36 protein-coding genes and 3 pseudogenes (2 of these 39 cut by a window edge) are annotated in these 57,671 nt (G+C 47.4%); 18 read left to right on the forward strand and 21 right to left on the reverse strand.

The genetic code is table 11. The features are described from left to right. Together GGR07_RS07130 and dnaA are read left to right on the forward strand one after the other, a co-directional pair. Positions 1–699 carry the 3' portion of an MlaD family protein gene (locus GGR07_RS07130; protein WP_034542848.1) on the forward strand. Its footprint begins 195 nt before the window's first position, so 699 of the gene's 894 nt are visible here — the last part of the coding sequence; its start codon lies beyond the left edge, outside the window; its stop codon occupies positions 697–699. A gap of 353 nt (positions 700–1,052) precedes the next feature. Beyond that, on the forward strand, positions 1,053–2,465 hold the full coding sequence (gene dnaA / locus GGR07_RS07135; protein WP_021646433.1) for a chromosomal replication initiator protein DnaA: 1,413 nt from the start codon (positions 1,053–1,055) through the stop codon (positions 2,463–2,465). Positions 2,466–2,684: 219 nt separating this feature from the next. Here the strand turns inward: dnaA and GGR07_RS07140 are convergent, their stop codons facing one another. Further along, a complete protein-coding gene (locus GGR07_RS07140) occupies positions 2,685–3,428 on the reverse strand; it encodes an NADPH-dependent oxidoreductase (protein WP_034542846.1) in 744 nt (247 codons plus the stop codon). A 286-nt stretch (positions 3,429–3,714) separates the two neighbouring features. On the opposite strand from GGR07_RS07140, the gene GGR07_RS07145 reads away from it, so the two are divergent. Both GGR07_RS07145 and GGR07_RS07150 read left to right on the forward strand, forming a co-directional pair. Continuing rightward, on the forward strand, positions 3,715–6,258 hold the full coding sequence (locus GGR07_RS07145) for an adenosylcobalamin-dependent ribonucleoside-diphosphate reductase (RefSeq protein WP_034542814.1): 2,544 nt from the start codon (positions 3,715–3,717) through the stop codon (positions 6,256–6,258). Between the two features lie 240 nt (positions 6,259–6,498). Then, on the forward strand, positions 6,499–9,180 hold the full coding sequence (locus GGR07_RS07150) for a 4-alpha-glucanotransferase (protein WP_122056348.1): 2,682 nt from the start codon (positions 6,499–6,501) through the stop codon (positions 9,178–9,180). 287 nt (positions 9,181–9,467) lie between these two features. On the opposite strand, the pseudogene GGR07_RS07155 reads toward GGR07_RS07150, so the two are convergent. The 4 genes and pseudogenes from GGR07_RS07155 to GGR07_RS07170 form a co-directional block, all read right to left on the reverse strand. Then, positions 9,468–11,279: pseudogene (locus GGR07_RS07155) on the reverse strand (hypothetical protein); the annotation flags it as partial. A 190-nt stretch (positions 11,280–11,469) separates the two neighbouring features. Next, positions 11,470–11,700 (reverse strand): annotated as a pseudogene (locus GGR07_RS13900) (transposase); the annotation flags it as partial. A gap of 298 nt (positions 11,701–11,998) precedes the next feature. Further along, positions 11,999–12,160 (reverse strand): annotated as a pseudogene (locus tag GGR07_RS14160) (DDE transposase); the annotation flags it as partial. 254 nt (positions 12,161–12,414) lie between these two features. Then, the gene (locus GGR07_RS07170) at positions 12,415–13,473 is read right to left on the reverse strand and encodes an N-acetylmuramoyl-L-alanine amidase family protein (RefSeq protein WP_021647213.1); all 1,059 of its coding nucleotides are present in this window, start codon (positions 13,471–13,473) and stop codon (positions 12,415–12,417) included. Positions 13,474–13,598: 125 nt separating this feature from the next. On the opposite strand from GGR07_RS07170, the gene GGR07_RS07175 reads away from it, so the two are divergent. The 4 genes from GGR07_RS07175 to GGR07_RS07190 all read left to right on the forward strand — a co-directional run bounded on the left by GGR07_RS07175 (position 13,599) and on the right by GGR07_RS07190 (position 19,627). Next, complete coding sequence (locus tag GGR07_RS07175; RefSeq protein ID WP_021647214.1) at positions 13,599–14,879, forward strand: O-acetylhomoserine aminocarboxypropyltransferase/cysteine synthase family protein; 1,281 nt, start codon at positions 13,599–13,601, stop codon at positions 14,877–14,879. 570 nt (positions 14,880–15,449) lie between these two features. Next, a complete protein-coding gene (locus tag GGR07_RS07180; RefSeq protein ID WP_021647216.1) occupies positions 15,450–17,744 on the forward strand; it encodes an NADP-dependent malic enzyme in 2,295 nt (764 codons plus the stop codon). Next, positions 17,741–17,917, forward strand: coding sequence for a hypothetical protein (locus GGR07_RS07185; RefSeq protein ID WP_021647217.1), 177 nt, complete (start codon positions 17,741–17,743; stop codon positions 17,915–17,917). Before GGR07_RS07180 ends, GGR07_RS07185 begins: the two co-directional genes overlap by 4 nt. Positions 17,918–18,292: 375 nt before the next feature. Then, positions 18,293–19,627: an NADP-specific glutamate dehydrogenase gene (locus GGR07_RS07190; RefSeq protein WP_021647219.1), complete on the forward strand. Its 1,335-nt coding sequence runs from the start codon at positions 18,293–18,295 to the stop codon at positions 19,625–19,627. Positions 19,628–19,924: 297 nt separating this feature from the next. Here GGR07_RS07190 and GGR07_RS07195 read toward each other — a convergent pair whose 3' ends face one another. Then, positions 19,925–22,903: a PEP/pyruvate-binding domain-containing protein gene (locus GGR07_RS07195; protein ID WP_122056349.1), complete on the reverse strand. Its 2,979-nt coding sequence runs from the start codon at positions 22,901–22,903 to the stop codon at positions 19,925–19,927. 58 nt (positions 22,904–22,961) lie between these two features. Between GGR07_RS07195 and GGR07_RS07200 the strand changes: the two genes are divergently transcribed. The 4 genes from GGR07_RS07200 to GGR07_RS07215 all read left to right on the forward strand — a co-directional run bounded on the left by GGR07_RS07200 (position 22,962) and on the right by GGR07_RS07215 (position 29,286). Then, entirely contained in the window at positions 22,962–23,249 is a 288-nt protein-coding gene (locus tag GGR07_RS07200) for a hypothetical protein (RefSeq protein ID WP_147298103.1), read from the forward strand. Positions 23,250–23,998: 749 nt separating this feature from the next. After that, positions 23,999–26,110, forward strand: coding sequence for a prolyl oligopeptidase family serine peptidase (locus GGR07_RS07205; protein ID WP_034542845.1), 2,112 nt, complete (start codon positions 23,999–24,001; stop codon positions 26,108–26,110). 424 nt (positions 26,111–26,534) lie between these two features. Further along, a complete protein-coding gene (gdhA, locus tag GGR07_RS07210) occupies positions 26,535–27,872 on the forward strand; it encodes an NADP-specific glutamate dehydrogenase (protein ID WP_021647228.1) in 1,338 nt (445 codons plus the stop codon). Between the two features lie 247 nt (positions 27,873–28,119). Then, positions 28,120–29,286 (forward strand): M24 family metallopeptidase, encoded by a 1,167-nt coding sequence (locus tag GGR07_RS07215; RefSeq protein ID WP_021647229.1) that lies wholly within the window; start codon positions 28,120–28,122, stop codon positions 29,284–29,286. Between the two features lie 43 nt (positions 29,287–29,329). Here GGR07_RS07215 and GGR07_RS07220 read toward each other — a convergent pair whose 3' ends face one another. Continuing rightward, the gene (locus GGR07_RS07220) at positions 29,330–30,766 is read right to left on the reverse strand and encodes a CCA tRNA nucleotidyltransferase (RefSeq protein ID WP_021647230.1); all 1,437 of its coding nucleotides are present in this window, start codon (positions 30,764–30,766) and stop codon (positions 29,330–29,332) included. A gap of 120 nt (positions 30,767–30,886) precedes the next feature. Here GGR07_RS07220 and GGR07_RS07225 point away from each other — a divergent pair, with 120 nt between their 5' ends. Next, positions 30,887–31,729, forward strand: a complete 843-nt coding sequence (locus GGR07_RS07225; RefSeq protein ID WP_122056350.1) for an outer membrane protein assembly factor BamD — start codon at positions 30,887–30,889, stop codon at positions 31,727–31,729. Positions 31,730–31,964: 235 nt separating this feature from the next. Here GGR07_RS07225 and GGR07_RS07230 read toward each other — a convergent pair whose 3' ends face one another. Beyond that, complete coding sequence (locus GGR07_RS07230; RefSeq protein ID WP_021647233.1) at positions 31,965–32,801, reverse strand: tetratricopeptide repeat protein; 837 nt, start codon at positions 32,799–32,801, stop codon at positions 31,965–31,967. Positions 32,802–32,831: 30 nt separating this feature from the next. Beyond that, the gene (cysK, locus tag GGR07_RS07235; protein WP_021647234.1) at positions 32,832–33,782 is read right to left on the reverse strand and encodes a cysteine synthase A; all 951 of its coding nucleotides are present in this window, start codon (positions 33,780–33,782) and stop codon (positions 32,832–32,834) included. Between the two features lie 90 nt (positions 33,783–33,872). On the opposite strand from cysK, the gene GGR07_RS07240 reads away from it, so the two are divergent. Then, complete coding sequence (locus GGR07_RS07240; protein ID WP_081724012.1) at positions 33,873–35,705, forward strand: LTA synthase family protein; 1,833 nt, start codon at positions 33,873–33,875, stop codon at positions 35,703–35,705. A 22-nt stretch (positions 35,706–35,727) separates the two neighbouring features. Then, positions 35,728–36,408, forward strand: a complete 681-nt coding sequence (locus tag GGR07_RS07245) for a phosphatase PAP2 family protein (RefSeq protein ID WP_021647236.1) — start codon at positions 35,728–35,730, stop codon at positions 36,406–36,408. A 130-nt stretch (positions 36,409–36,538) separates the two neighbouring features. Here GGR07_RS07245 and leuB read toward each other — a convergent pair whose 3' ends face one another. From leuB to GGR07_RS07295, 10 genes are all read right to left on the reverse strand, one after another. Beyond that, on the reverse strand, positions 36,539–37,609 hold the full coding sequence (gene leuB, locus GGR07_RS07250; RefSeq protein WP_021647237.1) for a 3-isopropylmalate dehydrogenase: 1,071 nt from the start codon (positions 37,607–37,609) through the stop codon (positions 36,539–36,541). A 32-nt stretch (positions 37,610–37,641) separates the two neighbouring features. Then, positions 37,642–39,171, reverse strand: a complete 1,530-nt coding sequence (locus tag GGR07_RS07255; RefSeq protein WP_021647238.1) for an alpha-isopropylmalate synthase regulatory domain-containing protein — start codon at positions 39,169–39,171, stop codon at positions 37,642–37,644. Then, positions 39,147–39,740, reverse strand: coding sequence for a 3-isopropylmalate dehydratase small subunit (gene leuD / locus GGR07_RS07260; RefSeq protein WP_034542840.1), 594 nt, complete (start codon positions 39,738–39,740; stop codon positions 39,147–39,149). Before leuD ends, GGR07_RS07255 begins: the two co-directional genes overlap by 25 nt. 21 nt (positions 39,741–39,761) lie before the next feature. Then, positions 39,762–41,156: a 3-isopropylmalate dehydratase large subunit gene (gene leuC, locus GGR07_RS07265; protein WP_021647240.1), complete on the reverse strand. Its 1,395-nt coding sequence runs from the start codon at positions 41,154–41,156 to the stop codon at positions 39,762–39,764. Positions 41,157–41,160: 4 nt separating this feature from the next. Further along, a complete protein-coding gene (locus tag GGR07_RS07270; protein ID WP_039973046.1) occupies positions 41,161–42,657 on the reverse strand; it encodes a 2-isopropylmalate synthase in 1,497 nt (498 codons plus the stop codon). A gap of 434 nt (positions 42,658–43,091) precedes the next feature. After that, entirely contained in the window at positions 43,092–44,531 is a 1,440-nt protein-coding gene (locus GGR07_RS07275; protein ID WP_021647242.1) for a glycoside hydrolase family 10 protein, read from the reverse strand. A 139-nt stretch (positions 44,532–44,670) separates the two neighbouring features. Then, positions 44,671–46,089 carry a DUF4623 domain-containing protein gene (locus GGR07_RS07280; RefSeq protein ID WP_021647243.1) on the reverse strand — a complete coding sequence of 473 codons (1,419 nt, stop codon included), beginning with the start codon at positions 46,087–46,089 and terminating at the stop codon, positions 44,671–44,673. 51 nt (positions 46,090–46,140) lie between these two features. Next, a complete protein-coding gene (locus tag GGR07_RS07285; protein WP_021647244.1) occupies positions 46,141–48,006 on the reverse strand; it encodes a RagB/SusD family nutrient uptake outer membrane protein in 1,866 nt (621 codons plus the stop codon). 13 nt (positions 48,007–48,019) lie between these two features. After that, complete coding sequence (locus GGR07_RS07290) at positions 48,020–51,499, reverse strand: SusC/RagA family TonB-linked outer membrane protein (protein ID WP_122056351.1); 3,480 nt, start codon at positions 51,497–51,499, stop codon at positions 48,020–48,022. A 304-nt stretch (positions 51,500–51,803) separates the two neighbouring features. Continuing rightward, positions 51,804–52,517, reverse strand: a complete 714-nt coding sequence (locus tag GGR07_RS07295; protein WP_021647247.1) for a TIGR02757 family protein — start codon at positions 52,515–52,517, stop codon at positions 51,804–51,806. Between the two features lie 204 nt (positions 52,518–52,721). Between GGR07_RS07295 and GGR07_RS07300 the strand changes: the two genes are divergently transcribed. Beyond that, complete coding sequence (locus tag GGR07_RS07300) at positions 52,722–53,585, forward strand: SDR family NAD(P)-dependent oxidoreductase (protein ID WP_021647248.1); 864 nt, start codon at positions 52,722–52,724, stop codon at positions 53,583–53,585. Positions 53,586–54,425: 840 nt separating this feature from the next. Here the strand turns inward: GGR07_RS07300 and panD are convergent. Beyond that, a complete protein-coding gene (gene panD, locus GGR07_RS07305) occupies positions 54,426–54,779 on the reverse strand; it encodes an aspartate 1-decarboxylase (protein ID WP_021647251.1) in 354 nt (117 codons plus the stop codon). A gap of 31 nt (positions 54,780–54,810) precedes the next feature. After that, the gene (gene panC / locus GGR07_RS07310; protein ID WP_021647252.1) at positions 54,811–55,653 is read right to left on the reverse strand and encodes a pantoate--beta-alanine ligase; all 843 of its coding nucleotides are present in this window, start codon (positions 55,651–55,653) and stop codon (positions 54,811–54,813) included. Between the two features lie 143 nt (positions 55,654–55,796). Between panC and GGR07_RS07315 the strand changes: the two genes are divergently transcribed. Both GGR07_RS07315 and GGR07_RS07320 read left to right on the forward strand, forming a co-directional pair. Beyond that, positions 55,797–56,630, forward strand: coding sequence for a glycogen/starch synthase (locus GGR07_RS07315; protein ID WP_034542837.1), 834 nt, complete (start codon positions 55,797–55,799; stop codon positions 56,628–56,630). A 27-nt stretch (positions 56,631–56,657) separates the two neighbouring features. After that, a protein-coding gene (locus GGR07_RS07320; protein WP_021647254.1) for a DUF4270 domain-containing protein crosses the window boundary here: on the forward strand, positions 56,658–57,671 show its 5' portion. The gene runs 600 nt beyond the window's last position; only the first 1,014 of its 1,614 coding nucleotides appear in the window; the start codon lies at positions 56,658–56,660; its stop codon lies beyond the right edge, outside the window.

Below are 57,671 nucleotides of genomic sequence, written 5' to 3' on the forward strand. Positions count from 1 at the left end.
GTCCGTGACATATCCTACGATCACCTACAACCCGGAAATGTAGTCGTGCAAGTTGAATTAGATAATGACTTGCGTATTCCGAAAGGCAGTATGGCCGAGTTAGTACCCGAACTGATGGGTGGCGTGCGAATGAATATCCTTATGGCCAACAACCTGCGTGAAAAACATTCCGTAGGTGATACGATACCCGGAATATTAAATAGCGGTATGGTAGAAAGCGTATCGAAACTCATGCCTCAAATAGAAAGCATGCTTCCTAAGCTGGATTCCATACTAACATCCCTCAATTCTATCGTAAATGATAAAAGTATTCCTGCCACTCTTCACTCCATGGAAGCTACAACCGCAAATTTGGCTGTAGTCAGCACACAAATAAAAAGTTTGATGAACAACGACATTCCCCAACTTACAGGTAAACTTAATATTATCGGCGATAATTTTATCGCTATCAGCAATAACCTGAAAGATATAAATTACGCCGAGACTCTCAAAAAAGTAGACGACACATTGGCCGATGTAAAAATAATGACAGAAAAGCTGAAAAGGAGAGATAATTCACTCGGCCTTCTTCTGAATGACGCATCCTTATACAACAACCTTAGCGCGACAAGTAAAAATGCAGCCGATTTACTGGAAGATTTAAAATTGCACCCGAAACGCTATGTCCATTTTTCCGTTTTCGGCAAAAAAGGGAAATAAGAAAAATAGAATAAATTAGATTACATCTAAATAAGAAAGAGTAAACTAAAAGAATTTTAAATCATTGAAACATGCATCTATAAACCAAGATGCGTCTTTAAAATAAGCTGATTAAAATAAGAAACACAAAAGATATAGAAGGATTAAATAAATGATAATCAAACTATTATAAAGATACAATAGTCCGTTAATTTACACCCTTCATATATAAAAGCATAAGTCACTGAATGTAAACGGATTATTAGTCGAACGAGAAATACAAGAAAAACATGGATTTGTTTTTCTCAAATAAGATTCCCAAATTTGCAAAACGTAGAAGTTTCGCTTAACTAAATAAATGTACTAAAGTCACTATGATTGAATCAAATCATGTTGTGCTTTGGAACCGCTGTCTTACGATCATAAAAGACAATGTTCCCGAGACAACATATAATACTTGGTTTGCCCCTATCGTCCCATTAAAATATGAGGACAAAACGTTGATCGTACAGATTCCAAGCCAGTTCTTTTATGAAATTCTGGAGGAGAAATTTGTAGATTTGTTACGAAAAACGTTATATAAAGCTATTGGTGAGGGCACCAAGCTAATGTATAATGTCATGGTTGACAAAACTTCGATTCCTAATCAGACTATAAATCTCGAAGCAAGCAATCGTTCCATAGCTGTTTCCCCTAAAAGCAGTACCAATCTCAATAAAGCGCCGAACTTCCTGAAAGCCCCCGCCGTTCAGGATTTGGATCCGCATTTAAATCCAAATTACAATTTTGAGACTTTCATTGAAGGATACAGCAACAAACTATCGAGAAGCGTAGCCGAAGCCGTTGCACAAAATCCTGCGGGAACAGCGTTCAACCCCTTGTTCCTGCATGGAGCATCCGGAGTCGGAAAAACTCATTTAGCGAATGCAATTGGTACGAAAATCAAAGAGCTTTATCCTGAAAAAAGAGTATTGTACGTTTCCGCACACTTATTTCAGGTACAATACACCGATTCGGTACGAAACAATACGACTAATGATTTCATCAATTTCTACCAGACAATCGACGTTCTGATCATTGATGACATTCAAGAATTTGCGGGCGTTACTAAAACTCAAAATACGTTCTTCCACATCTTCAATCATTTGCACCAAAACGGCAAACAGCTGATTTTGACTTCCGACCGTGCACCGGTGCTGTTGCAAGGAATGGAGGAACGATTGCTTACCCGTTTTAAATGGGGAATGGTGGCCGAACTCGAAAAGCCGACTGTAGAATTGCGAAAAGATATTTTGCGAAACAAAATACATCGTGACGGTCTAGAGTTCCCACCCGAAGTCATCGATTATATTGCAGAGAATGTCAACGAAAGCGTACGAGATCTGGAAGGAATTGTCATCGCCATCATGGCGCGTTCTACAATCTTTAACAAGGAAATAGATCTGGAGCTGGCTCAACACATAGTGAAAGGCGTGGTACACAGTGAAACGAAAGCCGTCACCATCGATGATATCCTGAAAGTCGTATGCAAGCATTTTGGCTTGGAATTGGCTGCCATACATACAAAATCCAGAAAAAGAGAAGTGGTGCAGGCACGACAGATAGCCATGTATCTGGCCAAAAGCAACACAGACTTCTCTACATCAAAGATTGGAAAATTCATTGGAAACAAAGATCATGCAACCGTACTCCACGCATGCAAAACCGTAAAAGGGCAGCTGGAGGTAGACAAAAGCTTTAAAGCAGAGGTCAAAGAAATCGAAAGTTTGTTACGGAAAAGAGGATAGTTGAAGCAGCCGTTACCTGCAAACACATGCCTGCTAACTTTTCGCAGCATCCCCCATCGGCTTATTCATATCGAAGAAAGACGGGATGTACGAAAGTTTGGCGGAACTCTCGCGAGCATCTTCGACCTTAAACAAGCCCGGACCACTACAAGCAAGCCCTGCGAAAGCTTTCAAACGATAGCCTTGCAAAGCCCCCGCATCAACAAGATGCGATAGAGATTAAAGGAAGAAACCTTGCTTGCGAAGCACCTTCAACAGATTCTCAGACATAAATTCATTATCTTTTTGGGTATAACGGACATCAGTAAACACTTGAGCCAAAGTTTCTTTTCCATTCTCCACCACAAATTGCTTGTTCACCGGCAACGATTCTTTGCAAGCATAGATCCGGTCAATATCATCCGACGTGTAATCGCGATAAACCTCTTGATGCACAATCGCTTCCCGAGACAAACGATCAACTTGAGGCGGCATTTCGTCGGGATAACCCACCGTAACTGTTGTCACAGGGAATACCAACTCCGGCAACTGAAGCGCATCAATAATCATTTCAGGGTTATAAGTAGTTGTTCCCAAATAACAAATCCCCAATCCCTTTTCTTCTGCCAATGTGCAAAATGTCTGAGCCACCAATAACGTGTCCATAGCCGCATTCATGAAAGACATCAGATTATTATATCCCGGCACAGCTTTCCGTTGCTCACACCACAGGCTGAACCGCCGAAAATCCGCGCAAAAAGTCAATACCACCGGAGCCTCCTCAACCATCGGTTGATGAAAATGGGCAGGCGAAAGCAGACTTTTCATTTCCGCATCGCGAGTAACCACTACGCTGTAAAGCTGCATGCCTCCCATAGTAGAGGCACGAAAAGAAGTTTCAAGCAAATCATTTAACAAATCTACGGGAATATCCTCAGACAGATACTTCCGGATAGTCCTTCTGTTTCTGACAGTTTCAATCATATCTTTTTTTTGCAAAGATACAAAAAAAGAAAGAACATTTTATATTATTCCAATAATATAGCAATTTTCTTTTTGGAAAACTTTCCTCATCTATAAGAATTCATACAACACTGATAAACAATCAATTAACATTTTAAAATGGAAAACTTACAACCTGTTCATAAAATCATTCCTTTTTATTTTGAAAGATTAAAAAACATTCTTAGCTTTGCAAACACATTTGTTAATGATAAGTAAACTTCTACGCACATTACTTATTGAACAAAAAATCTAAGATATAGAAATCGTGGAAAAACAAACTTATTCTTACGAAGAAGCCTATGAAGAATCTTTACGATATTTTCAAGGCGATGAGCTTGCTGCAAGAGTGTGGGTAAACAAATATGCAGTAAAGGATTCTTTCGGAAATATCTACGAAAAGTCTCCGGAAGACATGCATTGGAGAATAGCCAACGAAGTAGCCCGCATCGAAGCGAAGTACCCCAACGGACTCACGGCAAAAGAGCTTTACGATTTGCTCGATCACTTCAAGTACATCGTTCCTCAAGGAAGTCCGATGACCGGTATCGGCAATGATTACCAGGTAGCTTCACTGTCCAACTGTTTTGTTATCGGAGTAGACGGCTCTGCCGATTCGTACGGCGCCATCATCAAAATCGACGAGGAACAGGTACAACTGATGAAACGGAGAGGAGGCGTAGGACACGATTTATCGCACATACGCCCGAAAGGTTCTCCTGTGAAAAACTCGGCATTGACTTCCACCGGACTGGTTCCTTTCATGGAACGTTATTCGAACTCCACCCGAGAAGTAGCACAAGACGGGCGACGGGGAGCACTCATGCTGAGTGTTTCAATCAAGCATCCCGACTCGGAAGCTTTCATCGACGCTAAAATGACCGAGGGAAAGGTGACCGGAGCGAATGTCTCCGTGAAGCTGGACGACGCCTTTATGCAGGCGGCGGTAGACGGGAAACCATACATTCAGCAATACCCTATCGACTCTCTGAACCCGAAAGTGACGAAAGAAATAGACGCTTCCACTTTGTGGAAGAAAATTGTGCACAACGCATGGAAGTCGGCAGAACCCGGAGTCCTCTTCTGGGATACCATCATTCGCGAGTCCGTACCCGATTGCTATGCAGACTTAGGATATAGGACCGTATCGACAAATCCTTGCGGAGAAATACCCTTGTGCCCCTATGACTCCTGCCGTTTGCTGGCTATCAACCTATATTCTTACGTAGTGAATCCATTCAAGCCGGACGCTTATTTCGATTTCAACTTGTTTAAGAAGCACGTAGCTCTGGCACAACGCATCATGGATGACATCATCGACCTCGAGTTGGAAAAGATCGAGAGCATCATGCATAAGATTGACGCCGACCCTGAAAGCGAAGAGGTGAAACACTCGGAACGCTTGCTTTGGGAAAAGATTTACAAGAAAAGCGGACAGGGACGCCGGACAGGTGTAGGCATCACTGCGGAAGGAGACATGCTGGCAGCCTTAGGACTTCGCTACGGTACGGAAGAGGCTACCGAGTTTTCGGAGGAAGTACATAAAACAATCGCCTTGTGCGCTTACCGTTCATCCGTAGACATGGCGAAAGAGCGGGGAACGTTTGAAGTTTACAGCAGCGAACGCGAACAGAACAACCCGTTCATCAGGCGTCTGGCTGAAGCCGATCCGCAGCTATACGAAGACATGAAGAAATACGGACGGCGCAACATCGCTTGCCTGACTATCGCCCCGACAGGAACAACCAGCTTAATGACGCAAACCACTTCGGGAATCGAACCGGTATTCTTGCCCGTGTACAAGCGTAGAAGGAAGGTGAACCCGAATGATACCAATGTACGCGTGGATTTTGTGGATGAAACCGGCGACGCTTTCGAGGAATATATCGTATTCCACCATAAGTTCGTGACGTGGATGGAGGCTAACGGATACGACCCTGCCAAGCGATATACACAGGAAGAAGTGGACCAATTGGTGGCGAAATCGCCTTACTACAAAGCCACTTCCAACGATGTCGACTGGCTGATGAAGGTCAGAATGCAGGGAAAGATACAGAAATGGGTAGACCACTCCATCAGTGTAACGATCAATCTGCCGAACGATGTGGACGAAGACTTGGTGAACCGCCTCTATGTGGAAGCATGGCGCTCAGGGTGCAAAGGTTGCACCGTATATCGCGACGGATCGCGTTCGGGAGTTCTGATCGCTGCAAAAGCGGAAAAGAAGAAAGACGACGAGCTTCCTCCGTGCAAGCCCCCCACAGTGGTGGAAGTACGCCCCAAAGTGCTGGAAGCCGATGTGGTACGTTTCCAGAACAACAAAGAGAAATGGGTGGCATTTGTCGGCTTGATGGACGGACATCCGTACGAGATATTCACCGGATTGCAAGACGATGATGAAGGGATTTTATTACCCAAGAGCGTAACGATGGGACGCATCATCAAGAATGTGGACGAAGAAGGAAACAAACGCTACGATTTCCAGTTTGAGAACAAGCGGGGATACAAAACAACGATCGAAGGATTGTCCGAAAAGTTCAACAAAGAGTATTGGAACTATGCGAAACTGATCTCGGGAGTACTTCGTTACCGGATGCCGATTGAGCAAGTTATCAAACTCGTAAGTTCACTGCAATTGAACAGCGAGAGCATCAACACTTGGAAGAACGGTGTAGAACGAGCTTTGAAGAAGTATGTACAAGACGGAACGGAAGCCAAAGGCAAAAAATGCCCGAATTGCGGAAACGAGACTCTGGTATATCAGGAAGGTTGCCTGATCTGTAAAACTTGCGGCGCTTCAAGGTGCGGATAAAAGAAAACAGGGATAGCGTACGAAACAGAAACGCACTGTAAGGCTCATTGCCGCCTGCTTTAAAACTCGGATTCATACGGATTGATGTAAAAACGCCAAGTTCGGCTTATGCAAATCCGCATGAATCCGAGTTTTTAGCGGCATAACGGTTCTTTTTTACCGCAACCGCTTTATTTTTCTCGGAAAATTATCTTATACTTGCACCGACATTAGTCGTTAACCCGAAAAAGCAGTCGATAAATGCACGTATCATTTCATATAGAATACCGCACCAATTGGGGCGAAGAAGTAAAAATAGCCGGTCTGTTCCCCCATCCCGTCGCTTTACAGACCACAGACGGCATACATTGGACGACCGAAATAGAGCTCGAAATCCCCGAAGAAGGCGCAACGATTCATTACAACTACCGGATAGAAGAAAACGGCACGGTGACACGGAAAGAGTGGAACCATCTGAAACGAAGCCTTTTCCTGTCGGGTTCTTCCAAAAAGCGATACCGGATACACGATTGTTGGAAAAACATTCCCGAACAGCTGTACTACTACAGCTCCGCTTTCACCGATATTCTTCTGGCGCATCCCCACAGGGATGCCCTCCCGCCAAGTTACAACAAGGGTCTGATAATAAAGGCATACGCGCCCCGTATCGATGACAATTACTGCCTCGGCATTTGCGGAAACCAAAAGTGCCTGGGAAACTGGGACCCCGACAAAGCCGTATTGATGAGCGACGCGAACTTCCCCGAGTGGCAAGCGGAACTCGACGCTTCCAAACTGAAGTTCCCGTTAGAATATAAGTTTGTGCTGTATAACAAGCAACAGAAGCAGGCAGATTGCTGGGAAAACAACCCCAACCGCTATTTGGCAGCTCCGTCACTGAAGGCCAATGAATCCATCGTCATTTCCGACCGGTATGTTTTTTTCGACACGCCGCTGTGGAAAGGAGCCGGTACGGCCGTGCCCCTTTTCTCGCTGAGGTCGGAACAGAGCTTCGGAGTGGGCGACTTCGGCGATTTGGAACGTCTGACCGACTGGGCGGTAAGCACCAACCAGAAGATTATACAGATTCTGCCCATCAACGACACGACGATGACGCACACATGGACAGACTCTTATCCGTACAACAGCATTTCGATCTACGCCCTGCACCCGATGTATGCCGACATCAGCCGGATGGGAAAGCTGAAGGACAAAGAGGCGGCTGCCGCTTTCGAAAAGAAGCAGCAGGAACTGAACAGCCTGAATTCGGTAGATTACGAGGCTGTGAACCGGAACAAATGGGCGTTTTTCCGGCTCATCTTCGCGCAAGAAGGCGAACAGACGCTGCGTTCGAGAGCGTTCGAAACATTTTTCGAATCGAACAAAGAGTGGCTTCTGCCCTACGCCGCATTCAGCTACCTGCGCGACAAATACGGTACGCCCGACTTTCGGCAATGGCCCCGACACGCAGTGTTCGAACCGGAAGAAATCGCCGGGATGTGCCGCCCCGATTCCGGCATATACCCCGAAATAGCGATTCATTACTTCGTTCAATACCACCTGCACAGGCAGTTGACCCGTGCAACGGAATATGCACGCCGAAACGGTGTAGTACTGAAAGGAGACATTCCGATAGGCATCAGCCGCAACAGTGTAGAGGCATGGACAGAGCCGCATTATTTCAACATGAACGGACAAGCGGGCGCGCCGCCCGACGACTTCTCGCAGAACGGACAGAACTGGGGATTCCCCACTTACAATTGGGAGGCGATGGAAAAAGACGGTTACGCCTGGTGGATGAAGCGTTTCCGCAAGATGGCAGAGTATTTCGACGCTTACCGGATCGACCACATCCTCGGCTTCTTCCGTATCTGGGAGATTCCCATGCACGCCGTACACGGTCTGCTGGGACGGTTCGTACCCTCCATCCCCATGAGCCGGGAAGAGATAGAAAGCTACGGCATCGGCTTCCGCGAAGAGTTGCTCAGCCCCTACATCCACGAATCGTTTCTTCATCAGATCTTCGGCCGCCACACCGAATCGGTGAAAGCCACCTTCATCGAACCGACAGGCGAAGTGGGATTGTACCGGATGAGAAAAGGTTTCGAGACGCAACGGCAAGTGGAAACCTTTTTCGCGGACAAGGCAACAGACTCCGACACAGAGATAAAGGAAGGGCTTTACAGCCTCATCAGCAACGTATTGTTCATTCCCGACCCGAAAGAAAAAGGCAAATATCACCCGCGCATAGGCGTGCAACGCGATTTTGTGTACCATGCATTGAGCCATGAAGAGAAAGCGGCCTTCGACAAATTGTACGACCGGTATTACTACCATCGGCACGACCTTTTCTGGCAACAGCAAGCCATGAAGAAGCTGCCGCAGCTTACGCAAGCCACCCGCATGCTCATCTGCGGCGAAGATCTGGGGATGATTCCCCACTGCGTGCCTTGGGTGATGAACGAGCTTCGCATTCTCAGTCTGGAGATACAGCGAATGCCCAAGAATCCGGCGCACGAATTCGGACACCCCGAAGCATATCCCTACCCATCGGTGTGCACCGTCTCCACACACGACATGTCGACTTTGCGAGGCTGGTGGGAAGAAGGCCATCAGCAGACACAGCGTTATTACCGGGACGTATTGGGGCACTACGGCAACGCTCCTGCGTCTGCCACGCCGGAATTATGCGAAGAAGTAATCAGAGAGCATCTGGGCAGCCGCTCCATGTTCTGCATCCTGTCGCTGCAAGACTGGCTTTCCATCGACAAGAAGCTGAGAAACCCGGACGTACGGGAAGAGCGTATCAACGTTCCGTCGAACCCGCGCCATTATTGGCGATACCGGATGCACCTCACGCTGGAGGAGCTGATGCAGACGGAAACTCTTAATAAGAAGATACGGGAACTGATTAAGTACACCGGCAGAAATCCGAAGAAATAAGCACGTTTTCGAACCGGCGGTGTGTCCCCGGAGGGCAACTGATCCATTCGGCAAGAGGGAGTATCCACGCATACAGCACCGCGCTCTCACCTATAATCTCCGCAAAACGAAATGTTAGTGCCTTGTAAAATGAAGCGTTCTATTTCGTAAAATGATAAGTCCTCGAAATCACAAAAATATTTTTCAAAATCGACCGGCTTGCCGATATTGAAACCGCATTAAAACGGTGTTGGAGAAACCTTCCAACGCCGTTCTTTCGTTTTGTCGCTTCGCTCCCGCTTTGACGCTTACGCATTCTCGCTAATCGCTTTGTACGCCGCCACGCTCTGCGCTTTCACGATTTGACCGCGGAAGGCCAGACGCGCCCCGACACCCGCACTCGCAAACGAAGCATCGTAATTCGCAAACGCACTCGACACACCGCCATTCGCATACGCGTTGCCGCAGCCGCGACAAACCACACGGGATGCTGAGCCTGAATGCCAAAATATATCCGAGTAATGCGTTGATGAGGAGCCATTCACATTGCCGACAGGTATAACATCCATATATCTGCCGTGGGCGACAGTCGGTATCCACAAGCCACTATTAGAAGTTCCTTTTACCATACGTGTAGAGCCGTCAGGCATCCAGATACGCCATTTGCCGACGTTATCCCTGTCATTGGGAAGGTCTACACCGTCCATCATGTCATATTTATTGCCGTAGATGTCCTCATAACCCAAACAGCAGATGTTGTTCACTTGAGTTACTGCAGCACCACCGTATTCGTCTACGCCACGATACCATGCATATTGGTGCACAAGATTATCGACGAGACTCTTCGTAACACCGTTGTTCACGCTCTTGGCCTCTTCGTAACCGATTGTATCCCTCATTTCGCGACTTGCCGTACCGCCTGTAGTGCGACTGTTTGAATGCAGACCTGCACCGCACTGTTCTTGTGCATTTCGACGACCATAGCGAGCATAGAACAGGTTGGCTATGCGAGAGTGTATCAGGACATCAATTTGTTGCATACCTCGCTGAGCACTGTAATAGTGGAAGTCCGCTCACGTCATGCTACCGGTTGTAGAACTTACACTAATGACAGCACGCAATTTCGATCCGATGACAGAGAAACCTAGCACTGCACACAAATGCTCGTCGTTTGCCACCCATTCAGGCTCCATATCCTCAATCCTTGTACTATTGCTCAATACCACACAGTCGAACTCTGCCGTGTTCAAAATGGTAAAGTGGAGGTTTACAGCATCGTCCGGTATGTCGACGATGAGGTACATGTCTGCCTCAAATTTGTTGCCAATAGTTGGAACGACTATGGAGTTGATTACCTCACCTTCTGCATCTACAAAAACTGAGCCGACGAGGTTTGTGCCGGGAATACTGGGGAAGCGGACGCGTTTGAAGCCTTCAACGATCACCTTGCACACGCTGTATGCGTTGTCGTTGGTATAAGAACTTGACAAGGTATCTTTACCACTCATAATCTTCTTTCCGGGCTGGAAACCTCCCTGAGTACCCTTGATTTCTCCAAGTATCAATACAGTCGCCTGTGGACTTGCCGACTTATGAAGTGCATCGTTGGAACTGTAGCAGCTGTAGTGCTTGCCTTTCATGTAATCATTGATACCTTTGCTCCAAAAGAACGGCTCGTACATCATCCAGTCGCCCTCCGTTCCATCAAGTTTTGCTTCTGAATCGTCGGCATACTTGTAGCTATCCGCATCATCGAGAGGATAGTAGGTCATCTCACCATCAAGGTTATTCACGACCGTGTTCAGACAGGCCATATTCACATTGCGAGTCGTCGCCTTTTTCGTCACCTTAGCCAGTACCCTATGGCGTTGTTTCAGGATTGCCGAAATATGCCCACTTGGCTTATAGTACGTGCCGGTCTTATATCCGGTTCCGTTATCAAGATTGCTCACGTTGGCATCATCACTTACGGAGTCATCGAACTCAATCATTGTGTAGTCTGGTTGCATGATATTCAATTCAGGAAAGTGGGCTACCAATTCTGCGTAGGTTTCGCTCTCCAAGTATTTGGTGAGACGGACTGTTCCGACGAGGGTGCATGTTTCGGTAGCACTACCCTCTGGAAAATCCAATGTAAGATGCCCCCTAAAACCAAAATGATTCTATCCCCTGAAAATATTCAATAATGCCCCCTCAAAAAGTCTTGACCGATGGGGTCATTATTATTTTAGAAGTTGTTTTGAATTATGAAAGAATCATTTAATATATTGTTTATCAGCTATTTAATTAATCGTTCCTTATAAATTCAAATTATGCTGAAAATTTTATTTTATCTTGGCGGAAAAACCATTGAAAACTAAAATATAAAAAATTTTCTTTTAGTCTTTCCATCATTTTCTTCAAGTTCCAAGCAGTTGCAGCCAGATAAGCGTTGATTTGTATGTCTTTTTCACCCCACAGGTAATTCTGTTCCATACGGAAGTCCTTTTTAAGATGTCCGAACATAGGTTCAATTGCCGCTCTGGCTCTGCACTTGTATTCGTTTCTGCCGTTTTTGACAAGGGGTGTCTTTGGCTTTGGGTTTACCGGGAGTGATGATGCTTACACCCCTTATTTGTTTGCGCCCCCTTTCCGCCTCGATCATAAATCAACTCTTGGGGTAATTTCAACCGACCGGCTTCCATCTGTGCAAGTAGTGGTTCTATTGTATCGCCTCGTCGTAAGGGTTTCCCAAAAATGCTTTTATAGCCGTGATAATTTTTCGCCCTTTTCTACCCGTGATTATCATCCCCACTTTATTGCCGAACTCATATTGCTTGTGCGCTTTTCCCTTAGCACAATGGATATTGCCGTTCAGGTGTGCAATCAAATCTCTGTCTGAAAATCCTGTGTAGGATTCAAGAACCATCAAAGCGATCTTGCCTTCAGCAGAAAAGTAGTTCTTACGCCCATAAGCAGACTCTTACAGACCCATCCTATGCGCTAACTCTTGGAAAGGAAAAAAAGCTCTTGCTTATCTGCTTTATCCCCATCCCCAATGCGTAACACTGGAGAATGTTTGCTATCTTTGTTGTCATAGTATAGTAGAAATGATTTTATCCCACCGGTCAAGACGGGTATCAAATCTACGAAAAAACCCCTGCAGGACATTGTCTGACAGGGGCATTTTTATATTGGAATCAATGGGCAGGACTATTTGGGCACAAGGGGATAGAAGCGCTTGGTTTTAGGGGGCATCTTACACTGGTTTTCCCATCATTTATAATCTTTTATAAATCCCTCCATCAGCCAATTGGCGAGGGCCTGCCGGTTGGAATTGATGACCAGTCGCCGCTGGTCGAACGTGTTTTGAATATTGCCCAGCTCCACAAAAACAGAGGTCGGATGGGTGTAAGCCAGCACATACAGATTCCGCCCGCTCACCGTTCCTGAAAAACCGCGATTAGGCTGATGCTTCCCGTATTTCGACTCAAACATATCTTTCATGTTGTATGCCAACCGCTTGCTTTCGGCCTTCTTCATGGAATGATAGAAAAAGACATCGGTCTGCTTCCCTTTGCTCCGGCTGTCTACATGAATAAAGATGGCGCGGCAGTAAGCATAGTTCTTCCGGTCTTCCCGGTAAAGCGTGTTTATCCGCTCGCAACGTTGCTTCAAGCGTTGCACCTGATTTAAAGGAATGGGAGCGCCCATGCAGGTTTCGCGCTTGCTGTTCGACAAATAGGCATCATCTCTGATACCGTCTTTGGCATCCCGGATGATAATGTGCACTTCCGCCCCCTCCTGCATCAGGTTGCGTGCCAGACGAAGGGCGATATCATAGGCATATTCGTCTTCATGAAGTTCATGTTTTCCCACATAGCCGATAGCTCCCGGGTCGGGACCTCCATGCCCGCTGACTATATAAAAGCACGCACCTGCCAGACGTTCGGAAGTTACCGGGACATCCGCCAACTGCTTTCCGAAGAGCGGTTGATGAATGGACGTTCCTTTTCTTGAAGGCTTAGCCGGCACTATCTCCTTTTTCCCACCGGCAGGCAGCTTATCCGCAAGAGGCTTTCCCGATACGGTTTTCGTTCTTTTCACCGGAGGAATGACGTAGGTCATCCCCATCTTCAACACTTCTTCCTTCCCTAATTGTTTCCTGTTCAACTCCACAAAGTCATTATAATATTTTTTAGGCGACCTGTTGTGCCTCAGCAGAAAAGTAGAAATGCCTTCGCCGGCTTTCGGAGTGGCTTTCTCTTGAGCCGTTGCTCCCGGAATTAAAAAGAATACACTAAAACACAGAAGAATACCGAATCTCTTTTTCATATTTACGTTAACTCGTATTTACAATATCATTTCACTCATAAAATAGAACAAAAATACGATTATTTTCTCTATTTTTGCGCCATTCATCCTTTTTTTGAAAAGAAGACATTTAAAACCGATACATTATGGCAAAACAATTCAAACCCGAAACATTGTGCGTACAAGCAGGATGGAAGCCCGGCAAAGGAGAGCCGCGCGTACTGCCCATCTATCAAAGTACAACTTTCAAATACGATACCAGCGACCAGATGGCGCGTCTTTTCGATCTGGAAGACAACGGCTACTTCTATACCCGCCTGCAAAACCCGACCAATGACGCCGTAGCCACGAAGATAGCCGCACTCGAAGGCGGAGTGGCCGCCATGCTTACTTCAAGCGGTCAAGCTGCCAACTTCTACGCAATTTTCAATATCTGCCAAGCAGGCGACCACTTTGTTTGCTCTTCGGCCATTTACGGAGGCACGTTCAACTTGTTCGGCGTCACCATGAAAAAGCTCGGAATCGACGTAACCTTCGTCAGCCCCGATGCCGGCGAAGAAGAAATATCGGGAGCTTTCCGCCCGAACACGAAAGCATTGTTCGGCGAAACCATCTCCAACCCGTCGCTCGAAGTGCTGGATATCGAAAAATTCGCGCGCATCGCCCACAAGCATGGCGTTCCTCTGATTGTAGACAATACCTTCCCCACTCCCATCAACTGCCGCCCGATCGAATGGGGAGCGGATATCGTGGTGCACTCCACTACCAAATATATGGACGGACATGCCACCAGCGTAGGCGGTTGCATCGTCGACAGCGGCAATTTCGACTGGGATGCCCACGCCGATAAATTCCCCGGACTATGTACTCCGGACGAGTCGTACCACGGACTGACGTATACGAAAGATTTCGGAAAAGCGGCTTACATTACCAAAGCTACCGCCCAACTGATGCGTGACTTGGGAAGCATACAAAGTCCGCAAAATGCCTTTTTGCTGAATCTGGGACTGGAAACGCTGCATCTACGCATGCCCCAGCACTGCCGGAACGCACAAAAGGTAGCCGAATATCTATCGGGACATGAGAAGGTGGCATGGGTAAACTACTGCGGACTGCCGGACAACAAGTATTACCCGTTGGCGCAGAAATACATGCCCCATGGGTCTTGCGGCGTTATTTCTTTCGGGCTTAAAGGCGGACGCGATGTCTCCATCCAATTCATGGACGCTTTGGAGGTAATCGCCATCGTCACCCATGTGGCGGATGCGCGCAGCTGTGTGCTCCACCCTGCAAGCCATACCCACCGCCAGCTTACGGACGAGCAGTTGATAGAGGCCGGTGTACGCCCGGACTTAATCCGTTTATCGGTAGGCATAGAAAACGCCGATGATCTGATTGCAGACATCGAACAGGCATTGAAGGCATAACGAATTAAAAAAATGTTTCTACAGTTTAAAGGACATAAGACCGTCTTTATATACAAACAGTAAAAGCAATAACCTCAAGTTTATCGGATGATGTCAGGCATTAAGACTTTGGAGGTGCGGTTCACTCTGTGGCAGGGGCGACTGCGCTTGCCGTTATACAGAAAGAAGTAGCTCCATTTATTATAAGAACAGCGTTTTCGGTTTAAAGGATATTTCGTCTGCCGTTCGTGATTCATTCGTCTTTCGTCTGCGTTTGATTCGTCTCTCGAACGGCAGACGAATCAAACGCAGACGAAAGACGAATAAGTTTTGCTGTAAAAAGAGTAAAGGATTGCAGTGTAAAGGATAAGATAGAAATCTTAGATTCGCCGCATAAATTAACGGTGAAACAAACTTACATCCTCACAGAACAAAGTAAATAAGCAGTTACACGAAATACTTTCCGAAATAATTCGTTTCAAGCGGCTATTGTAATAAAATAAAATGATTTCGCCCGTTTTTCAAAACAAATTCCAACATTTATTTATACATTTGTAGCCAATTGACAAAATTGCATTTAAATAACTTATCATGGCTAAAATAACCAAAGAAGCCGCTTTGCTCTATCATTCGCAGGGTAAACCCGGCAAAATAGAGGTCGTTCCTACCAAACCTCACAGTACACAGAATGATTTATCTCTTGCATATTCTCCCGGCGTGGCAGAACCTTGCCTCGAAATTGAAAAAAATCCGCAGGACGCTTATAAATATACGGCGAAAGGAAATCTGGTAGCCGTTATTTCCAATGGAACCGCCGTTTTGGGACTGGGGGATATCGGTGCGTTGAGCGGCAAACCGGTGATGGAAGGCAAAGGGCTGCTTTTTAAAATCTATGCCGGCATAGACGTGTTCGACATCGAAGTGGACGAGAAAGATCCGGATAAGTTTATCGAGGCGGTAAAGGCCATCGCTCCGACTTTCGGCGGCATCAATCTCGAAGACATCAAAGCGCCGGAGTGTTTTGAGATAGAACGGAGGCTGAAAGAGGAGCTGGATATTCCGGTGATGCACGACGATCAGCACGGCACTGCCATTATTTCAGCAGCCGGACTGGTGAACGCGCTTCAAGTGGCGGGAAAGAAGATAGAGGAGGTGAAGATCGTAGTCAACGGCGCCGGAGCTTCCGCCGTATCGTGCACCAAGCTTTATGTGGCTTTGGGAGCGCGCCTGGAGAATATCGTCATGCTCGACAGCAAGGGGGTTATCAGCCAAACGCGCACGGACCTGAACGAACAAAAACGGTTCTTCGCCACCGCACGCACCGACATACATACGCTTGAAGAAGCGATGAGAGGCGCCGACGTATTCCTCGGACTGTCGAGAGGAAACGTGGTGAACGGAGAGATGATACGGAGCATGGCCGCCATGCCTATCGTGTTCGCATTGGCCAATCCGGTTCCCGAAATATCTTACGAAGAGGCCATGGCTGCCCGTCCCGACGTTTTAATGTCTACCGGACGTTCCGACTATCCGAATCAGATCAACAACGTAATCGGATTTCCTTACATCTTCCGGGGCGCTTTGGATACGCAGGCAAAAGCCATCAACGAAGAGATGAAAATAGCTGCCGTATACGCCATTGCTAATCTTGCCAAACAACCCGTGCCGGATGTGGTGAATGCAGCCTATCAGGTAAACAACTTCACTTTCGGTCCCGAATACTTCATTCCCAAACCGGTAGACCCGCGCCTTATCACGGAAGTGGCTTGCGCCGTAGCCCGCGCGGCCATGGAAAGCGGAGTAGCCCGCAAGCCTATCGAGGACTGGGACGCATACAAGGTGCATTTACGGGAACTGATGGGATACGAGTCCAGACTCACCCGCCAGCTTTACGACACTGCCCGCCGCCATCCGCAACGGGTAGTATTCGCCGAGGGCACTCATCCCAACATGTTGAAAGCGGCGGTAGAAGCCAGATCGGAAGGGATCTGCCACCCTGTTCTGCTGGGCAACGACGAAGCCATCTGCAAGCTGGCGCAGGAGCTGGACCTCAGTCTGGAAGGCATAGAGATTGTCAATCTCCGCCATCCCGACGAAGCGGGACGACGCGAACGTTACTCCCGCATTCTGGCGGAAAAGCGGGCGCGCGAAGGATTCACTTTCGAAGAAGCCAACGACAAGATGTTCGAACGCAACTATTTCGGCATGATGATGGTGGAAACCGGAGATGCCGACGCCTTTATCACCGGACTTTACACCCGATACAGCAACACCATCAAGGTGGCGAAAGAGGTAATCGGCATCCGCCCGGAGTTTACACATTTCGGAACGATGCACATCCTCAACTCTAAAAAGGGAACTTACTTTCTCGCCGACACGCTGATCAACCGCCATCCCGACGCGGATACGCTGATAGACATAGCCAAACTTGCCGATCACACCGTGCGGTTTTTCAACCATACGCCGGTAATGGCGATGCTGTCGTACTCCAACTTCGGGGCCGACACTACAGGAAGCCCGGTAAAAGTGCACCAAGCCGTAAGCTATATGCAGGAGAGGTATCCGGAACTGCCCATCGACGGAGAAATGCAAGTAAACTTCGCGATGAACCGCAAGCTGCGCGATGCCAAATACCCGTTCACCCGCCTGAAAGGGAAAGACGTGAATACGCTCATCTTCCCGAACCTGAGTTCTGCCAACGCAGGCTACCAGCTATTGCAGGCCATGGATCCGGATACGGAGTTCATCGGTCCCATCCAGATGGGGCTGAACAAGCCCATTCACTTCACCGACTTCGAAAGTTCGGTTCGCGACATCGTAAACATCACAGCCGTAGCGGTAATCGATGCTATTGTGGAAAAGAAAAAGAAAATAAACGACCAATGAAACGCCCGTTATCAAAATCACAAATTGTTTGCATCAGCCTGCTTTGGCTGGCGCTGTGCTACTTGGTACTGACAAGAGCCGAACGCATCGACGGAATGACGATTATCATGCTGCTCATCTCTGCGGCATTGGTTTTTATTCCTGTCTATAAGTCCGTCAAAAAGAAGAAATAATATCTTTTTTACTTAAAAAAGAGTGATAATGTAACAGAAATAACACATTATCGCTTTTTTATTTATAAAATTGTTGCATATTCATTTTTTATCTTTACTTTTGCAAATCAAAATAAAGAACAAGAATCCGTTTGAATTTTGCCACTATTCTTTTTAAGAGTTCTTCTTGAAGAAAATGACCTGTTTCCATAAGAAAACCGTTGCGGAATACCGACGCGCCAAACAGAAAAGTCGGAGGCGGGGAACTCCGGGGAGAGAGGAAAACCGCAAGACGGCATTATCGAACCGGATTCTACGTTACAAACATATAAATATGGTGTGCCTGCAAAGCAGGTTCATAAAATAAGGTAATAGATAACCATTAAAAAAGTGATTATGAATGCAGCTAAGGTATTAGAAGATTTAAAAAGAAGGTTTCCCAACGAACCGGAGTATCATCAGGCGGTAGAAGAAGTACTGGCCACGATCGAAGAGGAATACAACAAGCATCCGGAGTTCGACAAAGCGAACTTGATAGAGCGTTTGTGTATCCCCGACAGAATCTATCAGTTCCGGGTCACTTGGGTGGATGACAAAGGCAACGTGCAAACCAACATGGGATACCGTGTGCAGCACAACAACGCTATCGGCCCGTATAAAGGCGGCATCCGCTTCCATGCGTCCGTAAACCTTTCCATTCTGAAATTCCTTGCATTCGAGCAGACTTTCAAGAACTCGCTGACTACGTTGCCCATGGGCGGAGGCAAGGGCGGATCGGATTTCTCGCCGCGCGGCAAGTCGAACGCTGAAGTGATGCGCTTCGTGCAGGCGTTCATGCTGGAGCTGTGGCGTCATGTAGGACCCGAGACCGACGTTCCGGCAGGCGACATCGGCGTGGGAGGACGCGAAGTGGGCTTCATGTTCGGCATGTACAAAAAGCTGACGCATGAGTTCACGGGAACGTTTACCGGAAAGGGACGCGAGTTCGGCGGATCGCTCATTCGTCCCGAAGCCACCGGATACGGCAACATCTACTTCCTTACGGAGATGCTGAAAACCAAAGGCACCGACCTGAAAGGCAAGACGTGCCTGGTATCGGGAGCGGGCAACGTGGCCCAATACACCATCGAGAAAGTGATCGAACTGGGCGGGAAAGTAGTGACCTGCTCCGATTCGGACGGATACATTTACGATCCCGACGGCATAGACCGCGAAAAGCTCGACTACATCATGGAGCTGAAAAACCTGTACCGCGGACGTATCCGCGAATATGCCGAGAAGTACAACGTGAAGTATGTGGAAGGTGCAAAGCCGTGGGGAGAGAAATGCGACATCGCCTTACCCTCAGCCACTCAGAACGAACTGAACGGCGACCATGCGCGCCAGTTGATCGCCAACGGCTGTATCGCCGTGTCCGAAGGAGCGAATATGCCTTCCACTCCGGAAGCCATCAAAGTGTTCCAGGATGCCAAGATTCTGTATGCTCCCGGAAAAGCGGCCAATGCCGGAGGCGTATCGGTATCGGGGTTGGAGATGACTCAAAACTCCATCAAGCTGGGGTGGAGCGCCGAAGAGGTGGATGAAAAGCTGAAAAGCATCATGAAGAATATCCACGAGGCCTGCGTACAGTACGGAACGGAAGCCGACGGATACGTAAACTACGTGAAGGGCGCCAATGTGGCGGGATTTATGAAAGTAGCCAAAGCGATGATGTCGCAAGGCATTTTATAAAATCTTCCCCGAAGGTTCCATACAGAAACCGATGCAACGGAAGGAGGATTCGTAACCCGAACCTTATACATGCAAAACGGCTTGTGGATGACGGGAAAGGATGTTTCCCTTTCGTTTGTATCCCGGAGCTCACGCATTCAATCCCCCTTTCGTCTGAAAAAGATTTCGCGTTTGCCTGAAAAAGACTTCGTGTCGAGGCAAACGCGAAGTCTTTTTCAGGCATGAGAGGGAATTCTCCGGTCTCATTGTAAAAGAGAAAAGGATGCGAAGAAGCGTTCCGGATTCGCTCGTTTGCGGTCAGCCTTGTCCGCCTTCGGGCATAAGCACAACGCCCCTGTTCTTTTTCCCGTCCATCTTCACCACCATCGGTTGTTCGAAACGGACGTGACGCAAGAACTTCGTTTCCTGTACGGCAGGCTGCGCATCGAGGTACTCCTGATTGTAAACGCCGTCGTTCATGTAAGCGTTGACGGTGAAATACCCCACGCCGAACGAAGTCAGATTCTGGAAGAAATGGGTTCCCTGACTCGGATCGACTCGGTAGTTCGTCAGTCCCGCCTCCACAATCACGCGCGCGGCGGAGATGTGAGGCCACTTCACGGGAATGCCGAGCCACGTATCGCTGCTTCCCCAACGGCCGGGACCGACCAGCACATACCCCTTTCCCTCGTCCAGAAACTGCCTGTTCAGTTTTTCTATCTCCCATGCGATGGCCTGATTGTTGGAAGCGCTATACCCTTCGGTCTTCACATATACAATATCATAGATATCGTTCACGACGCCATGCCCCAAAGACTTGTCCGAACGAAGCACCACCTGTTCGTCGGGTATCTGCGCCAAATCCTCGTCCAACACATCTTTGCTGTCTACTATCGGACGAATCTGCAAAAGGTAGAACGTTCCTTTCTTGTCCTGATCCGGATGCAGATTGGCGGCAAACTCTATTTCAACCGGACGCCGCATTTCCTGTTCGCCGTACTTCAACACCAGTTGCAGGATACGTGCCAGCGGGAAAACGTCGTGCTGAAGAATGTTGGCAAACGTGATTACTTTCCGCCCGCCGGGATAGAGTCCGTCGCGTATAATCTGGTCGTAGGGGTCGTATGTAGAAGCGATGTACCGCAATGAACCGTCGCTCTCCGCCTCTTTCACATGAAGTTTCAGCAGGTTGAACCCGTCGTTGATGGAGAAGTTTTGCCCTCCGTTCTTCAGGTCGAGCGCGTAGAAACGCGTCTGCGTTTCCTTCAGGGCAATCTCCATCTCGCTGGTCTGGAGCACGCGGTTGGGGTGATGAGGCGAGAAGCGAAGCGTCATTCCGCCGTCGACAATGTATTTGCCCAGTCCCAAAGCCAGGTTCACCGTCCCCTCTTCGGCCTTTTCGTCGCCCAAGGGGTAGTAGTTGAGCGAACGGGCTACACCCGACATCGAGGGGTAGTAGCGGTCGCCATACTGGTTTCCGACCACCTCTTGCAGGATAACCGCCATTTTCTCCTGATCGATTACATTCGACGTAGCCTGCATGTAGGCCTTGCTGTCGCGGAAGTAGACGGAAGCGTACACTCCCTTTATGGCGTCGGAAAGCATGCGGAGCATCTCGTACCGGTCGTCGAGATAAGGGATCATATACGTGTTGTAGACTCCGGCGAAAGGCTGGTAATGCGAATCTTCGAGCAAGGAAGACGAGCGGATGGCGATGGGCGACTTCACCACGTCGAAGAAGGTAAAGAAGTCTTCCACCAGCCGTTCGGGCAGTTTGGCCTTCAGGAAGTATTTCAGGATGAGATCGTCGTCGGCATCCGAAAGGGCTACCTGGTAGAGGTTGTTCGTTTCCATGAACTCATCGAACACATCGGTGCAGAGGACAACGGTCTTCGGAATGGCTACGGCGGCATCCTCGAACTCCTCGAATTCGGGATGAATCTTCACCATGTTGTCGATGAAAGCCAGTCCGCGCCCCTTTCCCCCCAGCGATCCGTCGCCGATACGGGCGAAGTTGGAATAACGGTCGAAGCGGTCGCGCTTGAAGACAGCCACCACTCCCTGATTTTTCATCTTCCGGTACTTGACGATGGCTTCGAAAATAATCTTGCGGTGAGCGTCCACATCTTGCAAGCTGTTCCACGTAATGGGGCGAAGAAACTCGGCAACGGGAAACATGGCGCGCGAATACAGCCAGCGCGAAACGTGGTTCCGGCTGATGTGGTAAAGGAACGACTCCGCAGGCACGGCGAAAAGAATGTTCTGCAGCTCTTTCAGATTGCGCACGCGCGCTATCTCCTCGCCGGTATCGGGGTTGCGGAACACGAAATCGCCGAAGCCGAAATTCTCGGATACGATGCGCCTCAGGTCGACATCCATCTTCTTCGAGTTCTTGTCGATGAAGCTTGCGCCGTATTTAGCGGCGTACAAGGCGTTCTCCGATTCGGACGATTGCACGATGAGGGGCATGAACGGGTCGTTCTTGCGTATTTCGGCACAAAGCTTGATGCCCGCCAGTTCGTCTTTGCCGCCGCGCTCCACTTTCGGGAAACGGACATCGGTAATCACGCCCAGAATATTGTTCCGGTACTTCCGATAAAGTTCCACAGCCTCCTGATAGGTACGCGCCAGAATAATCTTAGGCCGCCCGCGCATCCGAAGCGTGCGCTGATGGGCGTTCAACGCCTCGGTAGAAACCTCCTGACTCTGCTTGAGCACAAACTTATACAGGTTGGGAAGGATGGAGGAGTAGAAGCGGATGCCGTCTTCCACCAAAAGGATAAGCTGCACCCCCACCTCATTCACGTCATGTTCCAGATTCATCTTGTCCTCCATCAGCTTGATGATGGAGACCAGCAGGTCGGTGTTTCCCAGCCAGCAGAACACGTATTCGAACGCGCTGAGGTCTTCGTTGATGATGCGCTTCGTGATGCCGTGGCTGAAAGGCGTCAAAATCACGATAGGAATGTGGTTGTATTTCGCCTTGATATGCCGTCCGATATCGAAACTGTCGTTGTCTCCCGTACCCGGCATACATATTACAAGGTCGAACGGCATCTTTTCCAACAGTTCCCACGCCTCTTCCTCCGTCGATACTTGCGAGAAGCGGGGCGGATAGCGGAGAGACAGGGAAGTGTATTCGTTGAATATCTTCTCGTCGATACGCCCGTCGTCTTCGAGCATAAAGGCATCGTACGGATTGGCTATGAGCAGCACGTTGAAGATGCGCCTTGTCATCAGATTGGCGAACTGCGTGTCTTTGAAATAAAGCTGGTTCAGTTTGTATTTACTAAGCATAAGATCAGAATGATTACTCCGCAAAGTTAATTTTTTAATCTTATTTTTATTCTTTCCGGTGTCCCTATTTTGCGAATCGCAGCAGGAAGACGTTTGCCTGCCACACGGGGAGCCATGGGGAAGCGGCGATCTGCCTGCGATGCCGCATCCGTTGCGCCTCTCGGTTCGGGGAAGATTGCCCTGCGATACACAGACCGACAACACGGATGCATGTCCATACCGCCTCTTGCTTCGGGGAAGATTCTGTCGCAACCCGTTCGGCAACCGCCGTTCTGCCGGAGGAAGCGACAGCGGTACTACACAGCGTGAAAGTTTCCCGCCGGGAAAAGCCGAATCTATTCATTAAAGAAACAGAGGCTCTGTCCGGGCGAAACGGAGGCTCTGTCCGGGCGAAACGGAGGCTCTGTCCGGGCAAAACGGAGCTTCTATCCGGAGCAAACAGAGGCTTTATTCGAAGAAGGAAAAAGCTTCGACGGAACTGAAAGAAATACCACAAAGCAAAACAGAAACCATTTTCAGTAAAATACATCGTGTTTGTTCGGTGAAGAAACAAGCTCAGATGGAATTAAAAGAAGCATCACAAAAACAAAGCAGAAACCATTTTCAATAAAATACATCGGGAGCATTCGGCGAAGAAACAAGCTCCGACGAAACTGAAAGGACCGCCACAAAAACAAAACAGAAACTATTTTCAGTAAAATACACCGGGTTTATTCGGTGAAGAAACAAGCTCAGATGGAACTAAAAGAAGCATCACAAAACAAAACAGAAACCATTTTCAATAAAATAAACCAGTTTCATTCGGTGAAGAAACAAGCTGCGTCGGAACCCAAAGAAGGTAAGCCAAAGCCAAAGCAAAACTCTTTGCGGCAGAAACAGCCACTTCTCCGAAGCAAGGCAAAAGTGCCGCTCCGGCAAAAAGTTGCCGCAAGACAGACAGCCGCTTACGGCAAAACCGAGCGGCTCCCTCCTGCCCCGAAGGCGGAAAGCCGGATAAATATTCAAAAAATAAAACTTGATATTCCTTTATAACTCATTATTTTGTACATTTGTGACGTCCAAGCTCTATGTCAAACCAAAAAAGAGATGAACGAAATGAAAAAAACAATCTTGCTAATGAGTGGAGTCATCGTGATGTCATGCACTTCGCAACAGAAAAAAATCGTCTACCCGGAAACGGCCAAAGTAGACACTGTAGACGTGTACTTCGGTACACAAGTTCCCGATCCGTACCGCTGGCTCGAAAACGACACCAGCGCCGCCACCGCCGAATGGGTAAAGGCGCAGAACGAAGTCACCGCTGAATACCTGAGCCGTATCCCCTTCAGAGACAAGCTGCTGAAACGGATGACCGAGCTTGCCGACTATGAAAAGATAGGCACTCCCTTCAAGAAACACGGTAAATACTATTTCCGCAAGAACGACGGACTACAGAACCAAAGCGTATATTACGTTCAGGATTCGCTGAACGGAGAACCGCGCGTATTCCTCGACCCGAATAAACTCTCGGAAGACGGAACGGTGGCCCTCAACGGTTTGTTCTTCTCCAACGACGGGAAATACACTGCCTACAGCATCTCACGCAGCGGCTCCGACTGGTCGGAAATATTCGTGATGGACACCGAAACGGGCAAACTGCTCGACGACCACATTCAATGGGCGAAGTTCTCCGGCGCAAGCTGGGAAAAAGACGGCTTCTACTACAGCGCCTATGACGCTCCGGCGAAGGGCAAGGAGTTTTCCAACGTGAACGAAAACCATAAAATATACTACCACAAGATAGGCGAACCGCAATCGAAAGACAGGCTCGTTTACCGGAACCCGGCTCATCCGAAACGTTTCTACAGCGCCGGAACCAGCGAAGACGAGCGCGTTCTCTTCCTGTTCGAATCGGGTGCAGGCAGAGGAAACAACCTCTCGATACGCGATCTGACGAAACCGGGAGCACCCTTCGTGCAGTTGACAACCGACTTCGACTACCAGTACAGCCCGATCGAAGTGATCGGCGACCAAATCTATATCTTTACCAATTACGGCGCGCCTAAAAACAGAATCATGGTGGCCGACCTCAAGCAACCGAAGCTGGAGAACTGGAAAGAACTCGTGCCGGAATCGGACGCCGTACTGTCGGGAGCCGATATCATCGGCGGAAAGCTCTTCCTCACTTACGACAAAGACGCTTCGAACCATGCCTACGTATACGGTCTCGACGGAAAGATGATACACGAAATCAAGTTGCCCTCGCTCGGTTCGGTAGGCTTCAGCGGCGATAAAGACGACAAAGAGTGCTTCTTCGGATTCACCTCGTTTACCATCCCCGGAGCTACTTATAAATATGATATGGACGGAAACAGCTACGAACTTTACCGGGCTCCGAAAGTACAGTTCAACCCCGACGATTTCGTCACCGAGCAAATCTTCTTCGCCAGCAAAGACGGAACGAAGGTTCCGATGTTTCTTACCTACAAGAAAGACCTGAAGAAGAACGGAAAGAACCCCGTATTCCTGTACGGATACGGCGGATTCGGCATCAGCCTCAACCCGTATTTCACCACCTCGCGCATCCCATTCCTCGAGAACGGCGGCATCTATGCACAAGTAAACCTGCGCGGCGGAAGCGAGTATGGCGAAGAATGGCACATCGCCGGCACGAAAATGCAAAAGCAGAATGTATTCGACGACTTCATCTCCGCCGCCGAATACCTGATCGACAATAAATATACGAACAAAGAGGGAATAGCCATTGTAGGCGGTTCGAACGGCGGACTGCTGGTAGGAGCCTGCATGACGCAACGCCCCGACCTCTTCCGTGTGGCGGTTCCGCAAGTGGGGGTAATGGATATGCTCCGCTACCACAAGTTCACCATCGGCTGGAACTGGGCAAGCGATTACGGGACAAGCGAGGACAGCAAGGAAATGTTCGAGTACCTGAAAGGATATTCGCCGATTCACAACCTGAAGCCCGGAACCAAGTATCCCGCCACACTCATCACCACCGCCGACCACGACGACCGTGTAGTGCCCGCGCATTCATTCAAGTTTGCGGCAACTTTGCAGGCCGCCAACGACGGAACAAACCCGACAATCATACGCATCGACACCAAAGCGGGGCACGGAGCGGGCAAGCCGATGACGAAAATACTGGAGGAACAAGCCGACACCTACGGCTTCATCATGTATAATCTGGGGATGAAACCGAAATTCTGACAGCGGGCAAACCGCTCGGGAATAACCCCCACCGTACGAGCAAAGAAAAACAAAAGCGCGGAAATACGCCGTTGTGAGCGATAAAGCCACAACAGCATGCGGCACGGATCGTTCGGACGCCACTTCGACTCGGCATGTCCCCGTCCGGCAAAAAAACGCATGAACCGGCGTAGTTCCGCACTTTCTTTTCAGCTTCTCCCGCAAGAAACCATGCGCTTGCTCAGCTTCTTAGCCGAGGTTCAACAAGCGGGTTTTTATATTCTCCCGCAGGAAACCATGCGCTTTCCCGGCCCACATTTATCATTTTATCATTATTTAATCAAAAAATAAGCGCAAAAAAGATTATATACCAAAAGTTTTCCTATATTTGCAGCACACGAAGCTGACATTTTATCAGAGTAACCTTTTTTAAAAACATACTATTATGAACATCCAAAAAATCATGTCCTCTCTGGAGGCAAAGCATCCCGGTGAATCCGAATACCTTCAGGCAGTGAAGGAAGTACTTCTCTCTATCGAAGATATATACAACCAACATCCCGAATTTGAAAAAGCCAAAATCATCGAAAGGCTGGTAGAACCCGATCGCATTTTCACGTTCCGTGTGACTTGGGTAGACGATAAAGGCGAAGTGCAAACCAATCTCGGCTACCGCGTACAGTTCAACAATGCCATCGGCCCGTACAAAGGCGGCATCCGTTTCCACGCTTCGGTAAACCTGTCGATCCTGAAGTTCCTCGGCTTCGAACAAACGTTCAAAAACGCGCTGACCACGCTTCCGATGGGCGGCGGTAAAGGCGGCTCCGACTTCTCGCCGCGCGGCAAAAGCAACGCCGAGATCATGCGTTTCTGCCAGGCATTCATGCTCGAATTGTGGCGTCATCTGGGTCCGGACATGGACGTACCTGCCGGCGATATCGGCGTAGGCGGCCGCGAAGTGGGCTACATGTTCGGTATGTATAAGAAACTCACCCGTGAATGTACCGGCACTTTCACCGGCAAAGGATTAGAGTTCGGCGGTTCGCTGATTCGTCCCGAAGCTACCGGTTTCGGCGGGCTGTACTTTGTTCATCAAATGCTGCAAGCCAAAGGAATGGATATCAAAGGCAAGACGGTGGCCATCTCCGGCTTCGGCAATGTTGCCTGGGGCGCCGCAACCAAAGCGACCGAACTGGGAGCCAAAGTAGTCACCATCTCCGGACCCGACGGATACATCTACGATCCCGACGGAATCAGCGGAGAAAAGATCGACTACATGACCGAGCTCCGCTCTTCGGGCAATGACATTGTCGCTCCTTATGCAGAGAAATATCCGAACGCCACCTTCGTAAAAGGCAGACGTCCGTGGGAGGTGAAGACCGACATCGCGCTTCCTTGCGCCACGCAAAACGAGCTGAACGAAGAAGATGCGCAAAACCTGATCAACAATAAGACGCTTTGCATCGGCGAAATCTCCAACATGGGATGTACGCCGGAAGCCATCGACCTCTTCATCGAACACAAGATGATGTATGCTCCGGGCAAAGCGGTCAACGCAGGCGGAGTTGCCACTTCAGGGCTCGAAATGTCTCAGAATGCCATGCACCTGAGCTGGAGCGAGGCGGAAGTGGACGAGAAACTTCATGCCATCATGCACGGCATTCATGCCCAATGCGTGAAGTACGGCACGGAACCCGACGGATATATCAACTACGTGAAAGGCGCCAACATTGCCGGATTCATGAAAGTTGCCCATGCAATGATGGGACAGGGAATCATTTAAAAAGCATTGATTTCATAACATAAATATGAGTAATGGGTCGCTTGGTAGCCGATTACCGGGTTGAGTCATGACTATGTTCATATATCTCTAAATCTTTGTTTAGTTGTATTTGTATTTGTGGTTTGCGCTACTCATCTCCTGCGACAGGAAGTGGGTAGTGCTATTTTCTTTGTTTGGGTTTTATTTTCAACTGAAATAATTAACTTTGCAGAACAAATGAACATATATAAACCATAATCAAATCTTCATGTTACAGCCTGAATTAAAATTAAGACGCGATAAGATACGCAGTCTGATGGCGGCGCAAGGGATTGATGCGGCACTCATCACCTGCAATGTAAACCTGCTCTATACATACGGCACTATTGTCAGCGGCTATCTTTATCTGCCTCTTCACTCTCCGGCGCTGGTGTTTTTCAAACGCCCGAACAACATCACGGGAGAATATGCTTTTCCGGTTCGCAAACCCGAACAAATAGTCGATTTGCTCAAAGAACAGGGAGTACCTGCACCAACGAAACTGATGCTCGAAGGAGACGAATTGTCTTATTCCGAATACCTTCGGCTGGCGAGTTTATTCCCGGATGCGGAAATAGTGAACGGAACGCCGATGATCCGCGAAGCGCGCAGCATCAAAACAGCCGTTGAAATCGAGATGTTCCGCCGCTCGGGAATAGCCCACGCCAAAGCTTACAGCCAAATACCCGAAGTATATCGGGCGGGAATGACCGATTTTGAATTTTCCATCGAAGTGGAGCGCCTGATGCGGTTGCAGGGAAGTCTGGGCATCTTCCGCGTGTTCGGCCGGAGCATGGAAATCTTCATGGGCAGCGTATTGGCAGGCGACAACGCCGCATACCCTTCACCGTTCGACTTCGCCTTAGGAGGGCAAGGGCTCGATTCGGCCCTTCCGGTAGGCGTAAACAAAACACCTCTGAAAGAAGGGCAGAGCGTGATGGTAGATTTAGGAGGAAACTTCAACGGATACATGGGCGATATGAGTCGCGTGTTTTCTGTGGGCAAACTGCCGGAAGAAGCGTATAGGGCGCATCAGGTTTGTCTGGATATTCAGGAGAGGATCGCGTCTGTGGCACGGCCCGGAGTACGCTGCGAGGAACTGTACGATACGGCAGTGGAGATGGTGACCCAAGCCGGCTTTGCCGACAATTTCATGGGAACCGGGCAGCAAGCGCGTTTTATAGGGCACGGCATCGGGCTTGAAATCAATGAAACCCCCGTTTTGGCTCCGCGCGTCAAACAAGAGCTGCAAGCGGGAATGGTATTTGCCCTCGAGCCCAAAATCATTATACCCGGAGTAGGTCCCGTAGGCATAGAGAACTCTTGGGTGGTGACGAACGAGAGAATAGAAAAGCTGACTATCTGCGAAGAAAACATTATCAATCTGGAGGCCTGACAACAACAGCCGGCAATGTCTTGTGAAAAGCCGAACAGGCTCGCTACTCCTTAACCGCTTTCAATCCCATTTTCTTTGCCTTTTGCATCATAAAAGCATGAGCGGCTTCGTATTCATTGGGAATCACGCCGTCGAGTATGGCGTCTTTTATGGCAGCTTTCAAAGAGCCTACTTCGCGGCAAGGCTGCAAACCGAAGGTTTCCATGATTTCCTCTCCGCTCACCGGAGGCTGGAAGTTACGGATGCGGTCTTTCTCTTCCAAGTCTTTCAGCTTCTGCCGCACCAGTTGAAAATTGTTCAGAAAGCGCTGCTTGCGCTCCAGGTTCTTCGAAGTGATATCCGCTTCGCAAAGAGTCATCAGGTCGTCGATATCGTCTCCGGCCTCAAAAAGCAACCGGCGCACAGCCGAATCGGTCACCACGTCATCCGCTATTACGATGGGGCGCATGTGCAGTCCCACCATCTTCTGCACATACTTCATTTTCTCGTTCATGGGCAGCTTCATCTTACGAAAAATGACGGGAACCATCTTCTCACCCACAAAGTTGTGGTTACGGAAAGTCCATCCGGCTTTAGGTTCCCAGCGTTTCGTCACCGGCTTGGCAATGTCGTGGAGCAAAGCCGACCAGCGCAACCAGAGGTTATCGGTCATCTTGCTGATATTGTCGAGCACCTGAAGCGTATGATAGAAGTTATCCTTATGAGAACGCCCGTTTCTGGTTTCCACTCCCTGAAGAGCCGCGAATTCGGGGAAGATAAGCGGAAGCAGTCCGCTACGTTCCAAATCGATGAAGCCCTTGGAGGGTACAGGCGAAAGGATGATTTTGTTCAATTCGTCCGCAATGCGTTCGCGCGAAATGATTTCGATCCGGTCCTTGTTTCGGCAAAGCGATTCGAACGTATCATCGTCGATGTAAAAACCCAGCTGAGTGGCAAAACGAATACAACGCATCATCCGCAACGGATCGTCGCTAAACGTGATATCCGGGTCGAGCGGCGTACGGATGGTCTTTTCTTTCAAATCGTCCAACCCTCCGAACGGGTCTACCAGTTCTCCGAAGCGAGATTGATTGAGGCAAACCGCCAATGCGTTGATGGTAAAGTCGCGCCGATTCTGATCGTCTTCGAGCGTACCGTCTTCCACAATCGGTTTGCGGGAGTCGTGCCGGTAGGATTCTTTACGGGCGCCGACAAATTCAACTTCCATCCCTTTATACTTCACCTGCGCCGTGCCAAAGTTTTTGAAAACAGAGACGTGCGCCCCCTTCCCCAGCTTTTTGCCCAACGCTTCCGCCATGGCAATTCCGCTGCCGACTACCACTATATCTATATCTTTAGAGGGACGTTGCAAAAAGATATCGCGTACATAACCGCCCACCACGTAGCACTCCAATGCGAGAGCATCCGCCGTTTCGGCTATTTTCCCGAAAATAGGTTCGCTGAAATGTTGCTTCAGTTCCTCTTGAGTCAATTCTATCATTCTAATACTATTACCAACGTTTTAAGCCTGCAAAATTACAAAAATATGAGGATAATTCGTACTTTTGCCTTTACATTAAATGTTAACTCGCTGCAAACAGCGCACTAAAACGATAAGATAATGAAAAAAACGATAATTTTCTCCGTCTGCCTGTCAGTACTTACAGCATGCGGAAGCGGAATCGAGAAAAAGGCGAACGAGAGACTCTCCGCAGCCCGCTCCGCCTATGAATGGGGCAACTACGACGAAGCCAAACGGGAAATAGACAGCATCAAAATCTTATATCCGAAAGCCTTCGAAGCGCGTAAAGCCGGTCAGGCATTGCTCATGGAAGTGGAAGAGCGGGCACAGCAGCGGAGGATAGCCGTTCTGGACAGCGCGCTCGGACTAAGGCAACAAGCGTTCGAAGCCATCAAAGGGAAGTACAAGCTGGAAAAGGACGACGAATATCAGACCGCAGGAAACTATTTTTGGCCTACCCAAACGGTGGAAAAGAACCTGCACCGCTCTTTCCTCCGGTTTCAGGTCAGCGAAAAAGGAGTCATGAGCATGACTTCCATCTATTGCGGGAGCGGCAGCATCCATCATACGGGAGTGAAAGTAACCGTTCCCGACGGGAGCTTTGCACAAACTCCCACTTCGAAAGACAGCTATGAAACGACGGATATAGGTGAGAAAATAGAGAAAGCGGACTATAAACTGGGAGAAGACGGAGGAGTCATCGAGTTTCTGGCCCTCAATAAAGACAAGAACATCCGCATAGAATACATCGGCGAACGGAAGTATGCCACAACGATGCACCCGGCCGACCGCACCGCGGCTGCCGAGCTATACGAACTGGCAAAAATACTTTCGGAGATAGATAGTATCCATTCGGAAAAAGAAAAAGCCCAACTCAAAATTGACTTTATCCGAAAGAAGAAGGAGTACAAAAAAGATTCTGAAGAAAAGGCCGGCAAATAGCGGCTGTCTAAAAAAATATGCTTGCCTGAACAGTAAATGGCGTTTAGGCGAGCGCGAATGTATATGCAGAACCGGCATTTTCGTACCGTAAATCGGCTCTTCCCTCAGCCCGCAATATATTGAAAGCCCGACAAGACCAGACATTCGAAGTGCTCGGCGACAACCCGGCCCGCAGTATTTTGAAAGCCCGCAGCGAACTTCTGCAATAATCGGAGGCAGGGTCATGAAAACCTTTTCACCTGCACTGCCGAAGCTGTTCGTACAAATCGGAAGGAGGTACTCCTAACGCAATGCTCCTCTCGAAATCCGCTTTGGCCGCCGCTTTCTTTTTGCGGGCCAGATAAATGCTTCCCCTCAACAGGTAAGCGTCTACAAGCGAATCATCCAGACGAATGGCCTCGTCGAGATCGACCAATGCCAGCTCTTCATGTCCCATGTCATATTCCACACCGGCGCGCGCCACATACAATGTGGCATCACCGGGCTTCTCCGCAATCATTTTATTCAGAATCCCGATCGATTCGCGAAACCTCCCCTCGTTCTGTTCCAAAGTAGCCAGTCCCAACCGTCCGCTATAACTTAGCGGTTCTATTTCCAGCAATCGGTTGTAGTCTATCCGGGCAGTGGCGTAATCGCGACGACGCATGTAAATATACGCCCGCATCAGCAAAGCTTCTTTATTCCGGCTGTCGTTGTCGAGTACCTGGCAGTAGTCGGTATAAGCACGGTCGTTTTCTCCCCTTTCCATATAGATGGCAGCGCGATCGAGCAGAACAGGAACCGCCGAAGAGGCGAAGTTCAGCGCGAACGAATAAGACTCCAACGCTTTATCGGGCTTGCCCAGACGGCGTTGCACCCAGCCCAGATTCGAAAAGAGCAAGGCGTTTTTCGAATTCATCGGCTCCAGTTTCAAGGCTTCAAGAAGCAATGCTTCGGCCCGATGCAGGCTATCTTTGCCGATACATGCAACCGCCTGCCCGGAAAGTTCGTCATAAGTTTGCGCCGCCAGCGTGAAAGGGAGGCACAGAAAAAACGGAACGGCAAAAGAAATAAGTTTATATTTTCGCCACATATTTTCGTTTATCAAATTAAAAGTGTATTCTCAATCCAGCGGATAGGCGTCGAAAGCAAACAGTTCGGTCGATAAATACCGTTCGCCCGTATCGGGCAACAAGGCGACAATCATTTTTCCGGCAAATTTCGGACGTTGCGCCAGCCGGCATGCCGCATACACGGCAGCTCCCGATGAGATGCCTGCCAGCAGACCTTCTGCCGCAGCCAGTTCGCGTCCGGCACGAATGGCTTCCTCGTCGGGAACGCCCATCACCTCGTCTACCACAGAAGCGTCGTAAATGCCCGGCACAAAATTGGCGCCGATTCCCTGAATGCGATGAGGCGCCGCTTTTCCCCCTCTCAACACGGGCGAAGATTCCGGTTCCACCGCAACGATATAAATATCCGGATTGTGTTTCTTCAACGCTCGCGCCACACCGCAAACGGTTCCTCCCGTACCGACCCCGGCAACAAAAGCATCTATCTTTCCATCGGTATCACGCCAGATTTCCTCGCCCGTAGTACGCTCGTGGACAGCCGCGTTGGACGGATTCTCAAACTGTTGCAAGATTACCGAACCCGGAATACGCCGGCGAAGCTCCTGCGCTTCAGTTATAGAAGCCGCCATCCCTCCCACTCCGTCGGTCAGTACGATTTGTGCTCCCAATGCTTTCAGCAGGTTCCTTCGTTCCAGGCTCATCGTCTCGGGCATCGTGAGAATAAGCCGATATCGCTTGACGGCTGCCGCCATCGCCAGCCCCACTCCGGTGTTTCCGCTGGTCGGTTCAATGATGGTAGCGCCCGGCCTCAACACGCCGCGTGCTTCGGCATCTTCAATCATCGAGAGCCCTACGCGGTCTTTCACGCTCCCTGCCGGATTGAACGCCTCCAACTTAGCCACGATACATTGTTTCAAACCGTGATTCCGGCTATATCCGGAAAGTTCCATCAAAGGAGTATTGCCGATCAGTTCGGTCAAATTCTTTGCAATTTTCACCATCTTTCACCTCGTTTTATCAGGTTCATCCGCAAAGATACAGAAAAGATGTTGTACCTTTGCAGGCGTTCAATCTTTTTAAGCTTACAGCGTATGAAAAAGAGAATCTTTCAATTTCTCATAACTTATCTTTTATTTGTTTTTCTGTTTATTCTTCAAAAACCTGTATTCATGGTTTATTACCATGAACTTTACTCCGAATATTCTTTAACCGATTATCTCTCTGTCATATGGCATGGGCTACCTCTTGACTTATCGGTGGCAGGATACCTGACGCTGATTCCCGGAATTTTATTGGCCGTGTCGGCCTGGACCGATTCGGAGGTACTTCACCGCATACGCCGGATTTATTTCGGTTTGGCGGCATTCACCATGGGCTGCATCTTTGTTGTGGATTTAGGACTTTACGGTTTCTGGGATTTCCGTCTCGACGCTACCCCTCTTTTCTACTTTCTCTCTTCTCCCAAAGACGCCATGGCAAGTGTCAGCATCCGGTTTATCTTATTGGGCATTCTCTCGATAACAATTTATACGGCAGTCCTTTACGGGATTTTCCATATCACCCTCATTCGTGAGCAGAAGAATTTGAGAACTCCTTTTCACCGTCCGAAAGTATCGCTTACACTTTTATTGCTCACCGGGTTGCTCTTTATTCCTATCCGTGGAGGGTTCGGCGTATCCACCATGAATCTGAGCAAAGTTTACTTCAGCCGCGAACAACGCCTCAACCATGCTGCCATCAATCCCGCCTTCAGCTTCATGTATTCCGTCACCCATCAAAGCAACTTCGACAAGCAGTACCGTTTTATGGAAGCCGGAGAAGCCGACCGCTTATTTGCCGGACTCGTAGAAAAGAACGCTCCGACGGACAGCATTCCGCAATTATTTACCGTCGACCGACCGAATATAATATTTATCATTCTCGAAAGTTTCTCCACTCATATCATGGAAACCTTCGGCGGAGCGCCCAATGTAGCCGTGAATATGGATCGTTTCGGACGGGAGGGGGTGCTCTTTACCAATTTCTATGCCAACAGTTTCCGTACCGACCGCGGTTTAGTTTCCGTCATCAGCGGCTACCCCGCACAGCCCGGCACAAGTATTATGAAATATCCGGAGAAAACGGAGAAACTCCCTTCGATTCCCCGCAGTCTGAAGCAAGCGGGCTACCATCCGGAGTATTATTACGGGGGAGACGCGGACTTTACCAACATGCGCTCCTACCTGATTTCGGCAGGCATCGGGAAGATTGTTTGCGACAAGGATTTCCCTGTGTCCGAACGCACCGGCAAGTGGGGCGTTCACGACCATACTCTGTTCCGGCGATTTCTGAAGGATCTGAAAGAGAAGCAACAGAAAGAGCCGTTTCTGAAGTTTATCCAGACATCCAGCAGCCACGAACCCTTCGAAGTTCCGTTTCACCGGCTGGAAAACAAAACGCTCAACGCTTTTGCCTATGCAGACAGTTGTGTAGGCAGCTTCGTCAAAGAATTTAAAAAGACACCTTTATGGGAAAATACGTTGATCGTACTTGTTCCCGACCACTGGGGAGCATATCCCCGTCCGCTGGACGATCCGCTGGAACGGCACAGGATTCCCCTTATTTTTATCGGAGGCGCGGTAAAAGAAGCGCAGCGAATCGACACATACGCCTCTCAGATAGATATTGCCGCTACCTTGCTTGCTCAGTTAGGATTGCTGCACGACGAATTTGTTTTCAGCAAAAACATACTGAACCCCAATGCTCCGCACTTCGGATACTTCACCGAGCCTTCACTCTTCGGCATGGTGACAGAGGAGAATCAGCTGGTTTTCAACTGCGAGTCAAATTCCGTACAAATAGATAAGGGAAGCGCGAAAGGGGCTAATCTGGAGAAAGGAAAAGCTTTTCTGCAAAAACTTTACGACGACCTCGCCAAACGATAGACAACCCGTATACAATTATCACATGAATGAATTAATTCAAAACCTATCTGAGACCGATACCGCAGTTTTTCTGTTTCTCAACGGATTTCACAATTCTTTTTGGGACCAATTCATGAGTGCCTTCACCGGAAAACTGATATGGATTCCGATGTACGCCACCATATTATATGTGTTGTTCAGGAACTTTCATTGGAAGACAGCCCTCTGCTACATAGCCGCCATTGCGCTTACCATCGGGTTTGCCGATCAGATGTGCAACGGTGTGATCCGCCCGTTGGCGGAACGCTTGCGTCCATCGGGAGAAGGCAGTCCGATCGCCGAATTGGTACATATAGTCGACGGAAAACGTGGAGGAGGATTCGGATTTCCATCGTGCCACGCCTCCAACTCTTTCGGACTGGCATTTTTCCTGATTTGCCTGTTCCGCCGGAAATGGTTAAGCATATTTATCCTGCTTTGGGCTTTCACCAATTCGTACACACGTTTGTATTTAGGATTGCACTATCCCGGCGATTTGCTGGCAGGCGCGCTGATCGGCATATTGGGAGCAGGACTGTTTTACACCATTGCCCGTAGGATAGTTATCAATAAACGAATGCCGGAATTACCGCAAAGGGCCCCCCGGCAAACGAACCTTATTATATATGTCGGACTGATTATTCTCAGCGGCATTGTGACCTACAGCACAATAGCGATGTGGTAGAAAACACATGCGGCGGCATCGTTTCAACAGTTATGCGAAATACAAGAAAAAGGGCGGGAGAAACCCAACCGCTACCCGACTGCCGATAAAAGCACGTCAAAATACAATCTCTGCCGGCAGCAGGTTATTATCAACCACGCTTCCGGCTTTCAATAAACCTGACAATCCACTGCCCCACTTCATCGGTTCCGTATCCGGCTTCTCCTGCGACTTGTATCTCAGGCGTACGGACTTTCGCTTCCAGCGATGAGTCCACCGCTCTCCGGATGAGGGCGCCTTCTTCCTTACAGTCGAAATGTTCGAAGAGCATCGCCACCGATAAAATCTGAGCCAACGGATTCGCGATGTTCCTGCCTTTGGCTTGCGGCCACGAACCATGCACTGGTTCAAAAACCGGTGTGCCTTGGCCGATGGAAGCAGAAGGAAGCAATCCCATCGAGCCGCTGATGACCGAACCTTCATCCGTCAGAATATCGCCGAAAGTATTCTCCGTCACCATCACATCAAAGAAAGAAGGCTCCTGAATCATACGCATGGCCGCATTGTCCACATACATATAATCGGTCAGCACTTCCGGATAACACGGCGCCATCTCCTGCGCAATCTGACGCCACAACCGGGAGGAGGCCAAGACATTAGCCTTGTCTACTACCGTCAGATGCTTTCTGCGTTTCATGGCATACTCGAAACCGACTTTCAGAATACGTTCGATTTCCGGACGGGTATAATAATTGGTGTCATACGCCTTGTCATTGTCCTGATATTTCTCGCCGAAATACATGCCTCCCGTCAGTTCGCGAATACAAACGAAGTCGGCGTTTTCTATCAACTCGGCACGCAAAGGAGATTTGTGCAACAGACATTTGAAGGTTTGTACCGGACGGATGTTCGCAAACAGTCCGAGTTTCTTGCGCATCGCCAGCAATCCCTGTTCGGGACGCACCTTCGCCGCAGGGTCATTGTCGTACTTCGGATCGCCTACCGCAGAGAACAGTACGGCATCTGCCTGCCGACAAACACGAAATGTCTCTTCCGGAAACGGATCGCCGGTTTTATCGATGGCATCCGCCCCGCAAACCGCATATTCGTAACTCACCCGGTGACCAAACCTCTCACACACGGCACTCATCACCTTCACTCCCTGCACGGAAATTTCCGGCCCGATGCCGTCGCCTGCCAATACAGCTATTTTAAACTCCATATTCTTTTTTCTGTTTTTATGTTTCTCTGTTTTTATTCTTCAATAAGATTCAGCATTTTGATTGTCGCTTTAATAGCCGCTTCCGTCTGGTCGGCATCCAGTCCGCGCGTACGGAACACCCGATCTTCGTAGCTCCATGTGATAACGGTCTGCACGAACGCGTCCGTCCGCCCGCCCGGTGGAATAGTCACGGAATAGTTTGTCAGCATCGGAAACTTCCGCTTGAGGGTGGACTTATATATTTTGCGCAAGGCCCGCACAAAAGCGTCATACTGTCCGTCGCCGCTCGAACTCTCTTCATATTCTTTCCCGTTGATTTCGATGCGCAGCATCGCCATCGGCTTCAGTCCATACGCAAGATTGACGATGTAACTCAATAATTTCACCTTATCGCCGATCATTCCGTGCTTGAGCACATCCGAAACGATGTACGGCAAATCCTCTTGCGTGACAAGTTCTTTTTTATCGCCCAGTTCGATGATGCGTTCCGTCACCTTGCGCATGGATTCCTCGTCCAGATCGAGGCCGAGATTCTGAAGATTTTTGCGGATATTCGCCTTGCCGCTGTTTTTCCCCAGTGCATACTCGCGTTTCCGTCCGAAACGTTCGGGCAGAAGATCGTTGCAATACAGATTGTCTTTGTTATCGCCGTCGGCATGCACGCCGGCAACCTGTGTAAACACATTCTCGCCCACAATCGGTTTGTTGGCGGGAATCACAATGCTGGAGTACGACTCTACCACCCGGCTCACATCATTCAGCCGGCTCTCGTCGATATTGGTGATGGCGTTGAAATGATCTTTCAGAATAGCCTGTACGCTGGCGAGAGGAGCGTTGCCCGCCCGTTCGCCCAACCCGTTGATGGTGGTATGCAAGCCCTTCACGCCGCTCAACACGGCAGCCAACACATTGCTCACCGCCAGGTCGTAATCGTTGTGCGCATGGAAATCGAAATGCACCTCCGGATAACGCTTCTTCATCTTCCGCATATATTCAATCACCTGCAACGGATTGAGTATGCCAAGCGTATCGGGCAGCATGTAACGCTTTATGCTCGTTCCCTGCAAGCCGTCCATCAACTGAAACACGTAGTCGGGAGAATCCTTCATGCCATTGCTCCAATCTTCCAGATAAACGTTCACCGATATGTCCTGCTCGTCGGCATAACGAATCACATCGAGAATATCTTCAATATGCTCTTCGGGAGTTTTTTTCAACTGCTGCCTGCAATGTTTCAACGAACCCTTGCAGAGCAGATTGAGCACCCGGCAGCCGGTTCGCTGTATCCAGTCGACCGAAGTTTTTCCGTCGACAAACCCGAGAACCTCCACTTTGTGAAGCAGGTTGCGGCGGGCCGCCCAGTCGCATATCATCTTCACGGCCTCGAACTCCCCGTCTGAGACCCGTGCCGACGCCACTTCCACCCGGTCGACATTAAGATCTTCCAGCAGCAGGCGGGCAATCATCAACTTCTCATGAGGCACGAAAGAAACCCCGCTCGTTTGTTCGCCGTCGCGGAGTGTCGTGTCCATGATTTCTACTCTGACACTTTCTTTTCCCATGCTTCTATTTTGTCTTTATTGCTCAATAAAAAATCAATATCGTCCAATCCGTTCATCAAACAATGCTTTTTATACGCATCTATTTCAAAATGTTCGCTCTTGCCGGTCGCTTTGTTCGTGATGGTCTGCCGGGGAAGATCGACTTCGACTTCCGCTTTCGGATCGGCATAAACGGTATCGAAGAGTTCTTTCAGGAAGGCTTCGGTCACCACTACGGGAAGAACGAAGTTATTCAGCTCGTTATTTTTATGGATGTCTGCAAAGAAACTCGAAACAACCACACGGAAGCCGTAATCGGCAATCGCCCAAGCTGCATGCTCACGGCTCGAACCCGAACCGAAGTTCTTTCCGGCAACCAGAATCCGACCGCCATAAAGCGGGTTGTTCAAAACAAAATCTTCATTCAAAGAACCGTCCGGATGGTATCGCCAATCACGAAACAGATTCTCTCCGAAACCTTCTCTAGTTGTCGCTTTCAAAAAGCGTGCGGGAATGATTTGATCCGTATCCACATTCTCAAGCGGGAGAGGCACACAAGTGCTCGTCAGTATATTGAATTTCGTTTTCATATCTTCAACTGCCATTTAAAATCATATAAACACTCTCGGATCGGTAATGACACCGGTTACCGCCGCCGCAGCCGCCACCAGCGGACTGGCCAGCAATGTGCGGCTTCCCGGACCCTGACGCCCTTCAAAATTACGGTTACTGGTAGAAACCGCATACTTTCCGGCAGGAATCTTATCGTCATTCATTGCCAGACAAGCCGAACACCCCGGCTGTCGAATCGCAAACCCCGCCTCGGCAAGCACCTTGTCTATTCCTTCCTCACGGATCTGCGCATCCACCATCCACGAACCGGGAACCAACCAAGCAATCACACCATCGGCTTTTTTCCTTCCTTTCACCACAGAGGCAAAAGCCCGGAAATCTTCGATACGTCCGTTGGTGCAAGCACCGAGAAACACATAATCGATCTTTTTGCCCAATAAACGCTCTCCGGGAGAAAATCCCATATAGTCGAGCGATCTCATAAACGATGCCCGCGTCACTTCATCCATATTTTCCGCAACCGGGATATGTTGCGTGACTCCCATCCCCATTCCCGGGTTCGTGCCGTAGGTAATCATCGGCTCTATATCGGCGGCATGGAAACGAACTTCTTTATCGAACACAGCATCGTCATCGCTCTTCAATGTTTTCCAATAGGCCAGCGCCTTCCGCCACGCTTCACCCGTCGGAGCATGCTCTCGCCCTTTCAAATATTCGAACGTCACTTCGTCGGGAGCCACCATACCTCCCCGCGCTCCCATCTCGATGGAGAGATTGCAAAGCGTAAGCCTGCCCTCCATCGACAACCGCCGGACAGCCGAACCTGCATATTCCACAAAATAACCGGTGGCGCCGCTTGTAGACATTTCCGCCATCATGTAGAGAGCAAGATCCTTAGCCGTTACCCCTTTGCCCAATTCACCGTCTATGGTGATGCGCATCGTTTTCGGGCGAGACTGCAATATACATTGGGAAGCCAGAACCATTTCCACCTCACTCGTGCCGATGCCGAAAGCGATCGCTCCCAAAGCGCCGTGAGTGGACGTATGCGAATCTCCGCAAACGATTGTCATGCCCGGCAAAGTCAAAGCACGCTCCGGACCCACCACGTGAATGATTCCGTTCTTCGGGTGCATCATCCCGTAATGAGTCAAGCCGAATTCTTCGGCATTTTGCTTCAGCATATCCACCTGAGTCCTCGAAACCCGGTCTTCAATCGGTTTGTCCTGATCGTGTGTCGGAGTGTTATGGTCGGGCATACAGAACACTTTTTCGGGACGCAGCACTTTCAGCCCCCTTGCACGAAGCCCGGCAAACGCCTGCGGGCTGGTCACTTCATGGCAATACAGCCGATCGATATAAAGTTGCGTAGGACCGTTCTCGACCGTAGCCACCACGTGCGCATCCCATATTTTGTCAAATAACGTATTCATGAATCTATATTTTAAATTTATTGATACAATCTATATAAGCCTCGACGGAAGCCGCTATAATATCGGTATTGGCCCCGAATCCGTAATACATCTGTTTGTCGTACTCTACCTGCATGTGCACTTTCCCCATATCGTCACTTCCTTTGCTGATGGCCTGAATGGTAAATTCCTTCAGCGTCATGTTACGGTCCACAATCTTCTTCAAGGCCTTGATGGCAGCATCTACCGGACCATTGCCCGTAGCACAGGCTTCAAACTTCTCACCCGAAATGTTCAATCCCAGGCTCGCCACCGAACGAACACCGACTCCGCTCGTCACTTGCAGGTAGTCCAGCTTAATCCGATGGTTCTGTGTCCGGTCGGCTCCTGCCAATACCAGGATATCATCATCGTTGACGTCTTTCTTTTTATCCGCCAGCTTCAAAAATTCTTCGTACACCTGATCCAGTTTCTCCTGCTCGAGTTGCACTCCTAAAACAGAAAGGCGGTTTTTTAGTGCCGCCCGTCCGCTGCGGGCAGTAAGAACGATTGAATTATCATCGACTCCTACTTCACGGGGATCGATAATCTCATACGTATGCGCGTTCTTCAGCACACCGTCTTGATGAATACCCGAAGAGTGAGCGAAAGCATTCCGCCCCACAATCGCCTTGTTGGGCTGTACAGGCATATTCATCAAACTGGAAACCATACGGCTGGTGGAATATATTTTGCGGGTATTGATATTCGTCCGGATATCTATTTCATGATGACTCTTCATGATCATCGCTATTTCCTCGAGCGCGGTATTTCCCGCACGTTCGCCGATACCATTGATTGTTACCTCCACCTGCCGCGCTCCGTTCAATATACCGGCTACCGTATTTGCCGTAGCCATTCCCAAATCGTTATGGCAGTGGGTTGAAATAACGGCATTATCGATACCTTCCACATGATCGACCAGGTATTTTATCTTAGCCCCGTATTCCGCAGGAAGGCAGTATCCGGTAGTATCCGGAATGTTTACCACCGTAGCGCCCGCTTTAATCACCGCTTCAATGACGCGCGCCAGATATTCGTTATCGGTACGTCCGGCATCTTCGGCATAAAACTCTACATCATCTACAAAACGGCGCGCATACTTCACGGCAGCAACCGCCCGTTCGATGATCTCCTCCCGATTCGAACCGAACTTATACTTAATATGCGAATCGGAAGTTCCGATACCGGTATGGATACGTTTACGCTTGGCAAAACGCAGAGCCTCCACCGCCACGTCGATGTCTTTCTGTACGGCACGTGTCAAAGCGCAGACAGTAGGCCAAGTCACCGCTTTCGAAATCTCTATCACGGAATTAAAGTCGCCGGGACTTGAAACAGGAAAGCCGGCTTCAATCACATCCACTCCCAAAGCCTCCAAAGCCTTTGCCACCTGAATCTTTTCCACTGTGTTCAACTGGCATCCGGGTACTTGTTCGCCATCCCGAAGCGTCGTATCAAAAATAAACAACCTATTATCCATATCATTATTTTTCTCAAAGATTCCTATAAACAAAAAAACCTTTCACACCGGGAAGTGAGAAAGGTTTTCGTTTATCCTTTAATTATACATATTTATTTATGCACAGCACCCACTTCCACTAACCCTCGATAGTAGAATAATAATACCGCTCAACAAAATATGTATAAACATTTGATTCATATGCTTGCCATTAATTGAATAAGACAACGCAAAGGTATGGATAAATTCTTTATTCCCAAATAATACATCACATTTTTGCACATCGAACAAACATTTTATAAGCAAATCTCTTTATTCAATAACAAAATTACGTTCTCTGCCGGTTGAATAGCGAAAAATCTTTGATTCGTATTCGTATCGATCTAACAGCTGCGATACACAAATACTTAGTTTTATGCAACTACATCGCTTCTCGACCTATCGACAAACGAAAATTAGAATGTTACAAGTTCGGACAAATCACTTTCCGCATTATCTTTTCCGATGGCAGTAACAAAATAAACACCTTTTACAGGCAACTTAAACGAGGTATTTTGGGTAGTGGCGATCAAAGTAGCGACCTGCCCTTTCCCATTATCCTTGTATATGGCATAACGAACAGCACCATCTACCCTACTCCACGACAAGTTGTCTCCATTCACTTTCACATGGGCAGGAGCATCCGGAAGTTCGGCTTTACTTCTACCTAAATAAGGCAACAAGACCTTTTCATTATATATCTCTTTAATCGCATCTGTAATACCTACCTTATTTTCTGTCAAATACTTCGCACTATATAGCACACTCCCTTTGACTTTCTTTTTTGCAGTAGCCAAAGCAAATTGGCTTTTCAAATCTTCAGAAGTTTGAAATTTATCTCCGGCCTTAGGATCCCCAAATTTATAAATACCATATCCTATTGCTAAATGGCTGTTATAAGTAAATTGCGACCACCAATCCAATCTTCGATTAAAGTTGTTTTCACCGGTACCTGTAGCAAAATATAATTGAGGAATAATCATATCTACCCATCCTTCCTGTGTCCATTTCACGACATCAGCAAACAAAATATTGTAATTATTATTGTTATTCGCTGCCGGACTGATTGAGTATATGACATCAGGGCGTACATCAATAATTGTTTTTTGAATATTTTTTACCACAACATTCACATTATTCCTTCTGAAATCGTCAATATTATCAAATTGCGCTTTCCCATACTTCTCATATTCCTCAGTATCATTCATCGTTTCACCTGCACTTAATGAGGGATAAAAATAGTCATCCAAATGAATACCATCGACATTATATTTAGTAATAATCTCCTTTACAATGTCTGTTATTCTGGTTTGCACTTCAGGTAAAGCCGGATTGTAGATTCGAATTTTCTCATAATCCTTTGTCAACCCCTTAGGAATTTTAGGGTCTAAGTCTGGAAATGACGCACTTGCATTTGCCCGAGTGGATATGCGATACGGATTCAACCAGGCATGAAATTGGATGTCCCGCTTATGGGCTTCATCAATAAGGAACTTCAAAACATCATAATCGGGCTTATTCCCGGCAATACCTGTTATGTATTTACTCCAAGGCTCATATTTCGAATCGTAAAACGCATCTGCCATTCCTCGAATCTGAAAAAAGACCGCATTGATATTATGCTGTACAAACAAGTCAAGATAATCCGTATATTTTTTTTTCTGGCTTACAGCGTTGTAATCATCCATAGGCCAATCCAATCCCCATACAGTCGCTATCCAAACACCCCTCAATTCTTTTTTGGGCAAAACCGGTTTATTGGAAGAAACGGGCGGATTATCTTCCTTGTCACTGTCGCTACAAGAAGCTACGAACACTATGAAAACAAACAGAATAAGATATTTTAATTTTTTCATGGCAATGATAGAAAAACAGGGCATATCAAAAAGGAGAAACGAGCCTTAGCCATTTTCATAATAAAGCATTTTTATTATTCTCTTGATATGCCCTTTAGTTTATAATTTATTGCTTCTCACACAGGAAACAGATGTAGAATCAGTCTTCTTCCTCTTGTTTTATCGGAAATTCACAAATTACAAATCCGGAATCAGCACGAGCACCGAAAATATAGAGCTTCACATCATTTCCCTTTTCATCCTTTTCTATATAATATCCGGTTTGTGCACCGGGCGCCGCATTTCCCGACCCTCCTAAAATAAAAGAATAATCCGGATTGTGATTGTCTCCTTCATCAAACTTTTTGAAAGCCTCTTCTACGGTATTCCCTTTAGTTATATTGTATACATAAACAGCAGGAGTTGCCTGGCTTGCTCCTCCCAAACCTGCTGTACAAACAAGCAGATAGCGTTCATTATTGAATGTGAACACTCTCGATGCAATAGCCTCTGCCGCAATATTTTCTTTTTTCAGCGTATATTTTATACCGAGAGATTCATCAGTCAATGCAACCGGCTGCCTTACACCGCTCCATACATATTGGCCGGTGTTTTCCACTCTGTAAACATTCATAAAGGCAGTAGCACCTGAACTTGAAGGCAAAACGACCGGATCACCAATCGTTTTGTGATTCGTTACAGTCAATCGTAAAACAGAAGTAGAAGCGTTGTCACCGTAGAAGATAAAGCCATTGCCGTTTTTATCTATATTAATGGAGATATTATCTCCATGCCTCTTCCCCGCTCCGGGTATGTCTTTCACATTTATATTGGCTATTGTTTCCGGTTTAGATTCCGGCGTCTCCCAATAATATATTTTCAAAGGAGATGCCTGTCCTCCCGACAAAGATGAGATATAGACACGCCCATTAATCACAGCTCCCGTATTATAAGGGAAAGTTCCTCCACTCACATTCGTCAAATCGAGCATAATCGGTTTTATTTCACCTTTCTTCAAATCGGAGACATCAAGGAGATGTGGTCCCGAACCCGCCTTTCTGCTGACAATCAACACATACTTCCCGTCAAATGAGGCACATCTGGTGCTTAAAGATGTGAAATCAGGATAACGGTGGTCTCCCGAGAAATTATATACAACAGGTTTCGCAAAGTCTGCCCCATATACCGGTATTCTTTTTCTCACCTTAATAAAGTAATCTTTATAGCGTTTATGATTTATAACACGCAAAATCAAAGTCTTATAAGCAGTCTCCTCATCCATTGAGAAATCGAATACCGACTGTTGCAACTCCGCCCCCTCAGAAACTTTGGCTTCTACTTTCAAAGCAGAGAAATCAGTTGCAGGATCCAGACGGGGAAAATTCACCATCTTATTTTCTTCATCAACAACCCCTTCTACAACTGTATTTCCATCCGCCCCCGCATTCACTATTTTTATTGAAAAAAGATCAGTAGCATAAGGTTCTACCACACTTTTCGGATAGTCGTCGTCGCAAGAAAGCAAGCAAAGACTTAATGCTACTGTCGCAAATCCTATTTTCTTTATATATTTATACATAATATTCTATTTTTATTTTCAATCAATTCAATTACACGATGATACTTCGCATTATTCGATTGTGCTTGGCCAACCTTCCGTCTGAGACAAAGTATACCCTTTATTTTTGTAAGTTGTAATTTGGTTCGTTCCAATCGGAGACAGATAAGGATTGATATTAGGAACATTCAGGAACGGCAATCTGCCAAGATTCTCAGCAGGATAGAAAAAGCCCTTCATGCCAGCCCCGTTAGTGCCATCATAAATAATAAACTTACCGTTTTTATCCATAACCCTAAGCTTACCTTTATTCTCAGGCTTCAACTGATCACTAACTTCTTCTTGAAAATTAACCCATGTACCTATCAACAGATCTTCATTTTTATCAGTATCCATATATTCCAACTTCTTCCATCGTCTCAAATCAACGATGCGCGAAAACTCAAAAGCAAACTCCATTCTTCTTTCACGTCTTATTTCCCAAAGAAGACTCGGAACCGAAGGATCGCGTCGAGGATCGTCCGGTAAAGCATTCAAATCCATCGGAACTGTTTTCCGGACACCTTGGGCAAGAGCTTCCGGAGCCAACGGTCTGTTGCGTATTTTATTGATAGATTTATCTATATCACCTTGCACAATAGCGCCCTCACCTAATGTAGCGAGCTCTGCCTTTGCTTCAATCCAGTTTAATAAGACTTCTGCGTATCTAAGTACGGGATAACCTGTTACATTTTTTTCTCCTTGAAACTCAGGTGCCGGTGAACCTCCTGTCTTAATATAGTCTAATGCCGCACGAGGAATAAACTTGGTAACATACAGATAGCAACTTTTAGCCATGTTTGTAGGATTATGATAAAAACTAGCCTCAAAACGGGAGTCTCTTGTCTTAATCAGATTCTTGAGAGTGAAATCATCCGTATTTCCCAAAGAAGATGTTTGCCAGTCTTTCCCATCAACACAAATAAAAGCTTTTATCAAATCAAGATTCGGTCCCACATCAGTAGGTGAATTCATATTACAACCCGATGCTATGGAATGGGTTATACCTTGTGTCGCATCGTATTTCCGGTATAATATACAATCTTTATTATTAGTCAAATCCGTAGAACCGAACAAAGATCGAAAATCGGTAACGATGTCATACTTACCACTGTTCATTACAAATTGAGCCGCCTTAACAGCCTGTTGAAAGAATTTCTTGGCACGGGCATCGTCATGGTAATAATATTTCTGCCAGCTCGCTTCGAACAAGGCCCATCTGGCTACAAGAGCAGCAACAACATAACGATTGACATATTGCGCTCCGTCATTCAGCCGTACATTCTCCAATGCATATTCAAAATCATCATGAACAGCATCCATCACCTGATTTCTGGGAGTACGTTCTTTATACAATTCGTCCAGGTCAGTATTTTTAATTTCCCGATCATAATAAGGAACATCACCAAAAACATTCACCAGCCGGGCGTATTCCAAGCCCCTGAAAAAACGACCAACACCCAACCAATGATTATACTCCTCGGCTGTCAATATATTTGGCATTAAATTCGTAATGCGATCAATCATAATGTTAGCCTTTCTTATCCAAGCAAAGTTCCAAGTCGGTCCGGTAAACAGACTTTCCCACATCAAAGAAAGCGAAGTACTGCCTTTCGAAGTAGGTACAGCACGCAAGAACTGCCTTTGCGTAGACATGATAACCGCATCATCATTAAACGTATAGTTTGCATTCGGCGCATATTCCGTCTCACTATATTTCACTCCATATCCTACAAAGAAGTAAGAATAAAAGTCATTGGCATATAGACGAACTTTCTCTTCATTCGTCCAATAAGCATCATCTTCCGCAGTCGTTAATGATGGACGGTCGAGTACATCATTGCAATTTGTCAATGACAAAGCAACAACAGCTAAAATTAAATATATCTTCAATTTCATAAGTATTCTGTTTTTAGAAAGTTAATTGAGCTCCGAATGAAAGAGTCTTAAACATAGGTGTACCGGTACCCGTCCGCTCGCGATTATAATTCTGTTTTGTTGTAAACATGGAATATCCGGATATAGCTTCGGGATCAATAGGTAATCCCCTTAGATGATCAATGGTAAAGAAGTTCTCCAATGACATATATATCCGGGCTTTGGTAAGATAAATCTTAGATAACAGATTAGTAGGAACGGAATAGCCTAAGGTTATGTTTTTTATTCTCAGATATGCCATATTTAATAGATACTTACTTTGACGTTGCATTCCGAATCCGGTATTACTTGTTCCCAAATTCCATGCTCTGGGATAGAAGGCATTTGTATTCTCCTCTGTCCAATAATCGGTTGTAAACGTTTTAGGCAAAGCGCCTTCTTTGGAATCATATCCCGGAATAGCCAGCTGTCCGCTACCCCAGATTTTACGTTTACCTATGCCTTGACAGAAAATGGAAAAATCGAATCCTTTGTAATCGGCCCCTAATCTAAAACTATACTCATAGCGCGGAGTAGAATTACCAATAACCTTTTGGTCACCCGGATCTCCATTTGTACCCGAACCGGGAGTAATGTAACCATCTCCATCCAAGTCTACAAATTTCACATCACCGGGAGCAAAAATCAGCTTATCCCCATTCTCATAATGTACCTGATACACAGGATAAGGCGAGGTCTGTTTATGAGTGACTCGTGCCGTACCTTTATAGATCACAAGTATTTTTTCAATTTTTCCATCAGGGCCATACACAAAATCCTCTTTTTGAAACAATCTGTCTGTAACATATCCGTAAATATCTCCAAAGCGCCTTCCCGTAGAATATTCATTGCTAAGTTCACGGTCTTCCCACGGAGTCAGATAATCTGCTCCCCTGGTTATTTTAGTAGTTGCATCAGAAAAAGATGCCATCGCATTTATTCCTAAGCCATTCGCAAAACGATGGTTGAAGTCCACAGTCAACTCCCAACCTTTCGTTCTCAGGCTTCCATAGTTACCCCTCGGGGCACCGGCTCCTAAAGTAACCGGCAGACTCTCGCCCGAAATGATCATGTTTTTCGTATCCCGCTGATACCAATCGAAAGTTACTCCCAACTGATTATTCAGGAATCTGAGATCGGTTCCGAAGTCAAGTGTCTCTATCCGTTGCCAACTAATGTTGCTGTCAATCAACGACGGTGTTCCAAACACCGGAAATTTATTATTCGAACCGCCTAACCAAGTCGATTCGCTGCTTGACAAAACAGATTTATAAAGCGTGTTCGGAACCGTCTGATCACCAATGCTACCCCACGAAGCCCTCAGTTTACCGAAACTTAATATCCTGTCCATGGATTTCATAAACGGTTCATTGGTAAAGGCCCATCCCCAAGAGAAAGAAGGGAACCATCTCCAACGCAAATGTTTAGGAAATTTGGAAGAACCGTCTCTACGTAAGTTTGCCTCTACAAAATACCGATCCTCAAAAGCATAGTTAATTCGCCCGAAAAAGCCCAATTGAGCTTCCCAATTCCTATTACCTTCTATAAATTGCTCTCCGGATGCTAAAGGGAACTGAGGATTCTCTAAATCTATCAAATTCGTTTTTTTACCCGTATGCGAACTCCACTGACTTGTCACCCTATTCATACCAAGCATAAATTTAAAATGATGCAAATGTTCTTTACCCAGCTGAAGTTGATAAGTGGTATAAGCATTAAAAGTATTGTTGTCTTCAGCTCTGTTATAATTTTGAACAGCACTGATTGTATTGTTGGAATAATACTTCTGCACCGGAAAACGATAAGCCGGCATTCCACCCGTATCGACAATTTCACCCAATTCGTTGACATACACCTGACTTCCGTTCTCAATCCAGGGAACAGGAGAATACCATGTCTGTCCGGCATTGTATTGCATAATCGAAGAGTTTTTATCAGTGGTTTGCCTATCGTATGTATAGTCAAACTTCACATCCCAGTTTTTCGTAATATTTACAGTAAATCCTAAACTTACATTATAATACTTGTTTTGCAGATTATCCGTATTCGAAGCTCCCATCTCATAGGCCGCCTCTCTTAACGGATTGCCGTTTTCTTTTACCCCGATGGGCATAAGCGGGCTCCAGCGATACAGATACAGCCAAGGGTCGGCACTTGTAGTTCCTACTCCCGGATATCTTTTATTACGATCCGAATAGATAGAGCTTCCGCGTATGGTCAGATATTTGTTGATTTCGGAAGTCAGGTTGATAGAAGCGTTATATCGTTTGAAGTCGTCGTGTTTGGCCGTTCTCGACATACCGCTTTGATCCAAATAACCCAATCCTATATTATAGTAAGTATTTCCTGTCTTACCATTTACAGACAGATTGTGTTTCATCGTCGGCGTCCAATTATTGATCATGGCTTTGGCGCCATCGTATACTCTATACCCGTACTTGTTTGTTCCGTCGAATATCCAATCCCGTCCGTACAATACCGGATCATTGTACTTCACCTTTCCACCGTAAAGCTCTTGCCACTCAATAACTTTCTTCAAACTTTCACGACTGATTCTCCAAAAGCCACCGGCAGGCATCGGGGCTCCTCTGTTTTCCTGTGCATCCAATGTGTATTTTAAGGCTTCAACACCTCCCAAATCTATTTTTCTGGCGGGATCTTGCCATGAAAAGTTATTGGAATAGGTGATTTCGAACTTATCGTTTCTCGCTCCCGATTTTGTTGTAATAAGCACTACTCCGAAAGCTGCTTTCGAGCCATAGATGGAAGATGACGAAGCATCTTTCAGAATGGAGATAGACTGAACGTCATCCGGATTCACCATCTGAATGCTTGGTATCTCTACATTATCCAAAAGAATAAGAGGCTTATTGTTTCCGGAGATAGAACCTATCTGTCCGCGAATTTTAATTAAAGGATCCGAACCTATTTCACCCGTCGGAACCGTAACGTTTACTCCGGCCACCGCACCTTGAAGTCCACGGCCGATATCTGCAATAGGGCGGCTCTCTAACGCCTTATTCACATCGACAGTCGCTACCGCTCCTGTCAGACTCCCTTTTTTCTGTGTACCGTATCCCACAACTACAACCTCGTCAAGCAATTCCGTATCTTCTCTCAGAACAATCTTCATTGTCTTGGTTGCTTTTATTTCTAATGTCTTATAACCTACATAAGAGATTTGTAATACGGCTCCCGCTTTCACATTTAAGGTAAACTTACCGTTGAAGTCGGTTATCGTGCCATTAGTCGTTCCTTTTTCAATAACACTGGCACCAATGATAGGCTCGCCATTAGCATCCGTAACCAAACCTGTTGCAGTTTGCGTCTGCATCTGCTCCGCTACACCAAGAGAGCTGTCGGAAGCAGCCCGGACAGCTACCGCATTGCCACAAATAAGAAACAAAGCAGTAATGGTTGCTGTCACCAAGAATTTGCAATGTCTAAATTCCCGTTTTTCGTGATTTTCATTCATAAAAGATGGTTCATTTCAATGTTAAAAAATAATCTGTTCAGTATGTTTTAAAGAAAAGTTCAGGTACATGGAAGTGAAAAGAGAAATTCCATGATCAGTAAGCGTAACAGTATTCCATAGGCAATATATGTATTAAATATTAAAGTTAAAAAAGACAAGGAAAGTATCTTTCATTTTTCTCTCTAACAAAGATAATCATATATTTGCCATCAAGAACATTTATTTGTATTTTTTTGTATTTAAATCTATTAATTCACAAAAATAACACTCTTTATGGAGTATATCTCCATACGAAACAAAATATTTATTGTGAACCGGATGAATTCACCCCCAATCCAAACAATGCAAAATCGCCCAAACACGGATCATCGGGAAAGACTTCCATCAAGGCATCGGTTATTCTGCGGGCATTCTTCAGAGAGAACGTTTCCGTATCCGTCAACTTCAACAGATAAGCAACCCGACATACGTGGGTATCTAAAGGCACAATCAGATCCCTGCAATCGAAGCTGCTCCAGATACCGAAGTCAACTTCAGAGTTCCGACGTATCATCCAACGCAAAAACATATTCAGCTTCTTTTGGGGACTGCGTGCCGAGACTTCAAGAAATGCACATAATTTCTCCATAGGTATGCCCGGATATATTTGCAACGCATCCTCCAAACTGCCAAAACGGGAATAAGCATCATACAGGCGCTGAAAATAACCGCGAAAGCGGGCATAAGAAAGCATGCGGTAGAAACTGTTCGCGGCGCCGGAGGGGAAATCGCTCTCCCATCTACGGGAAAGCACGTACCGATAGGGCGATTCTCCCATCAGCCGGTGCAACTCTCCGGCTTTTTTCACAATCTGCTTCCGGTTTCCGAAGCTCATGATGGCGGTGAGCAAACCGCTGATTTCTATATCTTGCTTCAGCGAAAAGCGATGGGGAAACTGCACCGGATCGTCACAGATAAAGTCGGCGCAATGGTAAGCCGACGCACAAGCGATCAACATATTCTTTATTTCTTCCGTCATTTTTCGGGTTTACTTGTTTCTATAACATCTTGCGACCACAAAAATACAAAATCGCCGGCAGATTAACATGAAAGAGGCTCTGCATTGCCGGCATTCCCAAAGAAAAAACCGATGTAGATTCCCGCCGCCAAAGTTTTACGGGACAACAATTATTGCCTACCTTTGCCTCAGGATGAAGCAAATCTAACCCAAAGCAGAAGAAATATGGCGGATAATTACATCGAAAAGCAATACGAACAGTACGAAGCAAGGAAAGCGGCTTGGAAACAATCACAGAAGTACAGGAAAAAAACGCGACCGACATCTCCGTCGCCTCAGACAGAGGGTGGAACCCGTGAAAGAAGAGTATTCGTGACGGGAGGAGCATCCGGAATAGGAAAAGCGATTGTAGAAACCTTTTGCAAGGAAGGATTCAGGGTTGCCTTTTGCGACCTCGATGAAAAGGCGGGGAAGGAAACGGCGCAGGGAACGGGAGCGGCATTCTATCCCGCAGACGTAGGCAACCAAACGGCTCTCGAAGAATGTATGCAACAAATATTCAATGAATGGGGCGATATAGACATCCTCATCAATAATGCCGGCGTCAGCCGCTTCTCACCCATCACGGAGACGAGCGTAGAGGATTTCGACCGGATTCTCTCCGTCAACCTGCGACCCGCATTCATCACTTCGCGATTGCTGGCCATCCACCGCCATGCCCTGCAAACGCCCAACCCATACGGAAGAATCATCAACATCAACTCCACGCGTTATCTGATGAGCGAACCGGGCAGCGAGGGTTATGCCGCATCCAAAGGAGGCATCTATTCGCTCACTCATGCGCTGGCATTGTCGCTTGCCGAATGGCATATTACGGTAAACTCCATAGCGCCGGGATGGATACAGAACGAGAAGTACGAACTGCTGCGCGCGGAAGACCACCTCCAACATCCGTCGGGAAGAGTAGGCAAACCCGAAGACATTGCCCGCATGTGCCTGTTTCTTTGCCGGGAAGAGAACGATTTCATCAATGGAGAAAACATTACGATTGACGGAGGCATGACGAAGAAGATGATTTATAGGGAGTGAAACATGCGAACATAAAAAAAAGGCTATCTATCCCAGACAGCCAATCTTTGTTAACCTTAAATCTAATACTATGAAAAACACAGTGCAAAGATACGGACTTTCCGCTTATCTCCAAATTTGCCGCCGCAAACGAAATATATTATAACACCATTTAATATCGAGGTCCATAAGTTAACATTTCGACTGGCGGGCTACACTCCGGATTGGGTTCATACATCAGTGGGGAACAATCATGAAACACCCTCAGTCAGCATCTATTCCCTGCATTGGCTTTCCATACATCAGCGGGAAACAATCCCGCACTCGGGAGCTGCTGTCATTGCCCGTTTTTTTTCGGAATACGGCTCTTCACGGAAAAGAAACAGGTAATTTAGACGGAACGTCAATCGAAGACGCTAAGCTCAAGCATCAACCTCATATCATACAGAACAACCGGAGTCAATACCGCTACAAAACAGACGAAAGAAGACCAACCGAAGACGCTAAAGCTCAAGCGCCAACCTATATAATACAGATCAGCTGGAGCCAATCCCGCTACAAAACAGACGAAAGAAGGGTAGCCGAAACCATCAGGCTATATAGTTCGCTTTGTTTCCCACTGGGGAAACTTTATTTTCCCACTGGGGAAACTTTTGTGTCCCCAGCGGGAAACTTTTGTGTCCCCAGTGGGAAACTTTTGTGACAACAAAGCGGAAGCTCCGTTCAAACCAAAGAGAGCCTTCGTACCGGCAAAGCAAAAGCTCTGTTCAAGCCAAAGAGAGGCTCGTTCGGGCAAAGCGGAAGTTCCCCTGCACAAGCGCCTTTACCGAAGCTACCGCAACGGGCATGGCAATCCCCCTTCTATTTCACCACTTTATTGGTGAGCGGATCGGGAAAAATCACCGTAGGTTTAAACGTTTTCGCTTCCTCAAAGTCCAACAATGCGTACGACATGATAATCACAATGTCTCCGGGCTGCACTTTCCGCGCCGCGGCGCCATTCAGACAAACCTTGCCGGAGCCGCGTTCGCCCTTGATAATATAAGTTTCAAAGCGTTCGCCGTTATTATTGTCGGCAATGTATACTTTTTCTCCGGGAATCATGTTCGCAGCATCCAGCAGGTCTTCGTCGATGGTAATGCTGCCCATATAATTGAGATTGGCCTCTGTGACACAGGCACAATGAATCTTCGATTTCAACACTTCTATCATCATAATGCGTTGTTTTAAAATAAAGTTGTAAAAATCAGTTGTATTTGATATTGTCGATCAGCCGGACATCTCCGCAAAACACGGTTATGCAGCCCACCGCATAAGCGGTATCTTTCCAATCGTTTATCTTTTGCAGCGTATCTCCGTCCACTATTTCAAAATACTCCAAACGAAGCCCCGGCGAGGAAGCTATCGCCTCTTCAACCATCTTGCAGGTCTCCGCAACCGGATGGGACGAAGCGAACGAACGGCTTGCGAACAGCGTGCGGGAGATATTCAACGCATTCCCCCGTTCTTCCGCAGAAAGACGCGAATTACGGCTGCTCAGCGCCAAACCGTCCTGCTCGCGCACGATGGGACACCCCACAATCTCCAGTTTATAGCCCATCTGCCGCACCATCTCGCGGATAATCGCCAATTGCTGGAAGTCTTTCTCCCCGAAATAAGCCCTGTCGGGCATCACGGCGTCGAACAGTTTGCTCACAATCTGGCATACCCCGTTGAAATGTCCGGGACGAAAAGCTCCCTCCATCACCGTATCCAGCGGCGCATAGCTGAATTTGCGATTGTCCGGCTGGGGATACATCTCCTCCACCGAAGGAACAAAAGCAAATGCAGCGCCGCACTTTTCCAGCAAGCGGCAATCCGCCTCAAGAGTACGCGGATATTTGGCCAAATCGTTCTTATCATTAAACTGAGTAGGATTCACAAAAATACTCACTACAGTCACAGCATTTTCACTTACACTACGTCTTACCAACGATGCATGCCCTTCATGCAAAGCCCCCATTGTAGGAACTAATCCGATCTTTTTATCCTGAACTCGCAGCACCTCCAACTCTGTCTGCAACTCCTTGACCGTGTGTATTACTTTCATTTCTGTTTATAAGTTTATGTTCGAGTTGTTTGCAAAAACTCTGCAAAATAAACTAATATTTGCCACATAAAGAAAGAATATCATATTTAATGTTCCTTTTTTTTGCTATCTTTGCAGAATATTACAGAGAAGTATTGTTGATTATGACAAAGGCGAATAAAGTTTTATTTATTACACAAGAGATTACACCCTATGTACCCGAATCGGAAATGGCCGATATAGGTAGAAATCTTCCACAGGCAATTCAAGAAAAAGGTCGTGAGATCAGGACTTTCATGCCCAAATGGGGGAACATAAACGAACGCAGGAATCAACTCCATGAGGTGATTCGCCTCTCAGGTATGAATCTCATTATTGACGATACCGACCATCCTCTCATTATAAAAGTAGCCTCCATCCAATCGGCCCGCATGCAGGTATATTTTATAGATAATGACGACTATTTCCAGAACCGCCTGCAAACAGTAGACGAGAACGGTGTGGAATACGGCGACAATGACAGCCGTGCCATTTTCTATGCCCGCGGCGTATTGGAGACGGTGAAAAAGCTGCGTTGGTGTCCCGACATCATCCACTGTCATGGCTGGATGACGGCTTTGGCCCCTCTCTACATCAAGAAGGCCTACAAGGACGAACCTTCTTTCCGTGATGCCAAAGTTATATTTTCAGTATACGAAGACGACTTCAAGAACACATTCGGCGAAGACTTTGCCACCAAAATGATGCTGAAGGGAATATCCAAAAAAGATTTGTCAACATTGAACGGAACCACAGATCATGAAACTCTTTGCAAATTGGCAGTAGACTACTCCGACGGAGTGATCAGGAACAGCCAAAAAGTAAACGAAGCCATCATCGATTACGCCCGTCAATCCGGCAAGCAGATACTTGATTATCAGCACAAAGAGAGCTACGCAGACGCATGCAACGAATTCTACGATCGGGTATGGGCGGCAACAGCAAACAAAGAAGAATAACAACAACCTAACAACATACCACAACTTATGAAAGCGAAATGTGCTTTGATAGCCCTATTGACAATCACATTCTTCGGATGCGACGACAATACGGGCGGATTGGGATTGGGAATATTTCCGGAAAGCGATCAAAACATCAAAGGAAAATTATCCTCCTTTAATGTCGTCACAGAGTCTGTCGCTACCGGAAAGATGTACGCAAAAACCAATATCGGCTATGTAGGAAAGTTTACAGACAAAGACTTTGGAACATACAAAGCCGGCTTTCTGACAGAGCTGAACTGTCCGGAAGGAATGACGTTCCCGGAAGTCTATACCGAGTATGACGAGAACGGGAAACCGACTTCCGAAACCGGAAAGAAAGCCGTAAAAGCAACCGGGAAAATGATTGCGACTGCCGACAACGACATCGAACTGATTACAAACGAGCAAGGAAAAGTGATAGGCAACATACATGCCGTAGAGTTGTACTTGTGGTATCAGAAATATTTCGGAGACTCGCTGACAGCTTGTCGCCTGAGTGTTTATGAACTGAGCGAAGAGCTTGATAAAGACAAAGCTTACTATACCGACATAGACCCGCAAAAGTATTGCCTGAAATCAGAAGCGACATTGTTGGGAACGAAATCATATACCGCTTTGGACCTGTCGGTAAAAGATTCGGTAAGAAAAAGAAAGGACTATGTGCCCAGCGTACGCCTATCGCTTACAAAAGAAAAAGCCAATAAAATTGGCGGAAAGATTCTGAAGAAGTCAAGGGAGTATGGAAACAAACTAAACAATAAAGAGTTCAAAAAGTTCTTCAAAGGCATCTATGTAAGCAGTGACTATGGAGACGGAACCGTATTGTATGTCGACCAGTCTCAAATGAACGTAGTCTCTAAATGCTACGTTACCGACAGCATCACGGGCCTCAAACTTCAAAAGAAAAACGGACAAGACTCCATTTATTACACACAACGCATATTCGTATCCACGCGCGAAGTCATTCAGGCCAATCAGCTAAGCAATGACAAGGATGCCATCAACGAACGGATCAAC

Source organism: Bacteroides pyogenes (assembly GCF_014196225.1).
Lineage (GTDB): Bacteria > Bacteroidota > Bacteroidia > Bacteroidales > Bacteroidaceae > Bacteroides > Bacteroides pyogenes_A.

Excerpts from the sequence above, each read along its gene's own strand:
- GGR07_RS07205 (WP_034542845.1), top strand. The coding sequence starts at position 23,999 with ATGAAAAAAACAATCTTGCTAATGAGTGGAGTCATCGTGATGTCATGC.
- leuB (WP_021647237.1), bottom strand. The coding sequence starts at position 37,609 with ATGGAGTTTAAAATAGCTGTATTGGCAGGCGACGGCATCGGGCCGGAA.
- GGR07_RS07255 (WP_021647238.1), bottom strand. The coding sequence starts at position 39,171 with ATGGGAAAAGAAAGTGTCAGAGTAGAAATCATGGACACGACACTCCGC.
- gdhA (WP_021647228.1), top strand. The coding sequence starts at position 26,535 with ATGAACATCCAAAAAATCATGTCCTCTCTGGAGGCAAAGCATCCCGGT.
- GGR07_RS07170 (WP_021647213.1), bottom strand. The coding sequence starts at position 13,473 with ATGAAAAAGAGATTCGGTATTCTTCTGTGTTTTAGTGTATTCTTTTTA.
- cysK (WP_021647234.1), bottom strand. The coding sequence starts at position 33,782 with ATGGTGAAAATTGCAAAGAATTTGACCGAACTGATCGGCAATACTCCT.
- GGR07_RS07295 (WP_021647247.1), bottom strand. The coding sequence starts at position 52,517 with ATGACGGAAGAAATAAAGAATATGTTGATCGCTTGTGCGTCGGCTTAC.
- panD (WP_021647251.1), bottom strand. The coding sequence starts at position 54,779 with ATGATGATAGAAGTGTTGAAATCGAAGATTCATTGTGCCTGTGTCACA.
- GGR07_RS07215 (WP_021647229.1), top strand. The coding sequence starts at position 28,120 with ATGTTACAGCCTGAATTAAAATTAAGACGCGATAAGATACGCAGTCTG.
- GGR07_RS07185 (WP_021647217.1), top strand. The coding sequence starts at position 17,741 with ATGAAACGCCCGTTATCAAAATCACAAATTGTTTGCATCAGCCTGCTT.
- GGR07_RS07285 (WP_021647244.1), bottom strand. The coding sequence starts at position 48,006 with ATGAAATTGAAGATATATTTAATTTTAGCTGTTGTTGCTTTGTCATTG.
- GGR07_RS07270 (WP_039973046.1), bottom strand. The coding sequence starts at position 42,657 with ATGGATAATAGGTTGTTTATTTTTGATACGACGCTTCGGGATGGCGAA.
- GGR07_RS07245 (WP_021647236.1), top strand. The coding sequence starts at position 35,728 with ATGAATGAATTAATTCAAAACCTATCTGAGACCGATACCGCAGTTTTT.
- GGR07_RS07220 (WP_021647230.1), bottom strand. The coding sequence starts at position 30,766 with ATGATAGAATTGACTCAAGAGGAACTGAAGCAACATTTCAGCGAACCT.
- GGR07_RS07315 (WP_034542837.1), top strand. The coding sequence starts at position 55,797 with ATGACAAAGGCGAATAAAGTTTTATTTATTACACAAGAGATTACACCC.
- GGR07_RS07225 (WP_122056350.1), top strand. The coding sequence starts at position 30,887 with ATGAAAAAAACGATAATTTTCTCCGTCTGCCTGTCAGTACTTACAGCA.
- GGR07_RS07240 (WP_081724012.1), top strand. The coding sequence starts at position 33,873 with ATGAAAAAGAGAATCTTTCAATTTCTCATAACTTATCTTTTATTTGTT.
- GGR07_RS07150 (WP_122056348.1), top strand. The coding sequence starts at position 6,499 with ATGCACGTATCATTTCATATAGAATACCGCACCAATTGGGGCGAAGAA.
- GGR07_RS07140 (WP_034542846.1), bottom strand. The coding sequence starts at position 3,428 with ATGATTGAAACTGTCAGAAACAGAAGGACTATCCGGAAGTATCTGTCT.
- GGR07_RS07230 (WP_021647233.1), bottom strand. The coding sequence starts at position 32,801 with ATGTGGCGAAAATATAAACTTATTTCTTTTGCCGTTCCGTTTTTTCTG.
- GGR07_RS07300 (WP_021647248.1), top strand. The coding sequence starts at position 52,722 with ATGGCGGATAATTACATCGAAAAGCAATACGAACAGTACGAAGCAAGG.
- GGR07_RS07280 (WP_021647243.1), bottom strand. The coding sequence starts at position 46,089 with ATGTATAAATATATAAAGAAAATAGGATTTGCGACAGTAGCATTAAGT.
- leuC (WP_021647240.1), bottom strand. The coding sequence starts at position 41,156 with ATGAATACGTTATTTGACAAAATATGGGATGCGCACGTGGTGGCTACG.
- GGR07_RS07290 (WP_122056351.1), bottom strand. The coding sequence starts at position 51,499 with ATGAATGAAAATCACGAAAAACGGGAATTTAGACATTGCAAATTCTTG.
- GGR07_RS07175 (WP_021647214.1), top strand. The coding sequence starts at position 13,599 with ATGGCAAAACAATTCAAACCCGAAACATTGTGCGTACAAGCAGGATGG.
- GGR07_RS07275 (WP_021647242.1), bottom strand. The coding sequence starts at position 44,531 with ATGAAAAAATTAAAATATCTTATTCTGTTTGTTTTCATAGTGTTCGTA.
- GGR07_RS07190 (WP_021647219.1), top strand. The coding sequence starts at position 18,293 with ATGAATGCAGCTAAGGTATTAGAAGATTTAAAAAGAAGGTTTCCCAAC.
- GGR07_RS07180 (WP_021647216.1), top strand. The coding sequence starts at position 15,450 with ATGGCTAAAATAACCAAAGAAGCCGCTTTGCTCTATCATTCGCAGGGT.
- dnaA (WP_021646433.1), top strand. The coding sequence starts at position 1,053 with ATGATTGAATCAAATCATGTTGTGCTTTGGAACCGCTGTCTTACGATC.
- leuD (WP_034542840.1), bottom strand. The coding sequence starts at position 39,740 with ATGAAAACGAAATTCAATATACTGACGAGCACTTGTGTGCCTCTCCCG.
- panC (WP_021647252.1), bottom strand. The coding sequence starts at position 55,653 with ATGAAAGTAATACACACGGTCAAGGAGTTGCAGACAGAGTTGGAGGTG.
- GGR07_RS07195 (WP_122056349.1), bottom strand. The coding sequence starts at position 22,903 with ATGCTTAGTAAATACAAACTGAACCAGCTTTATTTCAAAGACACGCAG.